This is a genomic window from Lactobacillus sp. X-49 (assembly GCF_057063645.1).
The window spans coordinates 1-56780 of the sequence record NZ_JBXSQM010000006.1 but is presented as its reverse complement, the minus strand read 5'-3'; the positions used below and the strand labels follow the sequence as shown (position 1 = coordinate 56780).

Genomic DNA, 56780 nt, shown 5'->3' with positions numbered 1-56780 from the left:
GCTATTATTCAAAAATTTAAAATGCATCACAACTACGGCTTTTACAACTTTTACTTTTGTGCTAAAAAATGACTGACCAATCCAAGCAATAAACCCATTAAAGCAGGAATTACCCAGTCCATTCCAATATTTGCTAGTGGTAAAAATTTCATTTGCAAATATTCCAACTGTAAAGCCCAGGACTGCCGACTAATAACTGGTGGAAACGAGGTAATCATATCTAGGATCGCTGGAATTAATGTTAAGCCTATCCCCCACGCATAAACTTTTTTATCATAATTAAAATAAATTCCCGTGATTGATAAAATAATTAATACAATTGCAATTGGATAAAGGAACATTAGCATTGGAGTTGACCAAGAAATGATTGTATTTAACCCAAAGTTGGCAGTTATAAAAGAGGCAATTGTCATAATGGTCAACCAGACATGATAATTAACTTTACTGAAACTGCGATGAAAATCTTGTGCAAATGCCACGAGAAGCCCGACAGCAGTGGTTAAGCATGTTAAAGTAACTAGCGTTGCTAACAATGCATGCCCAAAACCACCTAAATAATATGTAATGATTTGATTAAAAGCTGTTCCTCCTTCTGACGAAATTTTAAAATGATTAAGTGTTGTAGCACCGAGCCAGATTAATCCAATATAAATAATTCCGATTGCTCCAGTGGCCATGATACCGGCTTTTGCCGTTATTTGTGCATTACTTTTGGCTGAAGTTTTACCTAAATGCCGAACAGCTGAAACAATTGTATAGCCAAATGCTAGTCCAGCCAAAGCATCCATTGTATTGTATCCTTGTAAAAAGCCGTTAAAAAAGCCCTGTCTTTGATAAGCACCTGTTACAACTTGCTTACCAGCTACTCCCATTGGAGAAAGAAAGCTCAATAAAAAAACAAAAAATAAAAGTAATAAAAAAATAGGATTAAGAATGCGTCCAATGCTATCCAAAATTGTCGACTGATTGTAAGAAATTAGATACGCTAAAATAAAAAAGATTGCTGAAAAAGCAAGAAGACATGGTCTACTATACTTTTGTGGCAAAACCGGCTGTATGCCAACTGCAAAAGAAATACTAGCTGTTCTTGGGGTAGCAAATAGTGGGCCGAGTGTTAAATGAATCAGGATCATAAAACCAAGTGCAAACTTGTTTCCCAGAGGACGACCAATATCATAAACTCCCTTAGCATGACTTGCACTAATTGCCAAAACAGCCATTAACGGTAATAAAACTGCCGTTAACAAAAATCCGACTGTGGCAATTCCCCATTCAGCACCAGCTAACTGTCCCAAATGAATAGGGAAAATCAAATTTCCTGCTCCAAAAAATAATCCAAATAATAGGGATGCAACTGCTAAATATTGTTTCCAAGTTAAAGGTTCAGTATTTAAATCTTTTTCTATTTTCCTCATTTTATATCCTCTCTTCTCCAATCAAACTATCAGCAATAAAAAAGGCATCCTCGAACTGTTGTTCAAGGATGCCTTAGCATGGTACCACCTATCTTACAATATCAATTGACATTGTCACTTCACGTACAGCATCTCTACGATACGCTAACACGATAATGGGTGTTACCAAACCAAGCTACTGTATTTTCACTCGTTAGCTCCAAGCTACTTTCAAATTGCCTTTACGATTCTTTTTCACCTAGCAGAACTCTCTTATACGTTGCCAGCAATTTTACTCTTCTTTTCATCACTTTTGTATTAATAATACTTTAATATTAAACTTATTTTTTGTCAAATAAAATTCAAAGATATAAATAATATTTGCTTTAAATCATCGAAACAATTTTTGTTCCATGCATTTGAGAAACTTTCAACTTAGTTGCTAAACTAGCAAAATTATTGCTAGTAATTCCTCCTCCAGGTAAAATTTCGATTTGATGATCGGCCCAAGTAATTATTTCTTGTAAATGCATTAAATTCTCATCAATTGGCTGATCAAGATTTCCCCCATGAGTTAATATTCGGCACACTCCGTGGCTTGCGAGCCACATGAGCGAATCATGTTGTTTTTCGCGTTTAATTTCATCAAAGGCCATGTGCATAACAACGGGCATTTTTAATGAATCAGTCAATGAAAGTAACCTTAACATTCTAACCTTATCTAACTCTTTTGAAGTAGTTAAACAGCCAAAAGTAACTGCATCTGCCTTGAGCATACTTGCAATTTGTATATCATTGACCATGATTTTGATCTCATCATCATTGTAGACAAAATCATCTCCACGGGGTCTAATCATCACAACAACTGGCACATTCTTATTATGCGCAAATTCGATTGAACTTTTAAGAACACCAAAAGATGGTGTAATACCTCCTACATCTAAATCACTATTAAGTTCAACTCGATCTGCTCCCGCAGCTATTGCACGAGTAAGATTAGTAAAATTTTCTACACATGCTTCTTTTAACATTGAATTACCTTCTTTTTTAATCAAACGTATCTAAAAGCTGTTCTAAATGCCTTTAGATAACATTTTTCAAGTTGAGATAACTGCCTAAGTCATTAATTATTGCGTGCTTTTATATTTTAATCTTATCCTTGCTTAGAGGATCAGACAAGTAATCTACTAAAAATTTATAAATAAAAAACACTAGACTATAAATAAAATAGACTAGCGTTTAATTAACTACCACATGCCAATGACTTTAGTCCAAATAAGACCACCGCCAAGCCAGATAATATTTAGGATAACCCCAATAATCGCACTTAGTTTCCACCAATCTTTGTTGGAAACATAACCAGTTGAAGATAAGAGCGCTGCAGGGCCAGCAGAATAACTAGAAGTTGATAAATATAGTGAACCATCTAAAGCCAGCATGAGAGCTGCCATGATTGGTGGAACTCCAGCACCAATTGCGATTGACAAGAAACCTGCATATAATGCAGAAATTTGTGTTGAAACACTCGGGAATAAATAATGTAAATAAAAGTATGCTAAATACAAAATTACTAAAACCCAAATCCAGTTCATTCCATTTAAGGCACTGCCTAAGGTCTTAGAGAACCATGGAAAGAATCCTAATTGCATTAGTTTTTGGGACATTAACATAATAATTGAAAGCCAAGTTAAAATATTCCAAGCAAAGCTTTGGCCAAGAATATCTTTAACATTGATTACTCCGCAAACTAGTAATAATGCAACGGCAATAAAACTAACAAGAGTAGCATCAATTCCAAATTTTGGTCCAACCAGCCAAAGTGCTACAGCTAGAACAAAAACTACGGCCATGATATCTTCTGCAAGGGTCATCTTGCCTAATTCTTTTAATTTGTTATCTGCCCATGCATGAGCATTGGGAGTTTCTTTAATTTTAGGTGGATAAATTTTATATAAAACAAATGGAACAATTAACAATGAAATAATACCAGGAACAAGTGCGGCTAAGAACCATTGCATCCATGAAATCGTAATATTTTGTGTTTTAGCAATTCCCAATGCAACCATGTTCCCAGCTAATCCAGTCAAAAACATTGTTGAAGTAACAATATTAACCTCATATTCGTTAAAAACAAGGTAGGCTCCCATCTTATCTTGAGTACCTTTTTTTGGATCAGAACCCATTTCTTTAGAAAGATTATCAATTATTGGGTACATAATCCCATTAACTCGAGCATTGTTACTTGGAATACCGATTGCTAAGACTGTCTCAACTATTGATAAAGCATAAGCTAGTCCCAATGTCTTTTTACCAAAGGTCTTAACAAAAAAGTAAGCAATCCGCTTGCCTAAGCCTGATTTTATAAAGCCAGCTGCCATAAACATACACATTGCTACCATCCAGGCAGTCGAATTTCCAAAACCAGCAGTAACCTCGTCCATTTTAAAAATTCCTGTTAAAGTAGCAATCACAATCGCAATAATTGTTGTTGCCATCATTGGCAATGGCTTAGTTACACAAGCAATGATCGTTGCAATAAAAATTGCAAATAAATGCCATGCTTGAACATTAATTGCAGTTGGTCTAAATGGCGTTAAGACCCACAGGATGATGCCAATTGCAACTGGCAAAATCCATTTTTTCCATTCAAATTTATCTAACATTTTTACTTCTCCTTAAAACTTTTTTGTTTTGCTTTTTTGATAGCTTGGTTAACAGCTTCTTTAAGTGCCTTTGTAGTAGTTGATGCTCCTGATATGGCATCAACTTTAGTAGAATTCTTCAAAACCATTTCTTGGGGAATCTGCTTAATTGCTATTGCACCTATCCTCTCAGTTTCATGACTTTCCAAAACTTCAATCTTTTTAATGGAATTATCTTTGTAAGTTACACGTACCAAGATTCGTCCGCCAATCCCACCTTCTGAAGAGCCAAGATACTGGTGTTCATGTAGTTCTATTTGGTCAGTCTTATTACCATCTAGAAGATCATTAATCTTAGGAACTTTTTCAGAAATTGTAATTTGCATATCATTCTTTGATGTTTTAGCTGCATTCTCACCAGCAATTTTCCCAAATATTAAACATTCCGCAAGATTACCGCCGCCTTGATAATGATTGGCACACATACCACCAAGCTCACCAGCACCAAACAATCTCTTAATCGGTTCTTCGTTAACATCCAAAATACGTGCCTGGCCGTCATGCTTCGGTCCCCCTTGTGTATTTAAAACAACAGGGGCTAACCTGATTGCATAAACTGGTCGTTTCATATCGAATTCTTCTAAGGATTCGGGCTTGCGATTGAACTGCATATCATTACCCTGACGGGCAAACTCATTAAATTGTAGTACTGTTTTTCTTAAATTTTTTTCTGGCACGTGTATTTTCCTTGCCAACTCTTGAACTAAATCAGCTTTAACTACCTTTTGGAAAAATTGTTGATACTTAAGTGTATGCTGTTTTTTTTCTTCAATAAATTTTTCAAATTGTTTACTATCGAAAACTAACCATACATTATTGTATGCATGAGGTAATAAATAATCACCATGTTGAGCAATGTGGCCATGTCTATATTTGGCATCTTCTCGCATAAAGCGAGTACCATCATCACCCACTACAAAAATAGAGCCGGATTTAACATTTTTCCAGCCGCTTATTTGCCTGCCACGCTCATTGGCATCTTCAGCAATTACGTAGCCAGGAACAATCCCTAAAGACTCATAATTCCCCATATGCCACATTTTTGCTCCTACTTCAGCTGCCATTTTCACGCCATCACCATTGTTATACAAAGTTCCTAATGGAGTTAACTTGTTGATATGAAGATAGTCTTGTTGCATTTCTTCATTATTTTCAAATCCGCCCGTAGCTAATACCACACCTTGTTTAGCATGAATATAGTACTGCTTGTGGTTGCGTGAAATTATTACTCCACAGATTTCCCCATTTTCGGAATTTTGTATCAAGTGTTTAGCTTTTGAATTTAACCAAATATCTATTTTATCTGCTCGCTTAATTACTTCATTTCGTATTACCTGCCATAATGCAGCATCAAAATCTTGGTTATGAACTAAGGCAAAATCAAAAGTTTCTGAGCCTTGATATTCGGGATATTCACAGAGAAATTTTTTGTTTGCCAAATGATCTCCAACATGGTAGTCACTTGACCAAATAAATGGATCTATTTTAAAGTATTTTCTGAAATAATCAGGCATTTGGATAAAACCATTAAGATAAACATCCAATATATCTTTATCCATCATAAACGGGGCATTTAGCTGTTTATAATAAGCCGTTATTTTGTCCTTGTCATGAGCCATTGCAACATGTTGAGCACAGTAGCGTGTATTGCCACCTTCATGTCCATAAGGGGCAACATCGACTAATAAAACTTTAGCACCATTATCGGCAGCAAATCGAGCAGCTGTACCGCCAGCTCCGCCAAAGCCTAATACAATTACGTCATAGGTACCATTCCACTTAGTTTTTTCATCGATCTTCATTTTTATTCTTCTTTTTTACTTTTGAATATTTTTAATCGCTTTATTAACAGCTTCCTTAAAAGCAGCACTAGTGGTACTTGCTCCACTAACAGCATCAACATCAGTAGTTTGCTTGTCTAACATTGCTTTAGTTAATACAGGTATAGCCTTACCACCTAAAGAAGGTGTTTCTTTTTGTTGCAAAGTTTCAATATTAATTAATCGATTGTCATCAGCTGTCACCCGTACAACAATTGGAACATCATTAATACCATTCTCACTAATTCCAATTCCCTGGTTTTCGCCCGCTTCATAATCAGTTGTTGTTGCATGTGCATCCGATTTAAGATCAGGATTTTGAGAAGCACCCGTTATAACATCAACTTCTTCAATTTTGCGTTTAGGCCAAGCTGCATTTTCACCAGCAATTTTCCCAGAGATCAGCAAATCAGCAATACTATTTGCTCCAACATATTTTGTAGCAAATATATCTCCTAGTTCTCCTGCCTCATATAAATGTGGAATTACATTGTTTTGCATATCAAGAACTTCACACTTTTCATTGCGCTTTGCACCACCATGTGTATGCAAAATATTATGTCTAATGGCAATGGCATAATATGGTCCATTGCTGAAAGCACGCATAGTGTCAATGTGACGATTCAAGAACATATCACGCTTTTTGTTCTCAGTAAGGTAGTTAAAATCAGCAACTGCCTCAGCTAATTTAGGAGCTGTAATTTTTTCTGCCAATTCTTTAATTGAATCTGCCTTAACTGCATATGAAATCAATTGCTTAATTTGGTCGGATTTGTCAGATTCATCACTTGACAGTTGATCATACTGCTTTTGATCCATAATAATATGCGGATGATTTTGGTTAGGAAGCATAATCCAGTTACCATGGTTATACTTATAGCCGTGTCTGTCTTCTTCATCTTCGCGGTAATAACGGGTACCATCATCACCAGCTATAAAAATACTGCCGTTAAATAGACTCTTCCAATTAATCATATATGCAAATTTTTCTCTTGGTTCACCCCTATTAAGAGAAAAGCCATGCGAATCATAGTTTGACATATGCCACAGGCGAGCACCCGCTTCAATTGCAAGGTCGATTCCCTTTCCTTGATTATATAGGGTACCAATCGGTGCTAGTGAACCCTGTCCCAAAAAGTTTTGTACCATATTCTGATTATTTTCAAAACCACCACATGATAAAACAACGCCATTTCTAGCAGCAACATTTCTAATCACATCGTTATGCTTAATTTGCACTCCTAGAATAGTTTTATTTACAGGATCTTGAATAAGATGTTCTGCTGGGCTTGAAAACCAAATATCAATTTTATCTAAGCGTTCATAAACTTTTTTGCGCAATAATTTCCAAAAACCGCCATTATACATCCCAGCAGTCATACTTTGGGAACGCATTGTTTCTGCATGTTTATATTCCGGATACTCACCCTTAGGTCTTCGACCAGTATATTGTGCTTCAATTCCAAAATACTTCTGCGAATATTCTTTCATTTTCATAACATTATTGACGAACGCATCTAAATCTCTGGGATCATATTTGAAAGGATAATATGTTTGTTTGTAGTAATCCCTTAGATCATTAAAGTTGTCACTCCAAGCAAAAGCACCACCAGCATAACGTGTGTTACCACCTTCATGGCCCTCTGGCGCAGAATCAATTAGTAAAACGTGAGCATTTTGATCAGCTGCAAATCTTGCAGCTCCAGCTCCAGCACCACCAAATCCGACAACAATTACATCATAGACAGCGTCCCATTTAAGAGTTGAGTCGTAGATCAAATTAATTACCATCACTTTCTTATTAAAAATTCCTATCACAAAAAATATAACCGTTAAAGTAGGTTTAGTCGAACTAATTTTTTAAATAAAAATAATAACTCTAGTTAAATAATTCCTTGTGCTGCAAGACTCTATTGCAATTTTTGATATTATTTAATATAATTCAAAAATATATACTTATAAATATTTTTTATTTACTTTAGGACTTATTATGAATGAAAAAGACTTGTTATATTTTTGCAAACTAGTTGAAACTGGAAGTTATACTACAACTGCTAATTACTTTAAAGTTACCCAACCAACAATTTCAATGGCAATTAAACGTCTAGCTGATAAGTTTGATGATCCGCTTCTCTTACAAAAGAACCGTAAAAGCAAGATTACCTTGACTGATGCAGGAGATTTACTTTATCAAAAAGCTAAAATTTTATTGCATCAAATTGCCAGTATTGACTACGATGTAAGGCATGCGAGTGATAAAAAAATTCGGCTGGCCTTTTCTGGTGAAGCAGGTAATTATTATATTGCTGATATTATTCAAAAATTCTATCAAGCCCATATAACCAACTTAATTGATGTTAATATAAAACGCTCTGCAGATGCTTTTGCCGATTTAACTAATGGAGATGTGGATGTTGCTATCTATTCATGGATGGTTCCTATTAATGACCCTGAATATTTTATTCATAACCTTCAGCGGACAGAGTTGGTACTGATTACGAGTCAAAATCACCCATGGCACAATGTTCATGAAATTAAAGCTGCGGATTTACGTTGCTGCAAATTTATTGCTCGTAAACGTGGATATTTAACTCGAGAATGCCTAGAACAGGAAGCAAAACTGGGTGACTTTTCCCCTAATATTGTTTACACTTCCCCAACAATGAAGTTAATGATTGATCTAGTCAAAAGAAACGTTGGCACTGCACTTGTAATGGAAAGTAGTGTTAAAGAAGAGAATGGTGTTCACATTATTCACTTAAAATCAGGGCAACGACTCTGGGCCTATATGCAAATTGCTATGAGGAAAAGTTTTGTTCCCAACAAATATCAACGAGCGGGAATTGAGATCTTAAGAAATTTTCGTCCAAAAAATAAGTGAACATATTTAAAAAGGCAGCAACGTCTAAATGTTGCTGTCTTTGTTTATCTTTATTTGAATAGAATGATTGCCATTTTTATTGGGCAATGATTTGCGCACTCTTGGCATCAAGATCTGTCCACTTGAGATATCGCGTTTCTGAAATTGCTACAAACTTAGTTTTCTTTATTTCTTTAGTTGCTAAAACTATAACCTTTCGGCCCTTAGGAATATAGTATTTCTGATTAATAACGCCCTTGCTGCTATAAATACGAGCATTACGCTTCACTTTATAACTTACTGCCTTAAAAGGCACAACATTTGTTGCCAAGATGTACTGCTTTTTCTTATTTTTGGCATTAGTGATGAATCTAAGGTAGTTTTCACCTTTTCGGTTATTAAAACCATTAATATAAACAACGGTTCCCTTTTTTAATTTTTTATTCTTAATTTTCTTAAAATCTTGATTATAAATTACACTGTTTTTAGTAACCTTAACATAGCGGTTAATTAAAGTTAGTGCATTTGCATTGTTCTCAGTTGGTTTCTTACCAGTTTCATTTTGATTTCCATTGGGCCGATTGGTATCAGTAGTTTGGCTTTTCGCAATATTTTGGTCTGTAGTTAAAGCATTGGTTTCCTTAGCCAAGACAGGTGTTACCATACCTAGGTTCAATAGAGTAGCACCTATTATACTTAACAAAATTTTTTTAGTCACTATTATCCCTCATTACTAATTAAAATCTATTTACTTTAATTTTACTACATTCCTGAATAGATATCTGCTCTGAACTAAGTTAAATTAATTTTACGTTAGCAACAGGATTGCTATATACTGATTAAGATGGCTTAGAGTATATTGAGATGTATTTTAGGAGGTTAAAATGGCAAATCCCACAAATAAGCCAATTGAAATTTTAGTAACAATTGATCAGAATTACATAAAACCACTTGAAGTAATGCTATATTCCCTAAAAATTAATAGTTTTACAGACAAATTCAGGATTTGGTTAATTCACGACAATATTGCAGATAAAAAATTAGTTGCATTGACAACTTTTGCGCAGAAAATTGGTATTGAAATTCAACCAATAGCAATGGCATTAAATATTTCTTTCCCGGATTCACTTCTTAATTTACATGACTATCCTAAAGAAATGTACTTTAGACTACTATCAAGTCAAATTCTTCCTTCAGATTTACACCGCATTATTTATCTTGATCCAGATATTTTAGTAATCAATACACTTCGTCCACTATGGGAGCTTGATCTTCAGGGCAAAATGTTTGCTGCTGCTGTCCATGAAGGATTAACTGATATTATGAGTTCAATAAATCAACTACGACTTGGTACGACAACTGATTATTTTAATTCTGGTATTATGCTAATGGATTTAGATCAAATGCGTGCAAAAGTTAATCTGGAGGACATTTCTAAGGCAATTGCCAAGCATCATGACACCTTAATTTTACCCGATCAAGATATTCTAAATTATCTATACGGTGAAGAGATTTTAAAAATACCTGAAACTCAATGGAATTATGATGCTCGCTACTATTCAGTATATCTTGCACGAAGTACAGGTAAAATTAATACTGAATGGGTTATGAGTAATACAGCAATTTTACATTTTTGTGGTAAATCGAAGCCCTGGCAAAAAGAAAATCATTCTCGCTTTAAAGCGCTTTACCTCAACTACCTACATTTAACTGCTCGAATTAAAGATTACCAAAAATAAATATAACATTTAGCTTTTTTCTATTGAAGGACGCAATAACTGTGATAAAATAATAAAAGTTAGAAATATTAAGCTATACCATGATTCAAATGTATTTTTATAAGAAATACATTTGAAAATTGGATGTGCTTTGTATAATAAGTTTTATAGAAAAGAGAAGGAAATATGGCTTCAATCAATAAATCTGAACTTACTAAAGAAGTTGCAGCAAAGACTGAACTCAAGCAAAAGGAGACCGAACAAGTCATCGATGCCTTAATCGAAACAATTAAGGAAAATTTGGCTAAAGGTGAAAAAGTTCAAATCATCGGTTTTGGATCATTTGAAGTTCGTGATCGTGCAGAAAGAAAAGGTCGGAACCCACAAACTGGTAAGACTTTAACTATACCTGCTACAAAAGTTCCTGCTTTTAAGCCAGGTAAGGCTTTGAAAGATGCAGTTAAATAAGTAATCTAGTTAAAACAAAAAACAACGGGATTATCTCCCGTTGTTTTTTGTTTAGCGTTTTTGATGATTTAACTTCTTGGCAAAAAAATCGCCAACTATTTGAACTATAAAAATCAAAATTACCACAAGAGCAGTTGCAATAAATGTCACATCATTATTAAAACGATTGTAGCCATATGAAATTGCCGTATTTCCTAACCCGCCAGCACCAATGGCTCCAGCCATTGCCGTTAAACCGATTAAACTAATGATTGTTACGGTTGAAACGCGAATCAGTTCAGAACGTGCTTCATTTAAGTAAACATTGAAAATTATATCCCATATAGTTGCTCCTAAACTTTCTGCAGCTTCAATTTTTCCTTGATCAACACTTTCTAAAGCAACCTGAACCTGCCGAGCATAAAAAGGAAAAACACCTAAAGTTAAAGGTACTAATGCAGCATTTATTCCAATTTGGGTCCCAACAATTTTTTGCGTTACTGGTGCAATAAAAGCGAGTAAAATAATGAAAGGAATTGCCCGAAAAATAGAAACAACTTTATCACAAAGATTAAATAAAAATTGGTTTGGCCGAATTCCTTCTCTTTTTGTTAAAACTAAGATAATTCCAAAAATTATGCCAAGAATACCACCAAAAATGCCTGACCAGAAAGTCATAAACAAAGTTTGACCGATACTTGTCGCCCAACCAGTATCACCTAGCCAGCCAAGTTCAACGACGTTAGGAAAAGCCCTGCTAAACCAATTAATCATACAAATTCCCCTTTTCATTTAACCGCGTAACTGCCACTTTTGCCTCTTCTAAAAAGCGAATCGTTTCCTGCTGTTTATCTTTATTCCCTTTTACTAGAACAAGAAGTGTCCCAATTGGTTCTCCATTTAAAAGTTCAACATTACCGTATAACATGCTTACTTCAACACCAATTTTACGGTAAAGGTCAATGACAATTGTTTTGGTAACATTATCCATATTATAAACCAGTTGGTAAATGGCCTCATTTTCAGTTAATTTATCTAATTTAAGTGATTGCAGGATGCTAATTACTTCACCTGAACCGCCAACAAAATTTTGGGTTAATTCAGTTTGAGGATGAAGAACAACGTCACGCAGTGATCCTTTTTCAATTATTTCTCCTCGCTGCATTAAGGCAACTTGGTCACAAACCTGTTTGACAGCGCTCATTTCATGAGTAATTAAGACAATCGTTAAGTTTAACTCATCCTTTAATCTTTTTAATAAAGTTAAAATTTGTTGAGTATTTTGCGGATCTAGTGCACTAGTTGCTTCATCTGAAATCAATATATCTGGTTCATTAGCAAGAGCTCGAGCTATTGCAACACGTTGCTGTTGACCACCGGAAAGTTGAGCAGGAAAGAAGTCAGCCTTGTCTTTTAAATCGACTAAATCAAGCAGCTTTAACGATTTAGCTGTTATTTCTTTTTCTTTAAGACCTGAATGTTTTAATGCAAAAGCAATATTTTCAATCACACTAGTCTCATTTAATAAATTAAAATTTTGAAAAATCATTCCAATTTTTCTACGTGCCAGTTGTAGCTGCTTAGTTTCGATTACTTGTTTTCCATTTTTTACAAAGTCAGTTCCATTTACTCTGACATTACCTGCAGTTGGTTTTTGCAAAAGATTAATTGTTCTAACCAAAGTTGACTTACCTGCACCAGAAAAGCCTACTATGCCATAAATACTTCCTTTTTCAACTGTTAAGCTAACGTCATGCACAGCATGAACTGTGTCTTTATCCCGATCAGAAAAATCAACGTTGACATGCTCTAACTCGATAATCCCCATAAAAATTCGCTCCGTTCACTAAAACTTGATGTCCCACGCAGGCTGAGTCATATTACCATAGTACTTCTTGATTAAGCGTTTAGTTTCAGCTGTTTGATATGCTTTAACCACTGCCTGGTAATCCTTGTTATTTTCTTGACCTTTTTTCGCACAAATAATGTTTACCCATTGGAGTGAATCTTTATTTAAAGGTTCAATAAAGATTGTTTGCTTTTCTCCTAAACCAGCAGGACCCGCAAAATCGTTATTAACAACAGCAGCATCGACTGAATTAATTACCCGACCACATTGATCAGCACTAATTTCTTTAATTTTTAAATTTTGTGGATTTTTAATGATATCCGCAACCGTAACTAGTGCCTTATTGGGACGTAATTTAATTAAGCCAGCATTCTTTAACACTAATAATGAACGAGATTCATTAGTGGCGTCATTAGGAACAGCAATTGTTGCTCCCTTAGGTAATTCATTCAACTTATGATATTTTTTTGAATATAATCTGATTGGATTAACCTCTGTTCGACCAATTGCTACAACACCACCATGATTAGATTTATTCCATGCCTTTAAGAAGGCATAATGCTGAAATGAATTCAAATCGATATCACCGTTTTTTACTGCTTTATTGGGTTGATTATAATCCGTAAAATTCTTAATCTTAATTGTTACCCCGTACTTCTTTTTAGCAAGAGCAGCGGCATGATTCCAAATATCTTGTTTTGCTTTAGTTTCACTAACAATTCCTACTGTGACAATATGACTTTTCTTTGACTGATTAGTGTTACTACTGCTACGTCCAAAACTAAACCAACCGCCAACAGCAATAAGCAAAATAACTACAGTACCAATAATAATATTCCTACTCTTTTTCGTCATTTTAAAACCTCCAAAAACAAAAAAAGCACTTATCCTATCATAAGGACGAGTGCTTCGTGTTACCACCTTTAAATTCATTTATTACTCACGTAATAAATCTCATTAGCTATCAACCAATAGCTTGCAAGGATAACGGATGCAATTCCGCCACTAGCTAAATATCACTAGTAGTCATCATTTCAAGCCCATGTTCACCATTAACCACCAACCGATTCTCACCACAATATCGGCTCTCTTTATTAGTAAATAGAATAGTTACTCTGCTTTTCAAGATGTATTAATTATTTAATTGTTTATTAATTTAGCACTTAAAATATGAGCTGTCAACTATTTTCTTAAAATTACTACTTGCGTTGATAAGTTAAGAAATCATAATAATAAGTATTATTTGCATCTGGTTGATGAGCAACGCTTTTGATTAAAACAAACTTGTCATAATCAATTTGTGGCATTGTAACGTTCCCAATAAAATTAGCTTTTATAACCGTTTTTCTAAATAATCAACTTGTGAAATTAAAGCTTGAAAAACTGACCGCCCTCCAATAACATAGTTTTTTTCATTTTTATGACATTTTAGCCATGAGTTTAACTCGGTAAGTGAAGAAACAATCTCAACTTGGCTATTTCTTTGATATTTTTGAACCAACTTTTGATTCTTTGTTAGGATAACATGATGTCGCTTGGGTAAAATATTTGGTAAACTGGTAAAAGTTTTTCGGCCCATAATTATTGAATGCCCCATTGTTAATTCCTTAAAATGTTTCAAATCAGCAGGCAAATACCATGGTAATTGACCATTAAAACCAATTTGATGTGACAGATCTTCGGCCCAAATATAAGTAAGCATAATTTCACCTCCCTTTAATTATAAAAGCTATTTAGAATAAATTACTTAAGACATGCTTTTTCTATTTAAAATTGCTATAGTAAATATATGGCAAAAGATAAGGAGAATGATATGACTAAGAAAGCAGATCAACAAACCGAAAAAAATTTCAATAAAATGAAGGTAACTGAAGCAGATTTGGTAAGAGATTTGCAAGCCGTAGTAAAAGATCCGAGCCAAATCGGTAAATTAAGCGATGAAATTTTTCAGAATCATCAAAAATGGTTAAAAACAATTATGCCTAATTATACACCTGAAATTCATTTGGCAATTGTCAACTCCTATGAAAAAGATAAACGATACCAATCCTATTATGATGATAAGGCTGGTAAAGGTGCAACTAAAGCTTTAATTAAAATTGTTAATGAACATTTAGCAAGTTAACCTTGGTAGTTGATATCAATATTAAAAAGCGTCCCTTAATTTAGGAACGCTTTTTAATATTATCTATTTATGTTTATCAAATATCAGTGAAACCAATGAATATGCTTATCTGTAAACGCTAATAAGTCATTACTTAAATATAAAATATAAGTAATAAACAATGTTAAGTTTGCATCACCTTGAAAAGCTGTAACTCCCCATAAAATAATTGACATAATACCCTGAATTGTCCAGAAATAATATTGTTCCCGAAAGCGCATTGTACATAGTAATGACCCAGTAATCCCGATTGCTCCTGCAGTAGCATCAATCCATGGACGAGGACTAATAAAGATTTGGGTGTCCATATAATAAAGCATGCTAGTTACAATAGCAAAGAAAATAGCCGTCAATAACCATTGCAAAAGTCCCATCCCTCGAATACTTTTTTCTGTTTCTTGCTTCCAGACTGGTAGAAGTAATACGGGCAAATCAAGAAGTATAATGTATGACGCTTGTAAAACAATATTGGCATAATTTCTTGCGTAAATAGAAATAATTATATAGATAATTGCTGATAATAATCCTAGAACTCCATTTATTTGCTTAGCATTTGTAATTGCCAAGGTACAAGTAAATCCCATAATTGCGGCAATCATAGTAATCACTGCAAGAATATTAAGCGGCGAGGAAATTGTCGTTCCAATAATAATCCCAATACCAAGCATAAGTAGCATGTATGTCTTAAAACTCCATCCACGCAACTGATTTATATACCATTTAAGCCGAAAAATATCAGTATTAAGCTGTAGTTTCATAGTTTGATCCAACCTATTTTAAAATTTATGCCAAGAGCACTTTTTCATCATATCATTAACAAACATAATTTAAAAATATTATGACTAATATTCAGCTGATTTTAAAGTTGGTCAATCTACTTGTTCATATGCTAATTTTTCGTTTTCATAGGTTAATAATTTGTCATCAAAGTGGTCAATCTTATAATTTAAATAATTAATTGTCTTTTGTAATTCTTTAGCTTGCATTTGTAACTGCTGTCTTTGACTTATTAACATTTGCTTACGCAGCTTAGAAGGTGATTGCTTATGAAATTCAGAAACAAATTTTTTTAATTCCCGAATAGACATTCCTGCTTGACGCAGAGCTTTAAGATAAAAAATCCAGTTTTTATCATTGTCACTATATATCCTATACCCCTACTGATTGCGATGAATTTTAGGGAGCAAACCGATTTTTTCCCAGTAACGTAAAGTATCTTTTGTTAATTCAAATTCTTGACTAATTTCATTTATGTTTAGTTGTTTATTCACTTTGTTCATTCCAATCATTAATTCTTTGAACTTGAGCAGGATCTCGATGATTGAAAATGAATTGTCTTCGGGATAACCATAATATCCCATTGAATCAATTAGCATAATACTACCTGGTCAGTCTACTTCTTAATTTATAGAAAGAATACTCCTTAATATGCACTCCAAGGCAACTTTTAAGTTAAAAGCAACAAATTAGTAAGTTCAGTATAAATAACAGTTTAAATTAAATTAATTTATTATGCTAATAATCATAATTTCAATTTCTTTCATTCAAATTAACGACAAATTAATGCGATTTGTTTTAAAAGCAATTAAAAAATAGTGTCTTTCATCAGTGAAAAACACTATCTCTTTTAATTAATAATTATAGTATAACTTAACTTTTATTTGTTTTCAGCTTTCTTAGTTACTTTTTTAACGTTTTTCTTAACATTCTTTTTGACGTTTTTAGCAGCTTTCTTAGCCTTTGCTAAGGTCTTTTTACCTTGCTTAGAAACAACTTTTTTGCTATCTGCTGGGTGATCAGTTGGAACATCTGGCAATGGGTTAACAATCTTACCTTGTTGTTCTTTTTCAACAACCGGTGTTAACCAATTAATTTCCGCAGTTAAATTATCACGGTACTTTTTAGTGTAACTAGCTTTGTTATTGGTAAAGTGCTTCAAAGTATCTTTATATAAATTTAAACGCTTTAAGTTAGATAATTTTGCGCCTTTCTTTACAGCAACATTGTAATACCGATTAGCCCGCTTATGAGCTTTTGACCATTTAGCATTGACTTTGATTGGCTTTAATTTCGGCTCCTCAGTCTTTTTTTCATCTTGTTTTGGTTTTTGTACGTTTGTTGTAGCATCTGCCTTGTTACCATCTTTACCAGTCTTAGCTTCCTTATCCGGAGCTTTAACCTCATTCTTTTGTCCGTTATCAGCAACTTTATTTGTTGAAGTTGGATTTGTTTCTGCTGCCAATGTAACAGCTGATTGACTAACTACAGGAGCAATCGAGGTTACTCCAGCAATTGCTAATTCAATAATTTTTTTATTTAATTTCATAGTTTATTTACCTTTCTTAACTAATGTAACCCTTATTATAATGACTATTGATCATTAAGTAAACCTATTATGCAAATTAATTATCAAAATATAATTATATATACTAGTATAATTTAGTGTGAAACCGAGCTCTTTCTACATTAATACCCAAAATAACGCTGCTATCTCAATCAGCAAATTGAATATTTAACAATAATGATCTTTTTAAAGGTTAAATTATTTCTTTTATTCCTTTTTTACCGTGCGAAAGTAACAAAAAAGCTTGTAATCCTAGATATCACAAGCTTTATAAAAGTATTTAAGGAGAGTACAGGCGTTAATTATAACTTTTTATATAAATTATTGTGTAAAAAAATTGGTTTAAAGGTATTTAATGCCTTTAAATAAATTAAAGCAGATGAACTTGGATACCTTTTTGGATACCTTACTATTTTTTCAGTTCTGCTCTACGTTGCTCAATGTATTCTTGCATGGTGTCTAGGTCTTCTTCAGTGGCGTTTTTTAAAATAAAATTTTTAGCAGTTGAGCGTTTATTTAAATAGCGCTTGCGCTCTTTATTTTTGCTATCCCACTTTCGATTGGCTTTTTCTCGCGCTTCACTTAATTTGCCCATTTGATCACCCCTACAATCGCTATAATTATTACTACCGCAATTATAACTGTTTTAATGATCGTTTTGGGCCTCAAGTCTATTTTTGTCTTGATTGTCCAGTTGCCTTTTTGTTTTTTAAAATTATATACTTTGTTCATTGCTATTTTCCTTTTCCTATTATACTTACTTTAGAATGCAACAAAGATGGGCTTGGCCCTCACCTCCTTACATATATAATACACTATAGAGCGTACATTGTAAACTATATTGATAATTAATTTAATTTTTTTGCAAAAAAAAATAAGCACCCTAGGAATACCCTAGAGTGCTTATTTATATTTTTCAAAAAAACGCTTTTTCGGCATGTTCATAGCCAATTTTGCTATGTAATTTGCAAAAATAGCTGTTTTTGCTATTTTACTTCGTCAGTTTTATGTTTAGCCCACTAAAACCTTTCTTTAAGTCTTTAGCGAACTTTGCCTTAGTAATACCTAGCTTAGATAAGTACCCCCACGGGTCAGTGTGATTGGTATTACTGTACCCATGCTGAACTAACCAAGCGTGAGTTTTAATACCTTTAGGCTTGCCATCGTCAAGTGTCAGCGGAATATTATACTTTTTAGCGGCCCACCTCAGCCAGTTAACATAGTGCTTATAGGCCTTCATTGCCCGCTTGTGGTTGGTAAACTCGCACAGCTCAATCTGTACTGGGGCCATACTGTTAGCCGGCATACCTGCGCCCCAGGCGTCATAGCCCAGTGAACCGACCTGGTAAATGTTTTTATCGTCTATCACTAGATGAACATAGGTTTGACTGGCATGGATTCCTGTTTTCATGTTGTGTGCTACCGCCCACGCCTCCCCATTAGGTGTCGCTGTTGAGTGGGCCACAATAAAGTTTTTACTAGCAACGTGTGAACTACCTTCATTAGCACTGAGTGCGTATTTATATTTACGTTTCATTATTTAGCCGCTTCCTTATCTGTAGTTATCTCTCCATTAGAGTTAATATTTGCTACTGACTTACCGTTCGCTAAAAAAGTTAATCCAGTAGCTTGTTTCAGTTTTTCATTATTGAGTTTGGCCACTTCTTTTTCGGCAAACGCCCTAATTGCTTCTTCGATCTCTGGCGTAATGTTGATCTTGTGATTCCGCAGGATATTGCAGACGCTCGTAATGACAATGTCCATCTTCTTGGTACCGTCACTGCCAGTGGTTTCTGCCTCATGGACAAAGGCCGCTGCCAGGTCTGGAATCTGGGCAATCCACTTGTTCTTAATGGTATGGTTAAGACTGTAGAGCTTAACTGCCGAGTAGGCAATAATTGCCAGTACAATCAAAGCGTAGTAACCCATGTCTAGCATTTCTTTAATGTTCATATTTTCCTCCATCAAAAAAGAGCACCAACCTAGTGCCCTTTTATTTTTTCTAGTTTCTTTTTTAGATTTTCGTTTTCTTTCTCTACCTTAAGTCGGCGATCCCTCTCAATGTGGTAATACTCCCGAAAATCGTCCCGCTCGTTTTTCAAAGCCTCAATAATTGCATCGTAGTCTGCTCTGTGTGTCTTGTGTGACACCGCTAAGGCAGTGGCAATCGCTCCGACAAAGACGCCAAGCACCTGAATCATGTTTGACCAACTTTGCAAATTGCCACCTCCTTAACTCTTGTATGCCGACCTGACAATCAGTGCGAAAATAATAAAATCGCCGATAACTGTGTGGGCCATTGCCATTTGCCCGGTAAAGACGGCATGCACCATTTGTGTTAATGCAAGCATGCAAATAACAGACCCACATAGGATTAATAATACATGCTGCCAGGACTTGCTTTTATTGCCTGTTAAAGCAAATAAAAGCAGCCCTAGGCCCAACGCCAAAATAGTAATATCTAGCCGCTGGTCATTTAAAGTTTTCACTAATTCAGGTGGCCAAAAAAAATAATTTCGGTCAAACCAGAGGGATGCACCAATTGCAATAATTGATATACCTGCTAGCGTTTGTTCGAAATTATTGTTAACATTATTTAGCAGTCGTTGCCACATAATCTTTACCCATAATTTCTCGATAGTTATCAGGATGTGGTCTGTAGTAGTATATTTCCATTTTTTAACTCTCCTTATTTTTAAATGTATCGTGTAATTAAATAGTTTTCTGGGTCAATTTCAAATAGCTGAAGATATTGACCATAACCAGCTAAGCAACTCAGCACATAGTATGTTTTCGCTCTATCCAAATCGTTATACTGATCAACTAATTTACCCCCATAAAGTGTGCAAAGTTGATCAACCGTGCCTTGATATACAGTTCCTGAAGCTAGTGTAAAAGAATATTCTTTAGCCATGATATAGTTTCCACTATCATCAGTGTTGCGTACAACTCTAAAACCGCCCAGTGTGGCATTCATGTTTAGTGCATGATAACTAGCCCCTTGTGGGACATAATAGCAATTGCTTAGCTTTCTGAATCTTTCTCCCCCAATAATTAGGTTATTCATTTCCTTACCATTTAACAGCATGAAGGCACCTCCTCCACACTGAACTGATGATATAGTTTAAGGTAAATAGAAGCCCTATATACCCCCCCAGTTGGGATTGTGCCGACTATTTTGCCTTCGCCGAGTTGAGCTGTGATATCACTCCACTTAACCCAAAATGCGCCCTCTGAAAAGTCCGTACGTCCAGTAGCATAGTCGCATTGTAAAACGCCATTTAGCAAAGCATATTTTTCATTTTTATAAACCAAAAAAGCGGGAATCGATACTGCGTGTTCCCACTTAATCGTTGTTTTTGTAAAACCTGCTCGCCGCAACTTAAAGAAAAACCAATCGGATTCCCCAGAAGTAGACGTCAATTCATACCAGTCAGTATCAGTTAAAACATCACCTTTTTCAAATTTGTATATTGGTATTCCACTTGAATAAACTTTACCCCCAATAATGAGATTGTTAACTTCTTTTCCATTTAGTAGCATTCGATCACTCCTTTAAGGTGTACCAACGATCACATTTGGATGAGCTTTAGAGTAGGCTGTCCCCGTTGCTAAATCGTCACACGGATGGACTATTTCCCGGTCTCTGAGTTCAGCGTATTCATTTTTTAAATCGCTAATATCGCTAGTGTTTTGTGTAATATCTGGCATCGCAATTGATATATTTCCATTACTATCGGGCTTGATGCCGTTAACGGTAGCAACACGACCAGCATTTTTTAGTTTTTCATCAATAGTCGCATTGTCATACATCCCGTTGACTTTGGTGGTTAACGTCTGCCAGTCATTTTTAGTGACAAAATCGCTAAAGTCGATATTGTTAAAATCAAGTTTTAACTGATCTAACTTTTGAGTAATTTTATCAGCTTTACTGTCTAATTCTGGCAAAGTAGTATTCTGCAATGTGTTGATTTTATTAATAATATCTGTTAAGTGATTAGTTAAATCGACTTTTAGATTTGCTTCAAATTGTATAAATTCTGTCTTTAAGTCTTCTCGCTGTTTATCAAATTCAGCTTCAGCATCGGCTTTAATGGCTGCTATTTTATCGTCATAGCTTGCCAGTATTTTTTGAAATGCAGAAATTGACTGATTGAAGCTACTCTCTTTATCGGTTTTAAATTGATCAATATCGCTTTCAGCTTTTTTAACGATAGATTCAACATGCGTTAACATTGCCTCAGCTTTAGACCAGTAGTTTTCATTGTCCACTGGCAAATCAGCCTGTTTTACCACCTCAATGTGGAAGTTGGTAGTCGTATCAATCAGCTTGTTAGTGCTGTCAGTAATCTCGAACCATGCATCCCCACTCTCCTGGTATACGACTGTATTTAACTTATATTTAATTGTCCCTGCGGCTGCATCTACTATTTCAACACTGTCATCAGCAACCATTTTGCCGCCGTCTTTATTTTCACCAAAGGCAATTTGACAATCAGTAAGATTGTAGGCTGCACCAGTTGCTGTAACCAGGTTTGCAGTTAATACCAAGCCACTTTCAGATTGCCGAATAGTAATTCGGTCAACATCAACCGATGTTGTGTTTTTATCGGTCTGTAGCGTCAGGTTCGGTATGCTCATCGGCTTTCGCCTCCTTATCATTTTCTAATTGATCATTAGCCTTAACTAGCAGCTTTTTTAGTTGATTATTTTCACTTTGCAGTTTAGCAATCGTCAAAGCCTGGTTGGCAATATTGCTTGCCAGAATACTGGCAATTTCATCATTCATTATTTCACCTAATTTCTATATTTAGCCGGTACCATATCTCTAACTATCGAACGAACTTCTGAATTAGTCGTGTAGTACGGCCCAGCATAAGTTCTAATATTTTCCGCCGTGACAATTGTGCTATCACTAATTGACCCAGTGTTAGGTCCTATACTAGTCACATGACTTCCATCACTAATTTCAACTTGTCCGGAAGACAGCATAGAAATGTAGTTGTCTGACTTAACCCAGATCGCATGACCTCCATTCATTGGGTAAAGTTGGCCCGGGCTATTCGTACCTACATATACTGCCATACTTCCATCTGGTGTTTTCGAATACAAGGCACCCTCAAGCTGAAATGCTCTAACATTTAAAGCTTCGACTGTATCGGCTGTTAGATGTGAAGCAATAATATTTCCGCGGCTATCTATAGCAGCGTCCGCATAACCGTATGAATTGACATATTCCAGACCATTGCTGTTAAAACGCATATAAGAACCGTCGCTGTTTAGTGCTCTGATTTCAGTTGGATTTTTATACGTCTGAGTTCCGGTTGCATCCACAAATTGCAGAACTGCAGAGCCGCCCGACTCAATCCAGCTTTGCACGTCATTAAATTTACCATTGATATTAACCAAGTCCTGGTCAAATTCATCAACACGGCCCTTTAAACCATTAAAATCATCGGTAATTATGCCAATATTTTTGGCAATGTTTTTTTCGGCGCTTAAACGGTCAGCACCTTCTTTTTTAAGGGCTTGATGGATTTGCGTGACCAGGTCACGTTCTGCATCAATTTTGTGATTTGCTCTACCAAATTTTGCATTTGCATTGCTATTAGCCGTTTGTAGGAGTAAATGTTCATAACTAATCGGTAAACTTCCAATCGTTTTCGACACGTATTGGTGGCCTAACGCATCAAATGTCGTACTAATCACTCTGGCTGTAATTCTGACGCCTAGGTTTTCATAATCAACACCAACTGTGTCGTAAAGATTAGCTTGCTCAATTTTACCAACTTCTTTTTCTGTCAAAGTACACGTAGGATCAGGTTGGCCAATTCGATATTCTTTCATGTAAGCCTCAGCCAAACTTTGCAATTGCGTAATATCATCTGCCGTTGGTGCTCCGGTATCGTTGTCATTGTTCGGTGTCCAGTATTGACTTAAATCAACCGGTTTAATACGTTGGAATTCCTTTCCCAGTTGGTTATCGGCATAAACGATGCTGTCTGGCAAAGTAACATATATTTCCTGCTGTGGTTGATCATCTACATCGTCATCACTACCACTATTGCCAGCTCCCCAATTGGGTTCTACATCAGTATCAGCTGAGTAGTCCAGACTGGAACTTAAAATCCAGCCTGTATGGCCTTGCCACGTCACCTGACTCCAGCTTTCGCCTTGCACGTCTGCTGTAGCAGTAACTTGCACTTGCTGATGAGCCGGTATAGTATAGCTAATTACGGTACCACCTGGTTTGTCATGTAACTCAATTTGACCAGTATTACTTACTTCATGACTAACGTAATCCTTTGGTTTTTTAGGTTTAGTGGTTTTTTTATGATTAAAATCGCAACTAGAAGCTTCAACCCATTTATTAGATGCCAACTTATAAAAAATATCATTACCAACTGTTGCTTGACCTAAAATTGAATAATATCCTTCGGTAATTCTCCTTTTATTCGATTTATTTGGAAAATCATAACAACTAGAGCCTTTTTTAACATAGGTTTTGCCGGATGCTGGTAAATATACCATGTCACCTTTTTTACTAAAGCTTAGGTGAGGACCATAAACCCACTCATCATACCCAACTTCATACCACTTCATACCATTATCATCAATAGCAATATGCTTGTAATTAATTCTGGTACCTTCTTTAAATGTGAAACCCAAACGGTAATGATCACTACCCTTAAATGGTGATTTATAGGCATGAATTACATCAATAGCAACTGTAGCAGTTCCACTTTCGCTATAAATGATACCTTTAGAGTCAGAACCAGTCGAGGTGTGTCCTTGACCATTACCGGCATTAACAACATAATCACCGCTCTTGTCAAAAGTGATGAAATTGCCATCAACCCAAGAACTATCAGATAGCATGTACCAATCATTACCATTCATTGGTTCTGGATCGCTGCTGCCATCAATTTTTCTTACTAATTGTAAATGTTGCCCATTCTTAACTGACCCCACAACGTTGTGACCAGGGTATGGACTGTCGTAAGTGGTTAAATCCCCAGCCCCCAGGTATTGGACTGTGCCTGTTCCGTCTAGCTCATTACCCGCTTGAGTCATGTCAGTTGGTAGTGGTGTCTTAGGTGTCGGGGTGTATTTCGCATAAGGAAATATACCCGTAAATAACTGAGTAATATTGTCAGTGCTTTCTAAGCTGCCCATATCACGACCATGTTTTATTACTTCGCCAGTGTATTTACCAGGATTTTTTAGTAATGAAAAATGATAGTTGTTAAAGACCCAATTACCTTTATACAAAGCTTGCATCGATTGTGTGGCTTCATCGCCTTCAGCATCGGCACCAATCAAAATAGCACTCATATCTGAGTTCTGATCAACGGTGTAATTGATATTAGCCAAGTCTGCAATATCAGTCGTAAATTCTACCCCCGGAATGCTTTCCAAGGGGGGCATCGCATTCTGAAGTTCCTGAAAGCATTGATTAGCCGACATATTTGGCAAGCTAATATCTTTTGTGATTACTCTATTGGTAAAATCTGAAGCTATCCCAACTGCTTGAACCGTAATACTATCAAGTGTTTTATTAACTTCTTGAATTCGAAATTTTTGTCGCAATAAAATAGGAGAAGCATCCGCCATGATTACTTCTCCTGCCTCAATATCTTTTGCATAAACACCATCAACTCGGTATTCCATTGACAGTGTCTGAATTGCGTTAGCAGCACACACTATTTCGGTCTTAGTTGCATCAGATAAGGCACCAATACCATTGTTAACATTGCTGTCACTAGCGTTTTTATACAAAATTGGATAACGTAAATATTTCGTCATGCTAACCTCCTAAAATTTGGTTTGTAATAGAACTTAGTTACCGTATCACCAGTTAAGCTAATTGTGTTCTTGCCGGGATTGAGTATTGGTGCATCGTTGTTTTCCCACTGAATATCAGAATTAAGACCAATTTTCTCGCCATTACCATTGAAAGTGTAGGCCTGACAGTTGTCACCATCTACATACACTTCTTTTTGAACGTTGCCAAATTGATAATCTAACCCATTAACCGTTAACTTGAAGTTTCCCGTGCCTACTATGTGCCAATCAGGAATAGCCGGCATAATTTCGGTGTTGTAGACCACACTGGGGACTGTTTGCCAATGAATGCTTGGTGTTTTTAGCATCAACGGCTTGCAATTAAATGCAATTTGCCCCGTATATTCTTTTTCAAGTGCTTCTTCAACCAACGGTGACAAGCTAGGTGCTGTACTTACAATCGCTTCGAAAACCCAATCAGGATTATCGCTAAATTTTAAGTAATCGTAATCAAAACCAGTTAGCCAATCGACTATTTCGTTTTTTAGCTGATATAAACTGGTGTATTGTCTTGGCTTAAAAATTGTCACATTAAGGATTAGGTCGATATTTTTAAACGAATCGTAAGACTGCAGCAAATCGCCGTTTCTACCATTAATATGCGTAGCAGTAACATCAAGCTGTGGCGTCGGAATGGTAATAGGAGTTTGACAATAGATGCCAAAATCGGCACTCGACCGATTATGGTATATAATCTGCCCTTTCTGATTAGAACGCATAGTGTGCTTGACCTCCTTGCTGTCTTCTTACTTGATATTTCTCTAGTTGTCTTGCAAGTGTCTTACCATCAAGGCTAACTTTAGTGTCAACTTTGACTGGATTTTGCGCTTGTAGCTGCATCAATTCAACAACCTTATTGAATCGATCTTTATCGCCTATTGTCCCCAATAAAGCAATAATTACTTTCAGCAAATTACTGATATTTTCGGACTCAATAGAATTGTCGCTTCCCTTAACAATCTTGGTCGTTTCGTCAAGCAACTGCGTTGCCCGATTACGTTTACTGAGATCCAGCGGAATAATCATCTCTGGTTTATTCTGTTCGGCAACCGGGTAAAGACCAAAGTTACTTACTAAGCCTCCATTAGCATACGCATGATTTTTTAGCCAGAATTGATAAGCTTGTCTAGCTCCACCATATTGTTCATTTACATAGCTCTTCATCCAGCGTAATTGGGTAATTGGGTTGGTGCGCCAGTCACTACCAGCAGCTGCCATTTTATTACCCGGTAATGATTGCGGTATACCGTAAGCTGGCGAATTGGGGTTCTGTGCTCTCGGATTCCAGCCGGATTCATGATCCACGATATAGCTAATATATCCAAAATCACTTGGTTTAAAACCTGCTTCAGCTAACCAATTTTTGTGTGAACCACTAGGTTGGCCACCGCCAAGCTCTCCGCCACCAAACATTGAACCTAATTTGCTGATAAAACTAAAGAAGCCTTTACCGACTTGATTTTTGATATATCTCTGCAAATCACTAGTTGCATGAGTTTCAACTCCACTATCCTGTTTTAGACCCTTAACACGCCCAAATTTAGGCGCACCGTAGCCGACTACTGAATCTAAGGTGTTCATATGGATACCTTGTGAAGGCGATTGGGCACTGAAGTAACGATTACCGCCAGCATATACACCAACGTGTTCGTTACCTCCCTCACCCCAGAATACCAAGTCACCACTTTTGGCTTGTGCTTTGCTAATATGCTGTGTTTTAGAATATTGGCTACCACTAAAGTGTGGATAACTTATGCCAAAGCCCTTTTTTAAAGCATACATGACAAGACCAGAACAATCGAATGTAGAGGGTCCGGCAGCACCCCATACATACTTGTGGCCTTCTCCGTATTTTTCTACTAATTCTAATAGTTTCGAGCTTGACCCATTAAGGTCACCGCCAGCCATTTGCCACAGTGCAGACCACCAGCTCTTTGCTGAGTCTTGAGCCTTGTTAAAAGCTCCGTGGGTCAGGTCTGTCATTGCACCGCCAATGCCTTTTGAGTCTGTCCATTTAAAGAGACTCTCTACATACTTAATTGGGTGGCTTACTATTTTTGTTGCTAAATCAAAATATTTTTTTAAATTTCCAGCGGTTTTTGTAACCCAATTACCAATCCCATTGACAAAGCCACCAACTGTATTGCTAATTTGGTCAAAAATTGAATCGGTTCCCTTAGCAAAATGCTGTACTCCCCTAAGACCCATAAGCATGGCAGTTTCATGAGCGTTAATAACGTGCATCCCTGGCCACAATAGTGCTTTTGTATTTTGCCCCTGCACAATACCAGCATTGCCTTTGTCATCAATCAGCATCTCTTTGTTGCCAGTCTGTGGGCTATCATTGCCGTCATTAAGCGTAGCAATTACTGGCTTTGTAATTGGATTACTTAAAGATTTGAGAAACGAATCAGTACCATTAGCCAACTTGACGTGGCCAAGCAATTTTATAGTTTGCTTCCCACCGCCAAAAGCATGAATAACGTTGTTAACGGCACTAATACCGCCATTTACAATATCAATTAATCCATTCATTGCACTATGACCGAGTCTTTTAATCCCCGACCATGCTTTATTAAAGATTGACTTAACACCGGACCACAAACCAGTCCATACTTTTTTAAAGTCTTTACTAAAAGTATTTAAGAAGGCATTTATGTTTTTACCCCAAGTCTTAAATGCAGTCAGCATTTTATTCCAATCTTTTTTTACAGAATCATGAATTTTATCCCAAAATTTATCCCAATTTTTCTTAAAGCTAGATTTAAATGAATTAAATCCTTTAGTCACCGACTTCCAAGCATTTTTAATACTTTTTATAATTTTATTAAACGATGATTTAACGCTGCTAAGTAATTTTGAAAACCACTTGATGACTTTGTTAATTACAGCTGGTACTCCAGAGAATGCTTTCTGAATCTGTTTACCAATCCCATTAATGAAGGTTCGAAATGGCTTGCAGTTTTTGTATAATATGACAAAGCCTGCTGCCAATGCTGCAACTGCTGCAACTGTAATACCAATTGGATTAGCACTCATTACAACATCTAACAGTTTCTGAACAACAGTCCATTCTTTAATTGCTGTAATAACTTTTTTGATTTCAGTTACAAATGAGAAAAGTGTGGTGGCCATTGCCGTAAATTTAGACACGGCAAAGTATGTTACAAATGCAACACCCATTGCTTTTACAGCGTTTGTATGCGTGGCAATAAAGTTAATGGCATTAATTAAGCTCTTACCGACGTTTTTAGAAAGTTCTCCTGCAATAGATTGGATATGCTTTCCGGTTTCATTTAGCTTGCCGTTTTTGCCAATTATTCGATCCAAGCCTTTGCTCAGGCCATCTAATGCGGTATTAGCTAAGGGCTTCATGACTGCAGCTGTAAAGTTTGTCCAGGTACCCTTGGTTTTGGCAATTTTGCCTTCGGTTGTTTCACCGAATTTTTCCCATGCTTTGCCACTACCATTTGCGGCTTCTAGCATGTACTTTTTCATTTGATCGCCGGAGATTTTTCCGGTGCTCAATGCTTCGTTAAATGCTGACTTGGTCATACCACTTGCTTTTTGTATTGCTACCTTTAGACCGGGCATAGTTGCGAACGTCTTATTAAATGCTCCTAAGTTAACTTTTGCAACTGAAAAAATACGGGTTAGTTTACCACCAACCTGTACAATTTGATCTTCACTAGCACCGCCAGCCTTACCAAAAGCATACAGCTCATTAGTAAGTGCTTTGGTTTGCTTAATATTGCCACTAGTTAAACCATAGAGACCCGTCTGCAGTTTAGTAATTGCAGCACCGCTTGCATTGCTGACGCCACGTATTTCGCCAATTTGGCCAGTTAACTCTTTGACACCTTTTTTAGCAACACCAATGTGTTCCCAGTTTTCACTAATTTCTTTACCAGACTTAGCCAGATTAAAGCCCTGCTTAGCTGCGTCCATTAGACCTGAACTGAGACCGCCAAGGATATTAGTGATCCCTGTGCCTATTGCAGAGCCTTTTACAATGTCGCTAATGCTTGTTTTAGTTTCCTTAGCAGCAGCGTCTGTCCCATGCAACTGAGCCTTGATTTTAGTAAAAAAGCCCATTGGACGTGGTTTTTCAAGGCTTGCGGAGAAGTCGTTTAATTGCGTTTTGGCGTTGGCCAAACTAGTTGCAGTTTTATTAACACGAATTTGCTGTTGTTGATAAGCTTCGGAATTTTTTCCGCTTGCACTTGCAACTTTAGACAGTTCTGACTCTTGGATAGATAACTGCTTAGTTAAGTGATCAACTGAATTACGATAGCTATCTAATTTTACTCGGTTAGCTTCCTCAGTCTTACCTTCAGCTTCTAGTCGTGAAATGTAAGATTGAGACAGCTGTGTGGCTTGCTTATAGCCTTTTTGTAGGTCTGCCAGTCCGCTAGTATAGTAAGTCATCCCTGACTTAGCTTTACTTAACTGATCAGACTGCTTATTTATTTGGGCATTGGTCTTGGTAATCTGATTAGTTAGGTCGTAATAGCGTTTTGTGCCTTTCTCAGTTGAAGTGTCTACAGCTGCTTGCTGTTTCTTTAAGTCCTCCAACTTTTCTTTTTGCAAATTGATAGACTTGGACAAGCCTTCAATTTTAATTTGCTGCGCTTTCTGACTATCGCCATTACGTTTAGCAGCTGCCTCATTAGCTTTCCATTCAGATGTACTAGCAGTTACCGCACTTGTAAGAGTTTTAAAACTTTTGACAGCTTTGTCAACATCTAACGAGACCTGTGACGCCATATCATGTTGTAATTCAATCATCTGTCATCACTCCTCTCTCTACAAATGTACAACTGCATCTATTGGATCAATTAATTCTGGCCGCTTATCCTTAGGCCGAGCTTTTAGGACTTCAAAAAAGTCATAGTAATTTTGCTTACCAACCTCTGAGGGCATAGCACCTTCAGCCAGTAACATTTTAATCAAATAAAGCAAATCTTCACGTTCATCTTTTAACTGAATCAGAGCCTTTTTCTGCTGCAAAGCAAGCTCAGCTATTTTTTTGGGTCTTTTGACATTGCCTTTTGTTGTAATTCATGTTTTTTAGCAACTTTTTCAACTGTTTCTGGGTCAGTTCCTCGGATTACCATCACAATTCTGCCTAAAACATCGCCCACTTTTTCTGGCGTGCTATGATTTTTGAAATATTCCATCTCTTTATCAGATAGATTGAGAACTTTTTGAATAAAATCAAGCATTGTTGTAAAAGCTTTTTTAGTTGACTTAATATCCTCCATACTAGATAAATTATTACCGCTAGTTTGTGATTCTATAGTTGCCGACAAATCTAAGGCTTCTAGCATTAAATTAATTGAAGGAAACACAGTTATCTTCCTGTCTATCCCGACCAACGGTTTAAGGTTAATCTTAATCTTTTTCATATAACTTCACTCTTTTCTTTTAATCATTAGAACTATTTGACGGTGTATTGTTAACGGTTGAATATCCGCCAAAAACTTCTTTAAGCATGGCTGCTTTATCAAAACCTGTGTCGGTGCTTAACCAATACTTGTAAGGCTGTTGTGTATCAGGATCTTGTGGGTCGGCAAAAACCGTTTTATCAATAGGCGTTAAAACATCAGCTGATAATGTAGTATCTGCATCTGCTTCAGATCCTGTATCAGTTGAGTGGTTGCTTGCCTCTTCAATTACTTCGCAGTTTGCAACTCCTTCATAGAGATCAATTTTGTTATCAAGGCTTCGACTATGAACTAGAATTGCTACATGCGGTTTCGGCAAATGACGAATATAACCGCCCTTGCCATCGTCAACATATCCTTTTAGCTTTAGAAGGACGTGCTTGTCTAGGTCAAGAGCCGTTAACGCTACCTTTGGCTGAGATTGACCGTAACTGGTACGCTTAATTTTATCGTTAGCAAACTGTGGCGTGCCTTCTGTTTCTAGACCAGTGAAGTTTACGGCTGTAAAACCTTCTCCGGTGTTGTCAGCTAAATACAAGCCTGTATCACTTAGTCCATCGGCACCTTTAATCAATTTTCCATTATCGTCCAATAATGCAAATGTAACATCTTTAATACCATGTGCACTCATTTTATTTCCTCATTTCGTATTAAATAAAGTGTTTTTGTTATTTGTCCTGTATCAGGGTCTGTTGTATGTGGTGAGCTCTGCTCTACCAACCAACCCTGGTCAATTATTTTTCTCATTAATTCAATCTCAGCTGTTTGAATATTATCAACATCAGGTTCTGAACCCCAAAAGATTTGTAATTCTACAACAAGTTGCCAACGCTTAATTGTGTCATTGGAGTAATTTGCTGGCTGATTTGTAGCTTCAGTTAAAAAAAGAATGGTGTTATCAACATCATTCTTTTGATCAGCCGTCATATTGGTACAAATTACATTAGCTGGTTCTATCCATGGCAAATTAATACTAATAATATTTTTTGCCAGCATGTCAACCGGCATCATTTCTGGTCACCTCTTTAAACTTCTTCTCCATCGCAGCTATTACGTCTGGCTTTGCTCTTTCTACTGCAACATCAAACCAATGATCGCCTTTAATATATTTGGTTCCATCGTTTAAAAAACGTGCAATATGGCCTTTTTTGGCAAACCCAACTGTTGATGCACCATTATGTTCTCCAGCAATATCGCCAGAAACTACATGAATGTCATCAGCCAGGTGGGTAACTTCTGAATTGTTGCTATGATGGTGTTGCATGGCAGCATCATGTATCTCTTTTTTTAGAATATCGGCACCAGCCTGTGTAATTTGTTCTTGGTCTTTGCTGTCTGGAATTTTCTTTTTAGCCTCAGCCAAAAATTGATTAGCAAAATCTTCAAACTTCATTTGGCAACCTTTTTCAGCATTATATAGTCATACGTAATAATTTTGTTACTATCATCTGGCGATATATTGGCAATGTTATAATCTATGCCATCATATTTGACCTTCATTTGGGCCGTAATCTGTCGATTGTGTCGGACCACTATTATTGGTTGGTCCAACTGTTCAGGTGTAAGACTAGCTTGTTGACCAATAGTTCGTGTATATGGCATACACCATAAGGTTAGCTTAGGCACTAGTTGTTCATTATTAGCACCAGTTTTAGGATTATGCACCACTTTGGTGGTACAAAAAATAGCCTTTTTATTAAGGCTCGATATTGATATGTTATTAAGCGCCATGATTGCTACCACCATATTTGAATTGCAAATGTGCGATCAATAACTGAACTGCTGGTGCCTTGCCCTCTGACAATGTCCGGTCATAATACAACTGAGTGGCCAATGTCTTAATTGCTGATATATATAATTCATCTTGAGCTAATTCAGAATTATTAATATCTTGAATAGCTTCATCCACAATTGCCTTCGCCATACTAACTAGATTGCGAATTGTGGTCTCTTCTTCAGATGTGTCGTCAATATGCAATTCTTCAAGCAACTGCTTTGGATCAATTAATTGATTGCTTTCATTCATCTGCTTGCCCTCTCATAATTAGCCGCTGCCAAAAGGCTACTGTTTATTTTTAAGCGACTTGAAAAACATTATTTTGTTGAAGCGGTTGGAGTTGCTGAGTCTAAAGTTAAGAACTTACCAGCATCTTCATCTGCTTTCTGAAAATCAGCACGAATGTATGCTGCTAATTTCTGGCTGTAGATGTCATTGTCCATCCATTTAACTGAAGCTTCATCTTTGTATGGCTCTAGAACAAAGGCCTTTAGATCACCCACAAATGCATGTGCTTGGCCAGCTTTACCTAAAACTGTATCTGGGACAACAATGACGCCATAACCGTACAGACTCTTGCCAGAAGGCGAGGTTAGACTGTCGTTAAACATATAACGACCTTGTTTATCTTTTAAAAGGTCAATAAAGTTATAGGCTGATTCCGAAACAACCCAAGTCTTACTATAGTTTGACAGACCTATATTGACAGCTGTCTTAAGACCGTCAGCATCATTTGCGACACTAGCTGGTGCGGTTTGCAGAATAGCACCAATCTTGTCCTGCTCGGTCAGAGCTCTCATTGTTTGAATGTAATCAGAAACAATGTTACCAATCTGAGGATAGTCACTCATCATTTCGTTTGAAATAGGAATTGATCCAGCATAGGTTTGTAGTTTGTACTCAACCGAGCTAATTTCCATTTTGGACAACTCAGGGTTTTTATCTAACTCAGCCTTTGTTGAGAATCTAGCGGTGCCTTTTTTTATAATTGGCAAACTACCAGCTGGTTCTGATACAGCTACTTTGCGAATCTGACCAGTCAGCTGATCAGAATCTTCTGGCTGTTGGTAAGCGTCCATAACTGCTTTCGGAATCAGAACTTCGCCTTCTGTACTAGTAGTAAGATTGTCGCGCACATTACCATGCGATTCAACATATTGGCCAAAGCTACGGATCGCTGTCTGTGCTTTTTTATCTGTCTCCGAACTAGTCACTCTAACGGCTCCTCTTTTAACTCGACGTTGACGAACAAAGGTTTTCTTGCTATTCTGGCTGCGCTTTTTGTCATCTTCGTTATCATCAATATCATTATCCTCATCTATATCAGTTGAGGTGTCAAAACCATTTTCATTTTCTGGGTCCTTTTTATCATCATCTGAAGCGTCATTAGTATTGTCTGTTTTTAACAGCGAAACTACAGCGCTTGCTACGGCTTGAATATCATCAGTTGACAAGTTTAAACTTTTTGGCGAGCTCTCAGTGCCCGTCTCAGCATCTCTTGTATTTTCTTTATTTTTTAAGTTGTCTAAAACATCTTTTGGCATTTGTTTATTCTCTCTTTCACTTAAATAGTTTTCTTTTGAACGTTCAATTTGAACGCTGGTTTCTGAATATGCCGGATAAGGTGTCAAACTTATCTCAGGCAAATTACTAATTTTTGTTACCGTATGAATTAGCTGACCATTTTCATCGGTTTTCCACTCATCGCCATCTTCAGCTACGTCAAATCTAAAACTCGCACCCTTGATGTTTCCATTTTCAATATTGTTGTAAACATCGGTTCCCAAAGTTGTGTTGGGAATTTTTGCATTAAAAAACAGACCCTTTTCATCAACCTTTGTGGTTAATGTTCCAGAATCTACTCTTGCTAAAATGTTGTTGAAATCATGGCCGTAAAGTAATAACAGTTGTTTTAAATCAACCTTATCTAAAGCATTGGGAGTAATGTATTCAATAAAACCTAGGTCTTCGCTCGGTTGATTAAACACTATTGCATAGCCACTAATCTCATGGCCTCCACTGTCTAGATCTCTAACTTCTAATTCAGTCGCAAACGATCTAGTGCTTAGGTTACTCTCCGGCTTTGCTCTGATTTTTTTTCTAATTAATTTCATCTTCATTTATTACACCTCTATTTGACAATAGGTTCTTAGCTTCATCAGCTGACAAGATTGGATTGGTCCCACTTGTTATTTTTTGAATATTATTAATTAACATCTGTCCATCCCTATCAATCGCACTGTTAACATCAAGTTCTAAATTTGGAAGCTGCAGTTTCATCCTTAGCTCGCTGACAACTGGATCTATATATCGTGTTAGATTGTTAATGTATAAGCTCTCAATCTGACTAACATTAGATTGATTATCTGACTTGTTCGGACTAAGATAACCAGCTGGTATTCCAAAGGCTGTTGCAATACGGCCAGCATTAGCATCGATTGTGCTAAGAAATTTGGAAACATCTGAGCTAATGTCCAATTGTGATAGCTTGGCTGATTGATCTAATACTATTGTTGACCCTGCGCCGTCACCAGTGTATTGGCTCTCAAAATCTTCGCGAATTTGAGCTTTTCTTTCTTTGTTTACCTGAACTTCCGGTAAGGTTATTATATTGGCCGGCAAAATAGCTTTTTGCAATTGCTTTAAAATCAGTCGGTCACTGTTTTGGTTTACATCTAAAGTTTGTACTAAGCTGTCTAAAGGACTAATACCTACAAATCTCATTAGTGTATTGTCACCTTCGCCAGTGGCAATTAACCGCAAATGGATCATTTCGCTACTGTTAACTTCAATTGATTTTCGATCATCATCAAAGCTAATTTTGTAAATTAAATCTGTGCCATCGTCTAATATTAGAAGCTCAACATTAGCTGTAGGTATCTGTTCCAAATAAGCCGGTTGTTTATTATCTTGAAAACGATGAATTAACAGGTAACTATTACCTGTTAAAAGCATCTGCGCTACCGCCGATTGCCAAAAATTAAAGGAGCTAATTAGCTTACTAGGTTTTGTTAACAAATCGGTGTAGGGTGCTGTATTTTCAAAAGTACAGCTAGCTACGTCTGAAGCAATTAAATTCACAGCGTTAAAAAGCTCGGGAATTTTCATCGCCTCAGCAATAGTTACATTGGCCATTACGTTGGGCACTATCCGCCCATGACTTATTGTAAAGCTGGGAAAAAAACTATTTGAAGGCAAGGACTGACTTCTAACATTATTGTTAGGTTTAATAGCGTTTGCTATCTGTTTAAAAATATTGATTCTACTCACCACCTCTCAAATAGCCAAAAACAATTCCAAAAATTATTAGCAAAACACCAGTTACAAAATAGCCAAGCGCTTTATTAATAATAAAACCAGCGTAAGCCATGGAAATTGCCCCTAAAATTACTAATGTTAGGGGCGCCAATTGCAAAATTTTTTTAAAAGCTAAAATCATTTTTGTAGTAGTCATCAATTTTCTCCTGTGACCAACCGGCAAAGGGCTGTTTGCTGTCAATTTCATTACGTTCTGGGTTAGTAAACCAGTATTGTGCCTCACTGATTGCGTCAATAATCGCGTCAACAACATCGATTTTTGCCGAACGGCTCTCTTTATCGACTTTTACGCCATAAGCATTCTCAAAAAGAGAAGCATTTATAAGCGAATATTGCATAATTGGATCATCCAACATGCTAATTCGGCGCATTTCAAACATTTTACGAAGTTCACGTGTTGGTGGATCAAGTGATAAAGTCCCTTGTCGCAGGGTCACAAATGGCACATCTGGGCATTGCTGACTTAACCACTCAATTAATGGTGCAGCCAAATGCACATCGTAAATAAACGCTTTAATATTTAGATTATGCTCTCTAACAAAATCTAAATACCATTGTCCGACCACTTCGTTATCAATCTCTCCAAAACGATTTTTTGATATTGTGGCAAAGCCTTGCTTTTCAGCAGCTTCATAATCTATCCCATCTTGCTGACTTTTCAGAACTATGCTTTTCTGGGAATGTGCGGTTGGAACGAAAGAGTGTTGATAAATAAAGAATCGTTGATCTTTGTCGTCAGTGTATGGAAACACAAAAGCAACAGCAGTATCGTCGTTAAACCTTGATAGATCAAAGCCAACATAACAGTCGCGACTCTCAAAATTAAAATCGCTGACAATTGATTGCTGAATATCATCTAGTCGCAAGTATTTATTCGCACTAGTCGCAAGCCACATGTTTAGGTTCCTGTTTTGAAATTTATATATGTCTCCAGAACTAGACCTGTGAGCCTTTTCGTCAAGGAGGCCGTTTAATAATGTCTCTCTCATTGAAGGTAGGTCCAAAAGTGGATTAGATTTAACCCAGGTTTCTGGTCTATCTGTTTCTGCAATATCATCTTGTTCCCAAACCATTAATAAAGACCTGTCCTCTTCGCGCGAATTATCTTTTTCTAAAACTTCCGTCAACCTTTTTTCATCCCTAAACATTGGGCAATTTGGGTTATCGTAAGCAGTTGAGATTGCAAGCGTCTCATGGTTAACCTTTTGAACTTGGCCAGAAGTAATCTTACCCATTGCACCATTTGCATAATGCGGATCACCATATTCATCAACAATGGCCAATAAAAAGTGATACGCATCAAATTGACCACTATTTGCCGTCAAGCGTTGCAAATTACTGAACGTCTTGCGGTTTTTAACCGTTTCGTCATTAACTTCAATACGTTGATTTTTAATTAATTTTTTGAAACCAGGTGTATTTGAAAGTTGTTGAAAGGTTTGTCTAATATAACGCCAACCTTTAATCGATTGCTTATCAACAGGCGCTGAATAAAGATAGTCCTGATTGTATTCTTCAGCATTTTCGATTAGAAATGAATAAGCTAATAGAATGTTGGTCAAATAAGTCTTGCCATTTGTACGAGCTACCGAAATCAAAGCATATGTAAAACGTTTCTGATTATCGCTTTTAGTTCGCCACCCTTGATTAAGGCACAAAATTGCTTGTTGCCATAACATTAATGGCACTGGCTTATTTACGCTAACGTCAGGACACAGCTTTGCAAAGTTTAAAATCAAGTGACAATCATTTAGGTCATATTCAAAAGGAAAATCATGATCACAAATGCTGCGTTTCAAGTCATTAAGATGCCTAAAACATGCTAATTGAATTTTATAACTAGCCACCTGTTTTAGTGTTAGAACCTTAAACGCATATCTCGTTGCTGGATCGCGATACTTTTCAAAAATTTCGTTGAAATAACCTTTGTCCATCAACGTTTTAAATGTCTGCAGCAAATCTGTGTCGCGTCTAGTAAAGTCAAACTCTTTTACTTTGCGATTATTTTTAGAATTCATCATTGCCACCTTTCAGTACCTCTTGCACGTCCGTATCATCTTCATCAATATCAAGACTAGCCAGTTCCGCCCGAGCACTAGGAGACAGTCCTAATTGGCTTCCTAGTGAATTTATTTTTACACTAGCTGAATCAATTGCTTTTACGGCAGGATTTGGTTTATAACCAGTAAAATCATGGCCAACAACTTTACCAGTATTATCTTGTAAACTGGTAAATATCTTTACCTGCACGCCATCTTCAGCAAGTGACTTATAACTCTCTCTTAATATTTGATAGTTAATACAGAATGCTTCAACGAGCGGTCGATCTGGCTGCTTAATTACTTTTGTTGAATTTAAAAAAGGTACAACTTTAGTCCACATCGACCGAGCGTAGCTTTTCAGGTAGTAAGGTGGTTGGGTAGGTAAATTATTCAAGTCGCCATTTTTATCCAACATTTTTTCGGTTTTTTTCCGTTGGCGAGCTGGAGCTCTTGCCTTGTTAGTAGTTAACTTGGTTTTTCTAATTTTTACCACCTCCTACTTTTTTGCATTAAAATATTTAAAAATATTAAGACTGTTTTTGAAACCTAATGCAGTTCGAATGCTTAGTATTTTAACATTCTTATTTTTTATAGCCCCCCTACCTCAAAAAAATCAAATTACATTTCTAAAAACGAAGACCAGCATTGTGTGATAGCTCTCTTCTAGGCAATAGGCCGGGGGGTATTTTTATTATTTTCTTTTCTTAAAATTAGCTTTTGCCAATCTGTTTTAGTCATTTCTCTAAGCTGACCGTAAAGCTGCTTATGCTGATAATCAATCTCAATTTGTTGTTTAATCGCATTACATCTGTTGCAAAGCGTCCAAAGGTTATGCCAATCTAACTGCTGCTGAGATTTTAAAAGCTTCCGCATGACAATATGATCAGCTGTTAACCTATTGACTTGATAGTTTTTACCACAGCATTGGCAAACGTATTGATCATAAGCAATTCGATAGTCACGCACTTGTTTCCACTCTTTTGACCGATAGAATCTAACAGATTCGGCATCTCTTTTAGTTTGATTGTACTGTCGTTGTTTGCCCTTAGCCCTGTTGTCTAATAGTTCACGGTACAATGGACTTTTTTTTAATCGTTCTCGTTCTTCTTTATATTTCTCGTAGCTAGCCTGTCGCATAGCATGGTGCTTATTGCAATACTTGTCTTGCCCTTGTACCCAGTTCATGCAATTTGGATAGCCACAATGGTGGTAAAGATTTTTCATTTATATCCTTTCTTTATAAACAAAAAAGCCGGATATTAATCCGACTTTTATTTATTTAAAACGTGCCAGGAATCGAACCTGAAGTTGAGGGTTTAGTCCTATACTCTTAACTCTATATTATATTTTTCGACTTTCCATTCAACTTGCCACATGTAACCAAACATGATGTATTTCTGCTAATAAATAAAGATAATTCTGTGGCCACACGTTCTGACACGCTCACTAAGCAGCTAATTGTTGAAACTATTAGGTAACACATAGGTCATCGCGTGTCTATTGCGGTGTTGAGAATCGAACCCAGCTACAACCATTACCGCAGCTCTGTTGCCAAGTAATTATTAAAAATACTTGCGAATTGGTGTTTAGTGTTTCTTGTATATTAGAAAGGAGGTATCGAAAGACTGAGCTTTCCCATCCCCCAATCTTTCGACAATATCAATTTAGCATGCTTTAACTGCCATCAGTCTGCCAGGTATCTGCCACTTGTCTGCCACAACTCTGCCATCTCCTCTCATTCACAATTCTGTAATTATGACTTCAACCCTTGTGGGTTCACCATATAGTTTTTTTGTCTCGCCAGCAATAACCTGACTATCATCCTTGTAGAACCCTGGAGTCCACATCTCACGATGGTGGGTTAACTTATTAATCTTGTACAGTGGATTTAAGCCATCTAATATTATTTTCTCAATATTATCCTTATCCGGCTTTTTTGTTGGTACTTCTTCACCTGATAGGCATCTCTTTCGTTTTGCCTTAGAGTATGATTTTGGAATTGGAAAGTAAGCAATTATGTCTACACGTAAAGGACCCGTCAGCATCTTTGCATGTTCTAAACTTATAAACCTAACCATTGCTTCATATTGTTTTGTTTCTGTTGGTGTATAAAACTGTCTATGGCTTCGTGTAGCTCGTGGTCGCTGCTTGCCTCTTGGTTTTCCGGGAATGGTAAATTTATACTTCAAACTTTATTTTCCTTTTCTTGATAAATACGTAGTTCAGCAATATGTGTATTGTATTTGTAAGCCCAGAATTGAATTCTGGTAGCAAATTCGCAAAGTGCCTCTTGCTTTTTGCGATAAAACGTTCTATCAGAATAGTTTAATCTCATAATTTGGTCGTAATCGCTTAATTCTTTGAGAATACTTGATTGCAATATTTGTCTGCTAACTTTGCTGCAATTATTAATAGCACATCCAATTGCCCAGCATTTATTTTCGTAATCAAAAATCTTTAACATATTGCTTTCGGCCGAATTTTCGAAGCCATGACTGACACCAGTCCCATTTAATTGTGGTGAACTAAGGTCTGCTTTATTCATCCCTGCGTTGGCTAGATATTCTGCTAAATTATTATGTAAGAAATCAGTTACATTGCTGGCCGTTGCTACCTTATCCAACTGCACATTCACCACATCCCCACTTGCTAATTGTTTATAAAACATTCATCTTAGTACACTAAACATTTTTTTAATATTGCCTACTATATTTTGTCGAAAAAATCAATTAGTGCCTTTGCAGCTTCAATTGCACTTTTAAGATTATTCTTATCAGATATTCCACTTATATCTTCAATACTGTGCTTAGCCTTTACATAACTAACTGGCTTTTTGCTTTTTACAGAACTGAAAATGTATTCAAATTTTTTGTCGTTAAGTATTTTTTGTGATTTCAAAATCACAGTTTTAAATTCATCGTTACAATTTAAATTAATCTGTTTAATCAATAACAACATCAGGCTGCAGACCATTCTACTATTCTCATTTAAGTTGTTTGTAAAACCATAATCAGTATAGAAAGGTGTTGTTTCAATAAGAAAAACCATCTTAGCAATCTTAGCTATTAGCTCAGTATCAATTTCACCTCTAAGATAGGAAATTGGAACTTTATAAAATTCTGCCAATTTTTGCCATGTTGCTAATTTAGGTTCAGTTTTATTATTTTCGTAATTACTATAGGTACCGCGCTTTATGCCAGTTTTTCTTTCTATGTCATCAAGGGTTAACTTTCTTTGAATTCTTAATTCATACAGTCTGCTCATTTTCATGCATCCAAAATTTCTTTTATCTCTAAAAATTTTTTTACAAAATACTGCTGACCTGTGCCAGTTACTTTTGGTGTTTTTTGAATAGAAATGTGACCATCAGCGTGCGTGATAGCTGTTTCTTTAATTTTGAAAAGATTCCGCTCAATTGATTTCTGTGTTGGCATGTTTCGTGAGCTACCATGACGCTTAGTTAAATAGCCATGCAATCGCAACCATTCAAACAACCTATTCTGGCCAATGTCAATGCCGTTGTTTTTTAAAATTTTGGCCAAGTCACCAATTAGGATTGTGTCCTCACTAGCTGCAACCGTATCAGCAAATCTTGCCTTTGGCTTTAGCATTTTGATTTGAACATCCTTTTGTTCCAATTGGTCAGCAGCTTGTTTTAATAAATTGGCCAGTCCATCTGTATTGGTCGTAATATCAATAGCTTTCTGGTCGGTTAGATAAGCTCCATGTCGTCTAATATTCGGAAGCACTTCGCTTGTAACCCAATGCTTGAATTTTTTAGCACTTGGCAACTTGCTACTTATAATTAAGCTGTATAGACCAGATTCATTAATTACCGTGACGTTTTGCATTCCTCCAAGGGGGCCCTGAATTGGGGCGTCCTTCTTGTCGTCAAAATCCACGTGACTAGCAATAGCATTCCGAGCTTTTTTGTACCCAAGAATGTTAGCGACATCTTTACCAACGAAATAGGGCTCATCATCAATTGTTAGCGTCCGAACTCCTTGATTTTCAAACTGAAAAATTTGCAAATCCTGCATTTTCATCCCTCCCGTCTAGGTCAAGCCATTTTTATCTTCGAACTTCTTAAAAAAGTCAGTCAGTTGTTCAGCATTAATGCTGTTATCAACCTCAGGTTTCTGTTTGCTCCAGTCGGTACCTTTTTCAATCGTTTTTTGAATTGGTTTATAACTCTGGTTGACTGGTGGTGCACTAATGTCGTACTCGTCATCAATATTGCCGAACCACGTCTTAGCTGCCTTAATAAATTGAACCTGGACGTGCTGGACTTTTATATATTTCAAATATTTCTTAAGCTGTATCTTGGCTTGTTTAAACGTATTAGACTTGTGCGACTTTCGCCAGCGCTTGTAACTTCGCAATGCTAATTGCTTGCCCTGCTTTTTTCCTTTAGGGTAAAGATTCCAGAGAAAATTAAATTCTTGTTCATAATCAGGCTTGTCCAAATTGTCAGATTTGGACTTAATATTGTTATTCTCTTGTGTAGTCTTATGTGTAATCTCTGGTATTGGTTGGCAGTTTTTCGGTACATCGATTGGCAGTTTTTCGGTTATTCGATTATCTGTTTTTCGGCTATTCGATTCGTCATTTTTCGGTTCATCGATTATCTGTTTTTCGGTTATTCGATTAGCAATTTTTTCTAATCGGTCATAATCAATTCGATACCATTTTGTTTTATCGAACTTGGCTTTGTTAAAATTACCGGAAATGATATATCCGCCTTTTTCAAGGTCAGCAAAATAATTTTGCAGTGTTCGCTCTTTTATCCAAGAGAATTGTTTATGCCAATCTTTAATGGAGTTATAGACCCACCTGTACCCATCATGTATGTTATTTGATCGGTTAAGCCAGTAATGTAATTGCTGTAATATTAGCGCTTTGTCAGAGCTACCTAGTTCTTTCGCCAAACTAGGCTCAAATAGCATAGGTGGCTCGCTGATTAATAGGTTATTGTTCATCTTGTTCACCCATCCATTTTGCAGAGAACCATTTAACAGCTAAACTCTCCCAAAACTCTAAGTTCCGGTCGTTTCTGTTAAGTAGTCGCAAAAATTCAACGCCGTGTGCATCTTCGCCCATCAATGCTGCAAACTGACTAATACTGTCAACCTTAATTAATTGAGCCATTATAAAAGAATGCGCATTAATATAATCGCATTTAATATTACTAGATATGCATCCCTCGTATGAGACAGGGTTGTTATCAATATCAAACGCAACCCATACTGGCTTACCTTTGTACTTTTCAATTGCCTTGTTGTCAATATGATTGACATCGTTAACTTTTTTAGTCAAAATACCATTTTTGTTAATTTTGAAAATTTCTTTATTCTCAGCAAACATGGTTATTCCTTTTTCAGATAAATCAATCCTGCCTTTTTTGTACATCACGATTACCTCTTTTTCTTAAGAATTGAGTAATATAAAATTCCCAGTTTTCCGTAACATCCGGCGAAAATAATGAAAAGTGCAATTACTAAAAATTCAGCAATTTTGGTTCTGAAAAAATAACACCATGCTAACGCAATCATAGTTAAAATAAACCAGTTGATTGTCCTATTAGCTACTTTTTCGTATTCCTGAATTATGGACTTTCGTTCTTCGTATAAAAACATTAACTTCCTCCAATCATGTTCCAGGTAATTGTTCCGGCCCACCAATTACTGCTAATGCTAATAGTAGAAAAATGACCAGAATAGTACCCGCTAATACAATCAATCCGCCAGTGTTTGACAACGTTTTTTCTCCAAAGTCAAAAACATTATTCAAAAAGTTTGTCCATTTAATTAGTAGTTTCATTTTTTAAGATCACTCGCTTTCTATTGCGGCAATTTTGCATTCCAATCAATTTCGGTACGATGCTTATCCATCCACTCACTAGCAGGCTTTTCAAAGATAATTGTTCTCCTACCATTAGCAGTCCAGTGTGGGTTGACAACCCACCCACCATTTTTAATGTCAACTTCTGGATATTGGTCAAAAATGTATAGACGAATCCATTTGTCCGCTTTATTACCACAATAATTCTTCGAAAATTCTGGCATTTTGATTGTTCTGCCTACTATAGATTTGGCAGGAACATAGCCTCTCTCAGCCATGATTTGGTCAATTTTGTTAATTAAAGGATCAATTGAAATTGGTAATTCCATAATTTTGTTCATCACAAGCTGCCTCCTTTTAAACCTATTCACTTTGTTCACATTTTGTGGACTCAAACTGCAAAAAAAGAGCGTCAGGAGTGGTCTTTAGAACATTTGCAAATTTAATTGCTAAATGATAACTAACATTCCTCTTCCCTTTTTCTATATAAAAACAGTATGTTTTAGAAATGCCAACTTTTTTTGCAAGTTTTGCAATAGAGTATCCCCTAGATAATCTAACTTTTTTAAGTTCTTGATTCATTTGTCCCTCCTTAACTAATTAATAATATAATTCACAATTTGTGAACTGTCAAATAAATCTTCACAATTTGATAACTCTTATTGAGTTCACAAATAGTGAACGCTATAATTCTAGTTAAGAGGTGGATTTATGTTACCAATTAGATTAAATGAACTTAGAAAAAATAATCATATGACTCAAGCTGAGTTAGCAAAAAAGATTAATGTGGCAAAATCAACTATTTCTATGTGGGAAAAAGGAGTTCGCAGTCCTGATACAACTACCCTTGGTAAACTTGCTGATATTTTTCATGTTTCAACAGACTATTTGTTAGGAAAAACAAATAATTCTTCTCCAATTAATGCTGCTAACTCATCTTTTGATATTGATGATGACATTCCTCTTGCCTATCATGGAAAAAGTATCCCTGACGAATATCTGGAAATCATCAAAAAATTAATGGATTCTGACTCACGAAAAGGTAAATAAAATATATGATTGATATAATTGATTACTTATTTAAGGTTGCTACAAGCTTGGGGATTAATTTCGAAGCCATATACGAAGCACCAGATTTTCCATCTATTTCATTTCATAAAGCTAATAAAATGTATATTAATTTGAATTGGAAAAATCAGTGGGAAATACCATTTATTATTGGTCATGAAATGGGACATTTAGTTAACGGGGACATTGGTACCTGGGAATATCAATCTGGGCCTAGTAGTAAAGGCAGTAAAGAACACAATGCCGATATTTTTTCGCTAAAAATGATTTTTGATTACGCAATGAATCAAATAGATGCTCCATCTGAACCGTGTGATTTTATAGATCAATTTGGCATCCCAGCGTGGATGTATGACGATACAATGATCCTTTTTAAAAAGAAAAAGTTAGACAGAAAAATACGTTAAGAAACATCCAGAAAGTTTGAATCATATCGCAAAAAATAAGCTAGAAAACGAATTACTTATCTGAGGTGAACATATGTCTATTAAGCATTTAGCTCAGAACATTATTAATCAGCGAGAATTACGAAATTGGAGCCAAGCTGAATTAGCAAGAAGAGTGAAAATGGATAATACAGTTGTGAATAAAATCGAAAAAGGTAATAGAAAGGTATCTAGTGATGAACTTCAAGAATTTGCCAAAGCTTTTAATATTTCAATGGATCAATTAGCTGGAAATTCAAATTTAAAAGAAGATAATCGATTAGCTTGGCAAGATTTAGGAATGGCTTATGGTGGTCGCATCCCTGACGAATTAAAGGACATGTATCGTGCTATTGCTGAAGAATACGTCAAAAAGCATCCTGAGAGCTTAAAACATGGACCCACAAAAAAATAAATTTGGTCAACGGATTGCAATTCTTAGAAAAAATAAAAATCTTAGTCAGGCTGAATTAGCAAAAATTATTAATATTGGCACAAGTACTCTTGGAATGTATGAGACTGGAAAAAGAGAGCCGAATAATGAAATGTTGTCTCGAATTGCAGACTATTTCAACGTCACTACTGATTACTTATTAGGCCGTGCCATTAGCAGCGATGATAAACTGGCTTGGCAAGATTTGGGAATGGCTTATGATGGTCACATTCCTGACGAGCTAAAAGATATGTACCGAGCCATCGCTGAAGAATATGTAAAAAAACATCCTGAGGCATTAAAAAAGAAAAGAAAATAGAAGGCAAAAATATGGATGACGTTATATCGTTTTTAATTGATTTTTGTGAAAAAAATAAAATAGGAATTCAATACATTAGTTATATGAATCCCAAAGATCCCTCTGTTAGTTATGAATGGCCTCGCTTAATAATTCTTAATGAAAATTGGAAGGAATCATTCGAAAAGCCGTTTGTTTTAGCACACGAAATTGGACATGTCATGTGTGGCAATGCAGTTTGCTATCACATTGGAAATCACGAAGCTGAACTCAACAATGAATGCATTGCAAATAAGTTTGCTATTAACTTATTACTAAATTATTGCGAGAAAAATGACTTATTTTTTGAAAGCAAATATAAATTTGCTGAGACATTTGGAATACCTAAAAAAGTTTATTATTTGTTAGAGGAAGTGAAGGTTAATGAGTAATAGAAAAAAATTACCTAAAAATCTTGAAAAGCTTAGTCCTGATGACTTCATGCTAATACCACTTTTAGAATCTCTAAAACTAGGTGTAAATAATTTTGCCCCTAGTAACATTGCTGACTATATAAAAATTTATCATCCCACTAAATTTGATAAAAGCCACTCCCTATTTGCAGTTAAATGCAAAGATAATAATTTAGAACCAAAAATTTATAAAAACGATATTATGATTATTCATCCCCAACAAACGGCAAAATTTGGTGATATTGTAGCTTTTAAAACACCATATTCAATAACCTTCGGAAAAGTAATAGATGCTGGACATGTTGGATTCGTAAATAAAAAATCACAATATTTCCCAGGTGCAAAGGTCGACTTAGGTATTGTGGGCAGAGTTATAAGTGTCCACAGAATTTTTTAAGGAGGTAAAGTATGAATTTTAAAAAGATTTTTATTAGTGCAGCGGCTACATTAGCTTTAGTGACTGTTGCAATTAAAAACACCAGTAAAACTGTTAGCGCATTACCATCTGTAAATTCAAATTACTGGTTAAAGCCGCATAAAGTGGTTACAACTAAAAGCCAGCGGCTGGCTTTAATTGACGGTAACAAAGTTGGTTATCTTCAGGCACCAGTTAAAAAAAGAACATTAAAAAAAGGCTCAGTGCTAACCGTTCGACAGGCAGTAAGCTGGCCTTGGATTTTTGAAGGATACATTCCTGGTGTAGGCAAACATATTAAAAATGGCTATTTTTGGGTAAACATGAATCGGTCCACTAACTGGTTCAAAAAATATAAAAAGCAAAGTCCCAAAGTTAATAAGCCTGTAAATTATAAAAGTTATTCTTATTGGTTTGAAAAAGATAATTGGCTATCTAAGCCAAGAGAAGTTAAATTGACTAAAAATATCAAGATCCGCAAAATTGTTTGGTCAAAAAATAGCATTAATCACCATTTAGGACAGAGTAAAGTCTTGAAAAAAGGCACAAATATTAAGATATTAGCCAATAATCCGACCTATTGCTGGGCACTCTTTGGTCATTATGATAATTGGGTATACCCACATAAAACTGCTAATTGGTTTAAATAAAATACAGTATATAATACATTATATTAGTATTAAAGAGGGAGATTTAAAATGTCAAACAAGAGTAATAATGAAATTAAAAAATCTATGATGATGGGGGAATCACCCGAAGAAAACAAAAATGTAGTAACCAAAGATATAGTAACCAAAGATATGATCAAATCACTTTTTAACCGATTTAAAAACAGAGGCCCTAAAAAATCGGATGATTCATCAAAGTAAATTTTTCTATTCCTTAGTTTATTCATTCTTGATTTTTTCAACCTCAAAAATAATCATTATAAATTGTTTATTTAAGTTGACATAAACATTTGAATCACAACATTTTTCATCTATTATCGGGCTTGCATCTTTCTCAAATGTGTATTTAATGATTTCATCATAATCCGTATTTTGATTTTCAAATTTTTCACATGGTGTAATGCTTATTGAATCTGCATTAGTTTCAAAGGCTTTACCATAACCACATGCAAGTAATTTCTTGTTAAAATTATACAAATAAACTAATGTTCTGCTAGACTTATTAATTATTGTCCATGGATCGCCATTAGAGACGCCTGTCTTATTTTTAGATTCGATATCAAAAAAACATTTAAATATTTTTATTAATGACCATAATTTTTTTAATGACCATGTTTTTAATGTCATTGAGAAATTAATAATTTTAAATGTCCAATTTATTAAGACACTACAAATGAGTGGTGCAAAAAATGCAATTGACACCAAAGTAAATAAAAGTGCTATAGGGATTTTAATTTTTAGATTTGGTAAACAATTATAAAAGCTAGAATAAACAAAATAATTTGGTACCGAAAATAAAAGAGACAAAAAAGTAGCACGTGTTGTATCTTTGCTTGAAGATATTATCTCACTCGTTTCTAGAATCCAATAAGTTATGTATCCTAATCCACCACTCAGTATAAAATTAGAAATTACATTAGATGAACTGTTTAAACTATTCATGTTAAAACTCCAATTTATATATCACAAAGATTAACCTATGTATGTAAGTCATAAATTAGTATAGCACAAGATAATAATTTGTTATTTATTAAAAGCAAATTTGTTGAAAGGAATTAGTGAAAAATTGGCACATTTTGAGAAGCGCGGTAGTAGTTGGCGCGCACAAATTTCTTGGTATGACGAATTTGGCAAACGTAAATTTAAAGTAAAAAGTGGGTTTTCTACAAAATTAGAAGCCAGAAAATGGGCCAATGAGATAGAAGTGGCCAAAGACCAAAACTTACTATCAAATCAAGACCCTGTTTTTGCAGAGTATTTTAAAGAATGGTATCTCAGATATAAAGCACCCGGCAAAACTCAAGGTACAATTCGCAGATATGCTCATATTTATGACATTATCAAAGATAACTTCGGAAATGTAAAATTATCTAAAATGACCCGTGCTAAATATCAAGACTTTTTAAATATCTATGGCAAAACACATGCAAAAGATACCGTACAAAAAACTAATGGCAGTATCCGTAGCTGTGTTAAAGATGCAGTAAGTGAAGGTATAATAAGGCTGAACTTTACTGAAAGAATAAACCTAACATGGAATAATGATAAAACTAGAAAAATCGAATATCTAAATTTTAAGCAAGTTCAAACACTTAAAAAACTTCTGCTTAAAGATATTAAGCCGACATATACTAGTCGATACATGCTGCTAACCATTATTTATACAGGTATGCGCCCAGGAGAAATAAGAGTTCTGACTTGGCATGATATAGACTTTAAGCACCAAGAAATACATATTACAAAATCCTGGGATTACGACAAGAGAAAAGTTATCGACTATGACTCTAATGAAATCAACAAGGAAACGAAAAATAAGTCATCAACACGTGTAATTAAAGTAGATCAGAAACTACTAGATATTTTAAATCAATTAAAAGTTAACAATCATGAAAGACTTTTTATTGATAAATTTGGGACAATACCTTCATCTAACGCAGTAAACAAAACTCTTAGAAAGCAATTAGATAAATTAGGAGTTAAAAACAAAAGTTTCCATTTTCATAGCTTAAGGCATACACACGTTGCTTTATTATTATTTAAGGGAGTTGACCTCTACTCTATTTCAAAGCGACTGGGGCACTCAAATATGAGTGTCACAGCAAATACTTATGCTTACATGCTAGATGAACTTAAACAGAAGTCAGACAATCAGATTGTTAGTATTCTTGATGAAATTTAATACCTTAGATACCTTTTGGATACCTCATACAGACAAAAAGCCCCTAGTTCCAGTAACTGGGGGCTTTTATAAAAGGAGAGTACAGGATTTGAACCTGCGCGCCAAGGAAAACTTGGTTCGCCGGATTTCGAGTCCGGTGCATTACCACTCTGCCAACTCTCCACAACAATCATAATTATACATGATATTGGCAAAACTGCAAAATAAATTTTACAGCTATCCAAAATTTATCTTTATAACTGTTGTACAAACTTACCTACGATTTCTTTAATTTTTGCCAAAATGGTGGTTAATAAACAATTTTTGTAGGACAACACCTAACACACCTACTACAATACACAGCAAAGCTGCTAACCATAAATTTATTTTGACTTTTGCAAAAGACTTAATTATTTTTATTCCAGCTACTACAATAATCAGTCCTCTTAAACCAGATACAATCATACTTGCATGCTTGATTTTTGAAGTATAAATACCATTAGCAATACTTTTTTTCAATAAGTGCTGATAAATAAAAATATCAGCAAAAGCTACCATTAGGGCCGCTAAGGAAACTAAACCACTTCTAACGTTTGGAAAACATAAAAGCACAATCGCAAGTGGTAAAAGATTACCTGATTCTAAAGTATAGCTGGGGTTTGACCATTCTTTTAGATTATGATAAATATCTTTTAAAGCCTCAAAGACAGTTTCTTGTTTTTTCATCCTTATTTACTCACCTTTCTATGATAAGCATAACGGGGTGGACATTGGACATTGAAGAAGTGTAATCATCAAACTACAAAGTCCTAAAAGAAGTTAGTTTAAAATTCATACTTAGTTTACTGCTTGCTAATTAATGTTGCAACATTTTTTGATAAGACACAAATACACTAAGAAAATTTTAAAAAAAATAACTTATCTAGCTAAAGTCACGCCAAATTACTACTATGAATTTTTTAAGTTTTACTCAAGAGTGTCATTTAAAGTATATTGAAACCTTGGTAACTAGTAAAATACAGTTGAATAAAGTTTGATAGGTTGGGATTTATCTTGTATTCAAATATCTGGATTGCCATTATGTCAGCTCTGATATTGGTGTTACTTATTTTTAACATTAGAAATTCACGTCGATTTAATCTGTTTGACCATTGGTTGCACCATAAATTAATTAGACGCCATGACGGCTACAGCTGGCAAATAATAGCTTTTATCAATGATCCAAAACTTTTAGTAGTTTGGGATATTTTTCTTGCCAGCTTTTTAATCAATGAAGAAAAAAATTTAACTGCTTTTTGGGTTCTTTTTACCCTAGGTTTTACGGATTTAACTGGGCTGCTACTTAAGAAATGGATGCACCGGAAACGTCCTATTAAACACTCAAACCTTGAAGACGGCTATAGTTTTCCCAGCGGACATGTTTTAGGAACCACAATAATGGTTCTTATTATATGGAAAATATTTGCAAGTGAACTTGGTAGTGGACTTTTAATTACTTTGACTGTGATTTGGGTTATGGTGGTCATTTCTCGACTTAGTCTTAAAGCCCACTATCCTTCAGACGTTATTGGTGCAACTTCTTTAGCTGTCTTCTGTTTTACCTTATCACAGCAAATTTTTCTTTTGTTTTTCTAAGAATCCAACTAATTAAACTAAAAAAGTACCAAACATTGCTTTTAATTTAAGCGATGTTTGGTACTATTTTAAAAGATCTTCTTGTTCTTCAAGCTTAGTTGCAATAATAACTTGTGGTGAAATTACTTTTATAGCGTTTCCTGATTTTTTGAAACAAAAATGGCTTTCTTTAAAAGCCAGTCTGTTCATTTTTAATTTTTAGTACCCAGAAGCAAAGTGCTTCTGTCAATTTTACTCATTTATCCTTCAAAGCCAATCATCAGGCTTCCCTCTTCTCCATAAAAGGCACATAATCCCATCATTGGTCGAATAACTATATTAGCATCTGGGTACAATGCAATTATTTTATCCTTTAATATATTTGCATCTTTTTCATTCTTACAATGATCAATAATTACTCGCCCCCCTTGATATTTCATTTCAGTCATCAGCTTTATAACTTCTCCTAAAGCTCGTTTCATACCCCGAACTTTGGAAATAGGTTCCAGTTTCCCCTCTTCACTTGCTGTGCCTACTAGATCAATTTTTAACATCTTAGCAACCTTAGCCACGGCCATATTAACACGGCCATTTAATGCCAAATTATGTAGCGATTGCAGGATAAACAATAAATGGGTATGCGTTTTATATTTTGCAATTTTTTGTTCCAAATCCAAAAAACGAACTTGACTTTCAGCTAGGTGTTCAATCTTATGTTGAATCATTGCAACCTCTGGACCAGCAGTTCTTGAATCTACAACAATTACGCTACTACCAGGATGATCCTTTTCATAAATTTGTTTTGCTTGATAAGCAGAAGAAAAGCTGCCGCTTAATCCACTAGTTATTGTTAACATAATTGCCTTTGTACTTCCTTCAAGTGCTTCAAGCCAGTCATTAATGCTAGGGCATGATGTCTTACCTTCTTCAGTATTTTTGTTCATATCAGAAATAAAGGTTTCCATATCAAGGTTTTCATTATCGATAAAATCTTGACCAGCAATTGTTATTGTTAATGGAACTACCGTTAACTTGTCAGATGCTTGTTCATTAGCACTAGAATCTACTATTAATTTTACTTTTTCCATGTATTGTATATCCTTAAATCAAATAAACCAACTAAACTTTAATTTGTATAGTTAAATAATAATGCAAAATGCTAGAAAAAGCGACAAAATGTTTTTGGAAATTTTTAATGTTAGAAATCGTTTACAAATGTTTACATAATCACAAACTTAGTCTAAAATTTATTTTGTAGAGATGGAGCTGTTGCTCCAATAATGTATGTGCGGTTGCACAACATTTAATATTTAGGAGGTTTTTAGATGTTAAAATCAGTCATTGAAAATGTTCATGCACTGGAAATCTATGATTCACGTGGTAACCCAACTGTTGAGGCTTTTGTTACCCTTTCAAATGGTGTAGTTGGAAAAGCCGAAGTTCCATCAGGTGCTTCAACTGGTGAAAACGAAGCTGTTGAATTGCGTGACGGTGGTAAGCGTGTTGGCGGTAAAGGTGTTTCTAAAGCAGTTGAAAACGTCAATACTAAGATTGCTAAAGCATTAAAAGGCTTAGATCCACACGATCAAGCTAACATTGACCGCGTTATGATCGAATTAGATGGTACCCCAAACAAGGCTAAACTTGGTGCTAACGCAATTTTAGGTGTATCTATGGCAACTGCCGCTGCTGCTGCTAAAGATAGTCACCAACCTTTGTACAGATACCTTGGCGGAACTGATCTAGAAATGCCACAAACTTTCCACAATGTTATCAATGGTGGTGAGCATGCTGACAACGGCATCGATGTTCAAGAATTCATGATCACCCCTGTTAAAAAGACATCATTCCGTGATGGTTTTGAAAAGATCGTTAACACTTACCATACTTTGAAGAAAGTTCTTGAAGACATGGGTTACGAAACTGGCCTTGGCGATGAGGGTGGTTTTGCTCCTAACATGAAGAACTCAGAAGAAGCTTTGCAAGCATTACATGATGCTATTGTTAAAGCTGGTTACAAGCCAGGTGAAGACATTGCTATTGCATGTGACTGTGCTGCTTCATATTTCTACAACAAAGAAGATGGCAAATATCACTTTGAAGGTAAAGTCTTTGATGATGATCAATTAGCTGATTACTATGACAAGTTATTGGAAAAATTCCCAGAATTAATTTCAATTGAAGACCCATACGACGAAAATGACGTAGAGGGTATGATTAAGTTTACTCAAAGTCACAAAGACAGAATTCAAATTGTTTTGGACGATTTCATCTGTACTAATCCTAAGCTTTTAAACAAAGCCATTAAGGAAGGTGCCGGTAATGCTTCATTAATTAAGCTAAATCAAATCGGTACTGTTACTGAAACTTTGGAAACTATTCGACTTTCACGTAAGAATGGTTACAACACCATGATATCTCACCGTTCAGGTGAAACCGGCGACACATTTATCGCTGATTTTGCAGTTGCCGTTAACGGTGGTCAATTGAAGACTGGTGCCCCAGCTCGTTCAGAACGTGTTGAAAAGTACAACCGTCTACTTGAAATTGAAGAAGAACTTGGCGAAGGTGAGCGTTTAGCTACATTCCCAGATAATGTTGATAAAGACTAATTAGTCAATTCAAAAAAGCTTGCGATGCAAGCTTTTTTTGTTTCCAATAAAAGAATGCTTTTAAAAATTACTAGCTAATTGCAAAATCCCCCAAAAATTAAAGCTTAACAATCACAGAATTAGGCTTACATAAAGTTTTTTTCAAATTTAGCAAGTTTAAATACTCCCCTACTTGTCTACTCCCATTTGCTAGAAAAAATCAACTAATTGTGCTAATTTAGATAAAGATTATTTATAATATCAAGAAAGGGTAATTTATGTCTGAAAAAAATAACGGCTTAAGTCAAGCCGAAGCAGATAAACTTCTTAAAAAAAATGGACTTAATGAAGTCCCAGAACCTCAATTCAATTTTTTTAAAGAATTTTTATCTAAATTGTGGAATTTATCAGCTTGGATTTTGGAGGCAGCTCTACTTTTAGAATGCATTTTAGGTAAATGGATCCAATCTTTTTTCGTGTTACTAATGTTGCTTTTCGCTGCCTGGAATGGTGCTTCAAAGAAAAAACAATCGCGACGTGTCCTAAACGATATTTCACACAAATTGACACCCACAAATTCCGTTAAGCGCGATGATCAATGGCAAAATATTGATTCAAAATACTTAGTTCCTGGCGATTTAATAAGTATTCAACAGGGAGATGTTCTTGCTGCTGACGTAAAATTAATTGACGGTCAAATTTCAAGTGATGAAAGTTCAATCACTGGTGAATCTAAAACTGTTCGCAAAAATCCTCCCGATACTGCTTTTGCCGGTACTACTGTGACTGAAGGTAATGGCTTAGCAGTAGTTATTGCAACTGGAGCTAATTCTCGTTCAGGAAAAACTATTAATTTGATCAATAATTCAGCTGCACCGGGACATTTACAGCAATTATTAACTAAAATTATTTACTATCTTTGTATATTAGATGGGATTTTAACACTTGTAATTGTTATTGCTTCATTTTTTAAGGGTGGCAACATTCAAAATCTGATTAACATGTTACCATTCTTAGCTATGATGTTTATTGCCTCTATTCCAGTCGCTATGCCCTCAACTTTTGCACTTTCTAATTCATTTGAGGCGACCAGATTAAGTAAGGAAGGAGTATTAACCTCCGATTTAACGGGAATTCAAGATGCAGCTAATTTAAATCTGATTTTACTTGATAAAACCGGTACAATTACAGAAAATAAAACTGCCGTTTCGCAATGGATTAATTTTAGTGAACTTGATGACAATATCATTTTGCAATTAGCCTCTGCAGCTGTTGATCAAAGAAACAAAAAAATTATTGATAACGCGATTGAAGATTTTATCTTAAGTAATGATTTAAAGATGAAGTCAAGTGATAACTTCTCTCCTTTCACGTCTGCTACTGGATATTCAATGGCTAATATTGATAATCATAATATTAAGCTAGGTTCATTTAAACAGTTGTCAAGGATTGATCCAAGTGCAAATGATAAAGTTAAGGATATTGATTTTAGTGCTGGACGGTCCGTTGCTCTTTTAGTTGATGATAAATTAGCTGGTGTCTTTATTTTGCAAGATAAAGTTCGTCCTGATTCAAAAAAAGCACTAGCTGAACTCAAAAAACGTGGCGTTTTACCAATTATGTTAACTGGAGATAATCAAAAAACGGCTGAAGCCGTAGCAAAACAAGTTGAATTGCAAGGACAAGTTATTTCAATCCATAATTTTAATGATCAGACAGACATGGGAACACTTGCTGGAATTGCTGATGTTCTCCCAGAAGATAAATTACGTGTAGTTAAATTTTTCCAAAGCAAGGGTTATATTGTTGGTATGACAGGAGATGGTGTTAATGACTCGCCTGCATTGAAACAAGCCGAAGTTGGAATTGCCGTTTCAAATGCTGCAGATGTTGCTAAGCGATCGGGTAAAATGGTCTTACTAAATGATGGTTTAACTTCGATTGTTAAAATTCTGGATGCAGGCCACCGCGTCTACCAGCGTATGACTACCTGGTCATTGACAAAACTTGCACGAACGGCTCAATTGACTATGATCTTGACCTTTGGCTATCTTTTCTTCGACTACATTCCAATGGCTCTAAATGCAATGGTCATATATACTATTATGAATAATATGGTTACTATGATGATCGGAACCGACCGCACTCATATTACTTATAAGCCTGAAAATTGGAATATGGCTAAATTAGCCAAAATTGCATTTTCACTTGCCTTTGGTTGGACTCTAATAGGAATATTAGGAATAGGTTTTCTCAATACCCATGGATATAGTCATGGAACAGTATCAACAATGGTATATGTCTTCTTGGTATTGAGCGCAATGTTTATTATTCTTATTACTCGTACAAAACATTACTTCTGGCAGGATTACCCCTCAAAATCAGTTGGTCTAACTCAGCTTGCAGACATTGTTTTAACAATAATCCTTGCACTATTTGGTATTGCGATGACTAAAATCAATTTAACTAATTTATTACTTACTTTTGTTGTCGCACTCATAGCCGCAGTAATTATTGATCTCTTCTATCAACCTATCATGAAAAATAAATAATTACAAAATATTAAAAAACACCCAAAATACTGCTTGAAGTTAACCCCCGGAATTGGACAAAGATTCCAATTCGGGGGTTTTCTTATGTCTAAATATTTACTAAAAACAAAATTAGAAGCAGTAGATTTGTATCAAAGAGGATTTAGTACAAAAGAAATTCAAGAGAAATTACATATCACATCACGTAGATCTATTGATGGTTGGATCAATAATTATCAACAGTATGGTAACAGAGGCCTGGAAAAAAGCTTTTCTAAGACAAGATATAGTGGTCAATTTAAATTAGAAGTCTTAAACTGGAGAAAAGAACATGGTGCCAGCTATCAAATTACTGCCAATCATTTTAATATTAAACAACATTCCACTATTGCGAATTGGCAAAGAAAATTAAATGAAGGCGGTGTTGATGCTTTATTTATTAAGCAAGGACGACCATTAATGCATAAAAAGAAAATTAAAGCAAAGAAGCATAAATATACTTCTCAAGAGTTAACTGAACTTGAACGTCTACGTTTAGAGAATCGTGCATTACATGTAG

General features: G+C 35.6%; 66 protein-coding genes, 1 tRNA gene, 2 pseudogenes and 2 other annotated features. Of the genes and pseudogenes, 17 read left to right on the top strand and 52 right to left on the bottom strand.

Translation table 11 applies throughout. From position 1 onward, the window contains the following. Nucleotides 1-50: 50 nt before the first annotated feature. From brnQ to ACYIAQ_RS04410, 5 genes are all read right to left on the bottom strand, one after another. Nucleotides 51-1415: a branched-chain amino acid transport system II carrier protein gene (gene brnQ / locus ACYIAQ_RS04430; protein WP_483562655.1), complete on the bottom strand. Its 1365-nt coding sequence runs from the start codon at nt 1413-1415 to the stop codon at nt 51-53. A gap of 61 nt (nt 1416-1476) precedes the next feature. Continuing rightward, nucleotides 1477-1711 (bottom strand) — a binding site (T-box leader). 69 nt (nt 1712-1780) lie between these two features. Beyond that, entirely contained in the window at nt 1781-2425 is a 645-nt protein-coding gene (locus ACYIAQ_RS04425; protein ID WP_483562654.1) for a copper homeostasis protein CutC, read from the bottom strand. A 216-nt stretch (nt 2426-2641) separates the two neighbouring features. Continuing rightward, nucleotides 2642-4057 carry a DASS family sodium-coupled anion symporter gene (locus ACYIAQ_RS04420; RefSeq protein ID WP_483562653.1) on the bottom strand — a complete coding sequence of 472 codons (1416 nt, stop codon included), beginning with the start codon at nt 4055-4057 and terminating at the stop codon, nt 2642-2644. A gap of 2 nt (nt 4058-4059) precedes the next feature. Next, nucleotides 4060-5898 carry an FAD-binding protein gene (locus ACYIAQ_RS04415; protein ID WP_483562652.1) on the bottom strand — a complete coding sequence of 613 codons (1839 nt, stop codon included), beginning with the start codon at nt 5896-5898 and terminating at the stop codon, nt 4060-4062. 15 nt (nt 5899-5913) lie between these two features. Beyond that, nucleotides 5914-7707 (bottom strand): FAD-binding protein, encoded by a 1794-nt coding sequence (locus tag ACYIAQ_RS04410; protein ID WP_483562651.1) that lies wholly within the window; start codon nt 7705-7707, stop codon nt 5914-5916. A 199-nt stretch (nt 7708-7906) separates the two neighbouring features. On the opposite strand from ACYIAQ_RS04410, the gene ACYIAQ_RS04405 reads away from it, so the two are divergent. Further along, a complete protein-coding gene (locus ACYIAQ_RS04405) occupies nt 7907-8797 on the top strand; it encodes a LysR family transcriptional regulator (RefSeq protein WP_122018286.1) in 891 nt (296 codons plus the stop codon). Between the two features lie 76 nt (nt 8798-8873). Here ACYIAQ_RS04405 and ACYIAQ_RS04400 read toward each other — a convergent pair whose 3' ends face one another. After that, nucleotides 8874-9494 carry a hypothetical protein gene (locus tag ACYIAQ_RS04400; protein ID WP_483562650.1) on the bottom strand — a complete coding sequence of 207 codons (621 nt, stop codon included), beginning with the start codon at nt 9492-9494 and terminating at the stop codon, nt 8874-8876. Nucleotides 9495-9660: 166 nt separating this feature from the next. Here ACYIAQ_RS04400 and ACYIAQ_RS04395 point away from each other — a divergent pair, with 166 nt between their 5' ends. Both ACYIAQ_RS04395 and ACYIAQ_RS04390 read left to right on the top strand, forming a co-directional pair. Beyond that, nucleotides 9661-10515 (top strand): glycosyltransferase family 8 protein, encoded by an 855-nt coding sequence (locus tag ACYIAQ_RS04395; RefSeq protein WP_483562649.1) that lies wholly within the window; start codon nt 9661-9663, stop codon nt 10513-10515. Nucleotides 10516-10680: 165 nt separating this feature from the next. Continuing rightward, the gene (locus ACYIAQ_RS04390; RefSeq protein WP_122018289.1) at nt 10681-10962 is read left to right on the top strand and encodes an HU family DNA-binding protein; all 282 of its coding nucleotides are present in this window, start codon (nt 10681-10683) and stop codon (nt 10960-10962) included. Nucleotides 10963-11013: 51 nt separating this feature from the next. Here ACYIAQ_RS04390 and ACYIAQ_RS04385 read toward each other — a convergent pair whose 3' ends face one another. From ACYIAQ_RS04385 to ACYIAQ_RS04370, 4 genes and pseudogenes are all read right to left on the bottom strand, one after another. Further along, nucleotides 11014-11715, bottom strand: coding sequence for a methionine ABC transporter permease (locus tag ACYIAQ_RS04385; protein WP_122018290.1), 702 nt, complete (start codon nt 11713-11715; stop codon nt 11014-11016). Beyond that, nucleotides 11708-12769 (bottom strand): methionine ABC transporter ATP-binding protein, encoded by a 1062-nt coding sequence (locus ACYIAQ_RS04380; RefSeq protein WP_483562648.1) that lies wholly within the window; start codon nt 12767-12769, stop codon nt 11708-11710. Before ACYIAQ_RS04380 ends, ACYIAQ_RS04385 begins: the two co-directional genes overlap by 8 nt. Nucleotides 12770-12787: 18 nt before the next feature. Then, nucleotides 12788-13645: a MetQ/NlpA family ABC transporter substrate-binding protein gene (locus ACYIAQ_RS04375; RefSeq protein ID WP_483562647.1), complete on the bottom strand. Its 858-nt coding sequence runs from the start codon at nt 13643-13645 to the stop codon at nt 12788-12790. A 38-nt stretch (nt 13646-13683) separates the two neighbouring features. Further along, nucleotides 13684-13925 (bottom strand) — a binding site (T-box leader). A gap of 64 nt (nt 13926-13989) precedes the next feature. Further along, nucleotides 13990-14492: pseudogene (locus ACYIAQ_RS04370) on the bottom strand (dihydrofolate reductase). Nucleotides 14493-14579: 87 nt separating this feature from the next. On the opposite strand from ACYIAQ_RS04370, the gene ACYIAQ_RS04365 reads away from it, so the two are divergent. Further along, nucleotides 14580-14915 carry a TipAS antibiotic-recognition domain-containing protein gene (locus tag ACYIAQ_RS04365; protein WP_483562646.1) on the top strand — a complete coding sequence of 112 codons (336 nt, stop codon included), beginning with the start codon at nt 14580-14582 and terminating at the stop codon, nt 14913-14915. 83 nt (nt 14916-14998) lie between these two features. Here the strand turns inward: ACYIAQ_RS04365 and pnuC are convergent, their stop codons facing one another. From pnuC to ACYIAQ_RS04175, 38 genes and pseudogenes are all read right to left on the bottom strand, one after another. Further along, complete coding sequence (gene pnuC / locus ACYIAQ_RS04360; RefSeq protein ID WP_483562645.1) at nt 14999-15712, bottom strand: nicotinamide riboside transporter PnuC; 714 nt, start codon at nt 15710-15712, stop codon at nt 14999-15001. A 111-nt stretch (nt 15713-15823) separates the two neighbouring features. After that, nucleotides 15824-16234: pseudogene (locus ACYIAQ_RS04355) on the bottom strand (MerR family transcriptional regulator). Nucleotides 16235-16611: 377 nt separating this feature from the next. After that, nucleotides 16612-17280 (bottom strand): hypothetical protein, encoded by a 669-nt coding sequence (locus tag ACYIAQ_RS04350; RefSeq protein WP_483562644.1) that lies wholly within the window; start codon nt 17278-17280, stop codon nt 16612-16614. Nucleotides 17281-17707: 427 nt separating this feature from the next. Next, nucleotides 17708-17893 (bottom strand): hypothetical protein, encoded by a 186-nt coding sequence (locus ACYIAQ_RS04345; RefSeq protein ID WP_483562643.1) that lies wholly within the window; start codon nt 17891-17893, stop codon nt 17708-17710. 396 nt (nt 17894-18289) lie between these two features. Beyond that, the gene (locus ACYIAQ_RS04340; RefSeq protein ID WP_483562642.1) at nt 18290-18835 is read right to left on the bottom strand and encodes an N-acetylmuramoyl-L-alanine amidase; all 546 of its coding nucleotides are present in this window, start codon (nt 18833-18835) and stop codon (nt 18290-18292) included. After that, complete coding sequence (locus ACYIAQ_RS04335; RefSeq protein WP_483562641.1) at nt 18835-19251, bottom strand: phage holin, LLH family; 417 nt, start codon at nt 19249-19251, stop codon at nt 18835-18837. Before ACYIAQ_RS04335 ends, ACYIAQ_RS04340 begins: the two co-directional genes overlap by 1 nt. Nucleotides 19252-19280: 29 nt before the next feature. Then, the gene (locus ACYIAQ_RS04330) at nt 19281-19517 is read right to left on the bottom strand and encodes a hypothetical protein (RefSeq protein WP_483562640.1); all 237 of its coding nucleotides are present in this window, start codon (nt 19515-19517) and stop codon (nt 19281-19283) included. Between the two features lie 12 nt (nt 19518-19529). Continuing rightward, the gene (locus tag ACYIAQ_RS04325; RefSeq protein WP_483562639.1) at nt 19530-19913 is read right to left on the bottom strand and encodes a hypothetical protein; all 384 of its coding nucleotides are present in this window, start codon (nt 19911-19913) and stop codon (nt 19530-19532) included. A gap of 80 nt (nt 19914-19993) precedes the next feature. Continuing rightward, the gene (locus tag ACYIAQ_RS04320) at nt 19994-20386 is read right to left on the bottom strand and encodes a hypothetical protein (protein WP_483562638.1); all 393 of its coding nucleotides are present in this window, start codon (nt 20384-20386) and stop codon (nt 19994-19996) included. After that, a complete protein-coding gene (locus tag ACYIAQ_RS04315) occupies nt 20377-20841 on the bottom strand; it encodes a hypothetical protein (protein WP_483564039.1) in 465 nt (154 codons plus the stop codon). The genes ACYIAQ_RS04320 and ACYIAQ_RS04315 overlap by 10 nt, the downstream gene beginning before the upstream one ends. A 12-nt stretch (nt 20842-20853) precedes the next feature. After that, nucleotides 20854-21939 carry a BppU family phage baseplate upper protein gene (locus ACYIAQ_RS04310; RefSeq protein WP_483562636.1) on the bottom strand — a complete coding sequence of 362 codons (1086 nt, stop codon included), beginning with the start codon at nt 21937-21939 and terminating at the stop codon, nt 20854-20856. Next, nucleotides 21905-22087 carry a hypothetical protein gene (locus ACYIAQ_RS04305; protein WP_483562635.1) on the bottom strand — a complete coding sequence of 61 codons (183 nt, stop codon included), beginning with the start codon at nt 22085-22087 and terminating at the stop codon, nt 21905-21907. Before ACYIAQ_RS04305 ends, ACYIAQ_RS04310 begins: the two co-directional genes overlap by 35 nt. An 8-nt stretch (nt 22088-22095) precedes the next feature. After that, nucleotides 22096-25104, bottom strand: coding sequence for a phage tail spike protein (locus ACYIAQ_RS04300; RefSeq protein ID WP_483562634.1), 3009 nt, complete (start codon nt 25102-25104; stop codon nt 22096-22098). Further along, nucleotides 25101-25862, bottom strand: coding sequence for a hypothetical protein (locus ACYIAQ_RS04295; protein WP_483562633.1), 762 nt, complete (start codon nt 25860-25862; stop codon nt 25101-25103). The genes ACYIAQ_RS04300 and ACYIAQ_RS04295 overlap by 4 nt, the downstream gene beginning before the upstream one ends. Next, nucleotides 25852-29931, bottom strand: coding sequence for an aggregation-promoting factor C-terminal-like domain-containing protein (locus ACYIAQ_RS04290; RefSeq protein WP_483562632.1), 4080 nt, complete (start codon nt 29929-29931; stop codon nt 25852-25854). Before ACYIAQ_RS04290 ends, ACYIAQ_RS04295 begins: the two co-directional genes overlap by 11 nt. A gap of 18 nt (nt 29932-29949) precedes the next feature. After that, nucleotides 29950-30153 carry a hypothetical protein gene (locus ACYIAQ_RS04285; protein WP_483562631.1) on the bottom strand — a complete coding sequence of 68 codons (204 nt, stop codon included), beginning with the start codon at nt 30151-30153 and terminating at the stop codon, nt 29950-29952. A gap of 11 nt (nt 30154-30164) precedes the next feature. Then, nucleotides 30165-30551, bottom strand: coding sequence for a phage tail assembly chaperone (locus ACYIAQ_RS04280; protein WP_220268265.1), 387 nt, complete (start codon nt 30549-30551; stop codon nt 30165-30167). A gap of 19 nt (nt 30552-30570) precedes the next feature. After that, on the bottom strand, nt 30571-31221 hold the full coding sequence (locus tag ACYIAQ_RS04275) for a phage tail protein (protein ID WP_483562630.1): 651 nt from the start codon (nt 31219-31221) through the stop codon (nt 30571-30573). Next, nucleotides 31218-31601, bottom strand: coding sequence for a DUF806 family protein (locus ACYIAQ_RS04270; protein ID WP_483562629.1), 384 nt, complete (start codon nt 31599-31601; stop codon nt 31218-31220). Before ACYIAQ_RS04270 ends, ACYIAQ_RS04275 begins: the two co-directional genes overlap by 4 nt. Further along, on the bottom strand, nt 31588-31983 hold the full coding sequence (locus ACYIAQ_RS04265) for an HK97 gp10 family phage protein (RefSeq protein WP_483562628.1): 396 nt from the start codon (nt 31981-31983) through the stop codon (nt 31588-31590). The genes ACYIAQ_RS04270 and ACYIAQ_RS04265 overlap by 14 nt, the downstream gene beginning before the upstream one ends. Further along, nucleotides 31980-32321, bottom strand: coding sequence for a phage head closure protein (locus ACYIAQ_RS04260; RefSeq protein ID WP_483562627.1), 342 nt, complete (start codon nt 32319-32321; stop codon nt 31980-31982). Before ACYIAQ_RS04260 ends, ACYIAQ_RS04265 begins: the two co-directional genes overlap by 4 nt. Beyond that, entirely contained in the window at nt 32311-32616 is a 306-nt protein-coding gene (locus ACYIAQ_RS04255) for a head-tail connector protein (RefSeq protein ID WP_287858134.1), read from the bottom strand. The genes ACYIAQ_RS04260 and ACYIAQ_RS04255 overlap by 11 nt, the downstream gene beginning before the upstream one ends. A 68-nt stretch (nt 32617-32684) precedes the next feature. Next, entirely contained in the window at nt 32685-34487 is a 1803-nt protein-coding gene (locus ACYIAQ_RS04250; protein WP_483562626.1) for a phage major capsid protein, read from the bottom strand. After that, entirely contained in the window at nt 34468-35637 is a 1170-nt protein-coding gene (locus tag ACYIAQ_RS04245) for a phage portal protein (protein ID WP_483562625.1), read from the bottom strand. Before ACYIAQ_RS04245 ends, ACYIAQ_RS04250 begins: the two co-directional genes overlap by 20 nt. Then, nucleotides 35630-35821, bottom strand: coding sequence for a hypothetical protein (locus tag ACYIAQ_RS04240; RefSeq protein WP_483562624.1), 192 nt, complete (start codon nt 35819-35821; stop codon nt 35630-35632). The genes ACYIAQ_RS04245 and ACYIAQ_RS04240 overlap by 8 nt, the downstream gene beginning before the upstream one ends. Further along, on the bottom strand, nt 35790-37706 hold the full coding sequence (locus tag ACYIAQ_RS04235) for a terminase TerL endonuclease subunit (RefSeq protein ID WP_483562623.1): 1917 nt from the start codon (nt 37704-37706) through the stop codon (nt 35790-35792). The genes ACYIAQ_RS04240 and ACYIAQ_RS04235 overlap by 32 nt, the downstream gene beginning before the upstream one ends. Then, entirely contained in the window at nt 37693-38220 is a 528-nt protein-coding gene (locus ACYIAQ_RS04230; RefSeq protein ID WP_483562622.1) for a phage terminase small subunit P27 family, read from the bottom strand. The genes ACYIAQ_RS04235 and ACYIAQ_RS04230 overlap by 14 nt, the downstream gene beginning before the upstream one ends. Nucleotides 38221-38390: 170 nt before the next feature. After that, complete coding sequence (locus ACYIAQ_RS04225) at nt 38391-38912, bottom strand: HNH endonuclease (protein WP_483562621.1); 522 nt, start codon at nt 38910-38912, stop codon at nt 38391-38393. Nucleotides 38913-39466: 554 nt separating this feature from the next. Further along, nucleotides 39467-39916, bottom strand: coding sequence for a RusA family crossover junction endodeoxyribonuclease (locus ACYIAQ_RS04220; RefSeq protein ID WP_483562620.1), 450 nt, complete (start codon nt 39914-39916; stop codon nt 39467-39469). Then, the gene (locus ACYIAQ_RS04215; protein WP_483562619.1) at nt 39913-40395 is read right to left on the bottom strand and encodes an ArpU family phage packaging/lysis transcriptional regulator; all 483 of its coding nucleotides are present in this window, start codon (nt 40393-40395) and stop codon (nt 39913-39915) included. Before ACYIAQ_RS04215 ends, ACYIAQ_RS04220 begins: the two co-directional genes overlap by 4 nt. A gap of 38 nt (nt 40396-40433) precedes the next feature. Beyond that, nucleotides 40434-40991: a helix-turn-helix domain-containing protein gene (locus tag ACYIAQ_RS04210; RefSeq protein WP_483562618.1), complete on the bottom strand. Its 558-nt coding sequence runs from the start codon at nt 40989-40991 to the stop codon at nt 40434-40436. Nucleotides 40992-40993: 2 nt separating this feature from the next. Further along, complete coding sequence (locus ACYIAQ_RS04205; protein ID WP_483562617.1) at nt 40994-41767, bottom strand: phage antirepressor; 774 nt, start codon at nt 41765-41767, stop codon at nt 40994-40996. A 15-nt stretch (nt 41768-41782) separates the two neighbouring features. Further along, nucleotides 41783-42706: a hypothetical protein gene (locus tag ACYIAQ_RS04200; RefSeq protein WP_483562616.1), complete on the bottom strand. Its 924-nt coding sequence runs from the start codon at nt 42704-42706 to the stop codon at nt 41783-41785. Further along, a complete protein-coding gene (locus tag ACYIAQ_RS04195) occupies nt 42696-43136 on the bottom strand; it encodes a hypothetical protein (protein ID WP_483564038.1) in 441 nt (146 codons plus the stop codon). The genes ACYIAQ_RS04200 and ACYIAQ_RS04195 overlap by 11 nt, the downstream gene beginning before the upstream one ends. A 5-nt stretch (nt 43137-43141) precedes the next feature. Further along, on the bottom strand, nt 43142-43363 hold the full coding sequence (locus ACYIAQ_RS04190; protein ID WP_483562614.1) for a hypothetical protein: 222 nt from the start codon (nt 43361-43363) through the stop codon (nt 43142-43144). A gap of 13 nt (nt 43364-43376) precedes the next feature. Then, on the bottom strand, nt 43377-43547 hold the full coding sequence (locus ACYIAQ_RS04185; protein WP_483562613.1) for a hypothetical protein: 171 nt from the start codon (nt 43545-43547) through the stop codon (nt 43377-43379). A 20-nt stretch (nt 43548-43567) separates the two neighbouring features. Continuing rightward, on the bottom strand, nt 43568-43909 hold the full coding sequence (locus tag ACYIAQ_RS04180; RefSeq protein ID WP_483562612.1) for a DUF771 domain-containing protein: 342 nt from the start codon (nt 43907-43909) through the stop codon (nt 43568-43570). A gap of 22 nt (nt 43910-43931) precedes the next feature. Next, the gene (locus tag ACYIAQ_RS04175) at nt 43932-44150 is read right to left on the bottom strand and encodes a helix-turn-helix transcriptional regulator (RefSeq protein ID WP_267392763.1); all 219 of its coding nucleotides are present in this window, start codon (nt 44148-44150) and stop codon (nt 43932-43934) included. 129 nt (nt 44151-44279) lie between these two features. On the opposite strand from ACYIAQ_RS04175, the gene ACYIAQ_RS04170 reads away from it, so the two are divergent. The 8 genes from ACYIAQ_RS04170 (at nt 44280) to ACYIAQ_RS04135 (ending at nt 47528) form a co-directional block, all read left to right on the top strand. Next, nucleotides 44280-44618, top strand: a complete 339-nt coding sequence (locus ACYIAQ_RS04170) for a helix-turn-helix domain-containing protein (protein WP_267392764.1) — start codon at nt 44280-44282, stop codon at nt 44616-44618. A gap of 5 nt (nt 44619-44623) precedes the next feature. Beyond that, entirely contained in the window at nt 44624-45043 is a 420-nt protein-coding gene (locus ACYIAQ_RS04165; RefSeq protein WP_483562611.1) for a hypothetical protein, read from the top strand. Nucleotides 45044-45116: 73 nt separating this feature from the next. Continuing rightward, on the top strand, nt 45117-45476 hold the full coding sequence (locus ACYIAQ_RS04160) for a helix-turn-helix domain-containing protein (RefSeq protein WP_483562610.1): 360 nt from the start codon (nt 45117-45119) through the stop codon (nt 45474-45476). Then, nucleotides 45457-45813, top strand: coding sequence for a helix-turn-helix domain-containing protein (locus ACYIAQ_RS04155; protein WP_483562609.1), 357 nt, complete (start codon nt 45457-45459; stop codon nt 45811-45813). The genes ACYIAQ_RS04160 and ACYIAQ_RS04155 overlap by 20 nt, the downstream gene beginning before the upstream one ends. Nucleotides 45814-45824: 11 nt before the next feature. Continuing rightward, nucleotides 45825-46223 carry an ImmA/IrrE family metallo-endopeptidase gene (locus tag ACYIAQ_RS04150; RefSeq protein ID WP_483562608.1) on the top strand — a complete coding sequence of 133 codons (399 nt, stop codon included), beginning with the start codon at nt 45825-45827 and terminating at the stop codon, nt 46221-46223. Next, on the top strand, nt 46216-46641 hold the full coding sequence (locus tag ACYIAQ_RS04145) for a S24 family peptidase (protein WP_483562607.1): 426 nt from the start codon (nt 46216-46218) through the stop codon (nt 46639-46641). The genes ACYIAQ_RS04150 and ACYIAQ_RS04145 overlap by 8 nt, the downstream gene beginning before the upstream one ends. A gap of 11 nt (nt 46642-46652) precedes the next feature. Beyond that, a complete protein-coding gene (locus ACYIAQ_RS04140; protein WP_483562606.1) occupies nt 46653-47309 on the top strand; it encodes a hypothetical protein in 657 nt (218 codons plus the stop codon). Between the two features lie 48 nt (nt 47310-47357). Further along, complete coding sequence (locus ACYIAQ_RS04135) at nt 47358-47528, top strand: hypothetical protein (protein ID WP_483562605.1); 171 nt, start codon at nt 47358-47360, stop codon at nt 47526-47528. 18 nt (nt 47529-47546) lie between these two features. Here the strand turns inward: ACYIAQ_RS04135 and ACYIAQ_RS04130 are convergent, their stop codons facing one another. Continuing rightward, nucleotides 47547-48269: a hypothetical protein gene (locus ACYIAQ_RS04130; RefSeq protein WP_483562604.1), complete on the bottom strand. Its 723-nt coding sequence runs from the start codon at nt 48267-48269 to the stop codon at nt 47547-47549. A 124-nt stretch (nt 48270-48393) separates the two neighbouring features. On the opposite strand from ACYIAQ_RS04130, the gene ACYIAQ_RS04125 reads away from it, so the two are divergent. After that, the gene (locus tag ACYIAQ_RS04125; protein WP_483562691.1) at nt 48394-49506 is read left to right on the top strand and encodes a site-specific integrase; all 1113 of its coding nucleotides are present in this window, start codon (nt 48394-48396) and stop codon (nt 49504-49506) included. A gap of 73 nt (nt 49507-49579) precedes the next feature. On the opposite strand, the gene ACYIAQ_RS04120 is transcribed toward ACYIAQ_RS04125, so the two are convergent. Continuing rightward, nucleotides 49580-49668, bottom strand: a tRNA-Ser gene (locus ACYIAQ_RS04120). A gap of 105 nt (nt 49669-49773) precedes the next feature. Continuing rightward, complete coding sequence (locus ACYIAQ_RS04115) at nt 49774-50211, bottom strand: hypothetical protein (protein ID WP_483562603.1); 438 nt, start codon at nt 50209-50211, stop codon at nt 49774-49776. Nucleotides 50212-50565: 354 nt separating this feature from the next. On the opposite strand from ACYIAQ_RS04115, the gene ACYIAQ_RS04110 reads away from it, so the two are divergent. Beyond that, the gene (locus ACYIAQ_RS04110; RefSeq protein WP_483562602.1) at nt 50566-51120 is read left to right on the top strand and encodes a phosphatase PAP2 family protein; all 555 of its coding nucleotides are present in this window, start codon (nt 50566-50568) and stop codon (nt 51118-51120) included. A 239-nt stretch (nt 51121-51359) separates the two neighbouring features. Here ACYIAQ_RS04110 and ACYIAQ_RS04105 read toward each other — a convergent pair whose 3' ends face one another. Beyond that, entirely contained in the window at nt 51360-52187 is an 828-nt protein-coding gene (locus ACYIAQ_RS04105) for a DegV family protein (protein WP_122018369.1), read from the bottom strand. Between the two features lie 237 nt (nt 52188-52424). Between ACYIAQ_RS04105 and eno the strand changes: the two genes are divergently transcribed. The 3 genes from eno to ACYIAQ_RS04090 form a co-directional block, all read left to right on the top strand. Then, the gene (gene eno, locus ACYIAQ_RS04100) at nt 52425-53711 is read left to right on the top strand and encodes a phosphopyruvate hydratase (RefSeq protein ID WP_483562601.1); all 1287 of its coding nucleotides are present in this window, start codon (nt 52425-52427) and stop codon (nt 53709-53711) included. 257 nt (nt 53712-53968) lie between these two features. Beyond that, nucleotides 53969-56242 carry an HAD-IC family P-type ATPase gene (locus tag ACYIAQ_RS04095; protein ID WP_483562600.1) on the top strand — a complete coding sequence of 758 codons (2274 nt, stop codon included), beginning with the start codon at nt 53969-53971 and terminating at the stop codon, nt 56240-56242. Between the two features lie 84 nt (nt 56243-56326). Then, nucleotides 56327-56780: helix-turn-helix domain-containing protein (locus ACYIAQ_RS04090; protein WP_483562599.1), on the top strand; the 454-nt coding region annotated here is incomplete at its 3' end.

Coding starts and splice junctions, on each gene's coding strand:
- ACYIAQ_RS04235 (WP_483562623.1), bottom strand. CDS start 37,706: ATGATGAATTCTAAAAATAATCGCAAAGTAAAAGAGTTTGACTTTACT.
- ACYIAQ_RS04425 (WP_483562654.1), bottom strand. CDS start 2,425: ATGTTAAAAGAAGCATGTGTAGAAAATTTTACTAATCTTACTCGTGCA.
- ACYIAQ_RS04110 (WP_483562602.1), top strand. CDS start 50,566: ATGTCAGCTCTGATATTGGTGTTACTTATTTTTAACATTAGAAATTCA.
- ACYIAQ_RS04270 (WP_483562629.1), bottom strand. CDS start 31,601: ATGATGCCGGTTGACATGCTGGCAAAAAATATTATTAGTATTAATTTG.
- ACYIAQ_RS04105 (WP_122018369.1), bottom strand. CDS start 52,187: ATGGAAAAAGTAAAATTAATAGTAGATTCTAGTGCTAATGAACAAGCA.
- ACYIAQ_RS04145 (WP_483562607.1), top strand. CDS start 46,216: ATGAGTAATAGAAAAAAATTACCTAAAAATCTTGAAAAGCTTAGTCCT.
- ACYIAQ_RS04275 (WP_483562630.1), bottom strand. CDS start 31,221: ATGAGTGCACATGGTATTAAAGATGTTACATTTGCATTATTGGACGAT.
- ACYIAQ_RS04390 (WP_122018289.1), top strand. CDS start 10,681: ATGGCTTCAATCAATAAATCTGAACTTACTAAAGAAGTTGCAGCAAAG.
- ACYIAQ_RS04290 (WP_483562632.1), bottom strand. CDS start 29,931: ATGATTGAATTACAACATGATATGGCGTCACAGGTCTCGTTAGATGTT.
- ACYIAQ_RS04350 (WP_483562644.1), bottom strand. CDS start 17,280: ATGAAATTAAATAAAAAAATTATTGAATTAGCAATTGCTGGAGTAACC.
- ACYIAQ_RS04165 (WP_483562611.1), top strand. CDS start 44,624: ATGATTGATATAATTGATTACTTATTTAAGGTTGCTACAAGCTTGGGG.
- ACYIAQ_RS04405 (WP_122018286.1), top strand. CDS start 7,907: ATGAATGAAAAAGACTTGTTATATTTTTGCAAACTAGTTGAAACTGGA.
- ACYIAQ_RS04325 (WP_483562639.1), bottom strand. CDS start 19,913: ATGTGGCAACGACTGCTAAATAATGTTAACAATAATTTCGAACAAACG.
- ACYIAQ_RS04135 (WP_483562605.1), top strand. CDS start 47,358: ATGTCAAACAAGAGTAATAATGAAATTAAAAAATCTATGATGATGGGG.
- ACYIAQ_RS04095 (WP_483562600.1), top strand. CDS start 53,969: ATGTCTGAAAAAAATAACGGCTTAAGTCAAGCCGAAGCAGATAAACTT.
- ACYIAQ_RS04190 (WP_483562614.1), bottom strand. CDS start 43,363: ATGTTTTTATACGAAGAACGAAAGTCCATAATTCAGGAATACGAAAAA.
- ACYIAQ_RS04255 (WP_287858134.1), bottom strand. CDS start 32,616: ATGAATGAAAGCAATCAATTAATTGATCCAAAGCAGTTGCTTGAAGAA.
- ACYIAQ_RS04415 (WP_483562652.1), bottom strand. CDS start 5,898: ATGAAGATCGATGAAAAAACTAAGTGGAATGGTACCTATGACGTAATT.
- ACYIAQ_RS04410 (WP_483562651.1), bottom strand. CDS start 7,707: ATGGTAATTAATTTGATCTACGACTCAACTCTTAAATGGGACGCTGTC.
- ACYIAQ_RS04300 (WP_483562634.1), bottom strand. CDS start 25,104: ATGACGAAATATTTACGTTATCCAATTTTGTATAAAAACGCTAGTGAC.
- ACYIAQ_RS04115 (WP_483562603.1), bottom strand. CDS start 50,211: ATGAAAAAACAAGAAACTGTCTTTGAGGCTTTAAAAGATATTTATCAT.
- ACYIAQ_RS04320 (WP_483562638.1), bottom strand. CDS start 20,386: ATGCTGTTAAATGGTAAGGAAATGAATAACCTAATTATTGGGGGAGAA.
- ACYIAQ_RS04160 (WP_483562610.1), top strand. CDS start 45,117: ATGTCTATTAAGCATTTAGCTCAGAACATTATTAATCAGCGAGAATTA.
- ACYIAQ_RS04185 (WP_483562613.1), bottom strand. CDS start 43,547: ATGAAACTACTAATTAAATGGACAAACTTTTTGAATAATGTTTTTGAC.
- ACYIAQ_RS04305 (WP_483562635.1), bottom strand. CDS start 22,087: ATGAATGATGAAATTGCCAGTATTCTGGCAAGCAATATTGCCAACCAG.
- eno (WP_483562601.1), top strand. CDS start 52,425: ATGTTAAAATCAGTCATTGAAAATGTTCATGCACTGGAAATCTATGAT.
- ACYIAQ_RS04315 (WP_483564039.1), bottom strand. CDS start 20,841: ATGCTACTAAATGGAAAAGAAGTTAACAATCTCATTATTGGGGGTAAA.
- ACYIAQ_RS04395 (WP_483562649.1), top strand. CDS start 9,661: ATGGCAAATCCCACAAATAAGCCAATTGAAATTTTAGTAACAATTGAT.
- ACYIAQ_RS04260 (WP_483562627.1), bottom strand. CDS start 32,321: ATGGCGCTTAATAACATATCAATATCGAGCCTTAATAAAAAGGCTATT.
- ACYIAQ_RS04365 (WP_483562646.1), top strand. CDS start 14,580: ATGGCAAAAGATAAGGAGAATGATATGACTAAGAAAGCAGATCAACAA.
- ACYIAQ_RS04155 (WP_483562609.1), top strand. CDS start 45,457: ATGGACCCACAAAAAAATAAATTTGGTCAACGGATTGCAATTCTTAGA.
- ACYIAQ_RS04310 (WP_483562636.1), bottom strand. CDS start 21,939: ATGAGCATACCGAACCTGACGCTACAGACCGATAAAAACACAACATCG.
- brnQ (WP_483562655.1), bottom strand. CDS start 1,415: ATGAGGAAAATAGAAAAAGATTTAAATACTGAACCTTTAACTTGGAAA.
- ACYIAQ_RS04210 (WP_483562618.1), bottom strand. CDS start 40,991: ATGAGCAGACTGTATGAATTAAGAATTCAAAGAAAGTTAACCCTTGAT.
- ACYIAQ_RS04225 (WP_483562621.1), bottom strand. CDS start 38,912: ATGAACTGGGTACAAGGGCAAGACAAGTATTGCAATAAGCACCATGCT.
- ACYIAQ_RS04180 (WP_483562612.1), bottom strand. CDS start 43,909: ATGAACAAAATTATGGAATTACCAATTTCAATTGATCCTTTAATTAAC.
- ACYIAQ_RS04140 (WP_483562606.1), top strand. CDS start 46,653: ATGAATTTTAAAAAGATTTTTATTAGTGCAGCGGCTACATTAGCTTTA.
- ACYIAQ_RS04375 (WP_483562647.1), bottom strand. CDS start 13,645: ATGACGAAAAAGAGTAGGAATATTATTATTGGTACTGTAGTTATTTTG.
- ACYIAQ_RS04280 (WP_220268265.1), bottom strand. CDS start 30,551: ATGAAAAAGATTAAGATTAACCTTAAACCGTTGGTCGGGATAGACAGG.
- ACYIAQ_RS04420 (WP_483562653.1), bottom strand. CDS start 4,057: ATGTTAGATAAATTTGAATGGAAAAAATGGATTTTGCCAGTTGCAATT.
- ACYIAQ_RS04205 (WP_483562617.1), bottom strand. CDS start 41,767: ATGCAGGATTTGCAAATTTTTCAGTTTGAAAATCAAGGAGTTCGGACG.
- pnuC (WP_483562645.1), bottom strand. CDS start 15,712: ATGAAACTACAGCTTAATACTGATATTTTTCGGCTTAAATGGTATATA.
- ACYIAQ_RS04345 (WP_483562643.1), bottom strand. CDS start 17,893: ATGGGCAAATTAAGTGAAGCGCGAGAAAAAGCCAATCGAAAGTGGGAT.
- ACYIAQ_RS04195 (WP_483564038.1), bottom strand. CDS start 43,136: ATGTACAAAAAAGGCAGGATTGATTTATCTGAAAAAGGAATAACCATG.
- ACYIAQ_RS04250 (WP_483562626.1), bottom strand. CDS start 34,487: ATGAAGATGAAATTAATTAGAAAAAAAATCAGAGCAAAGCCGGAGAGT.
- ACYIAQ_RS04200 (WP_483562616.1), bottom strand. CDS start 42,706: ATGAACAATAACCTATTAATCAGCGAGCCACCTATGCTATTTGAGCCT.
- ACYIAQ_RS04215 (WP_483562619.1), bottom strand. CDS start 40,395: ATGTTTTATAAACAATTAGCAAGTGGGGATGTGGTGAATGTGCAGTTG.
- ACYIAQ_RS04335 (WP_483562641.1), bottom strand. CDS start 19,251: ATGAACATTAAAGAAATGCTAGACATGGGTTACTACGCTTTGATTGTA.
- ACYIAQ_RS04150 (WP_483562608.1), top strand. CDS start 45,825: ATGGATGACGTTATATCGTTTTTAATTGATTTTTGTGAAAAAAATAAA.
- ACYIAQ_RS04385 (WP_122018290.1), bottom strand. CDS start 11,715: ATGATTAATTGGTTTAGCAGGGCTTTTCCTAACGTCGTTGAACTTGGC.
- ACYIAQ_RS04295 (WP_483562633.1), bottom strand. CDS start 25,862: ATGCGTTCTAATCAGAAAGGGCAGATTATATACCATAATCGGTCGAGT.
- ACYIAQ_RS04170 (WP_267392764.1), top strand. CDS start 44,280: ATGTTACCAATTAGATTAAATGAACTTAGAAAAAATAATCATATGACT.
- ACYIAQ_RS04340 (WP_483562642.1), bottom strand. CDS start 18,835: ATGAAACGTAAATATAAATACGCACTCAGTGCTAATGAAGGTAGTTCA.
- ACYIAQ_RS04380 (WP_483562648.1), bottom strand. CDS start 12,769: ATGGGGATTATCGAGTTAGAGCATGTCAACGTTGATTTTTCTGATCGG.
- ACYIAQ_RS04175 (WP_267392763.1), bottom strand. CDS start 44,150: ATGAATCAAGAACTTAAAAAAGTTAGATTATCTAGGGGATACTCTATT.
- ACYIAQ_RS04130 (WP_483562604.1), bottom strand. CDS start 48,269: ATGAATAGTTTAAACAGTTCATCTAATGTAATTTCTAATTTTATACTG.
- ACYIAQ_RS04265 (WP_483562628.1), bottom strand. CDS start 31,983: ATGAAGTTTGAAGATTTTGCTAATCAATTTTTGGCTGAGGCTAAAAAG.
- ACYIAQ_RS04240 (WP_483562624.1), bottom strand. CDS start 35,821: ATGACTACTACAAAAATGATTTTAGCTTTTAAAAAAATTTTGCAATTG.